We start from the raw sequence: 56,585 nt of genomic DNA, 5'->3' as shown, positions 1-56,585 counted from the left end.
CCGATCCCCAACGCGTCGGGCAGCGGCCCCCAGAGCAGCTCCTGGAACTCCTCGGCCGCGACCTCGACCCCCACCAGGACCAGGCTGGACATGATGCCCACGGCGAGGGCGGGCAGGATCGTCGGCAAGAGTGCGCGGGCGGGAGTCGCGGGGGTGACGGAGGGCGCCTGCTGCGCGGGATCCTGGACCACGCGCACACCATAAACGTCTCAAAGTGGACATATTGCAAACACGCTTGCACCTCACGTGGCGTGAGGCCCGACCGTGGAGCACGGAGGAAGAAGGGAGCGGAAGTGAACTACTCCGTGGGACAGGTCGCGGGCTTCGCCGGCGTCACGGTGCGCACGCTGCACCACTACGACGACATCGGCCTGCTCGTCCCGAGCGAACGCAGCCACGCGGGTCACCGGCGCTACAGCGACACCGACCTCGACCGGTTGCAGCAGATCCTGTTCTACCGGCAGCTCGGCTTTCCGCTCGACGAGGTCGCCGCCCTGCTCGACGACCCGGACGCAGACCCGCGCGCGCACCTGCGCCGGCAGCACGAACTGCTGACCGCCCGGATCGAGAAGCTGCGGAAGATGGCGGCGGCCGTGGAGCACGCCATGGAGGCACGCAAGATGGGACTCAACCTCACGCCCGAGGAGAAGTTCGAGGTCTTCGGGGGCAAGGACCCGGAGCAGTACGCAGAGGAAGTGGAGGAGCGCTGGGGCGGCACCGACGAGTACGCCGAGTCGCAGCGCCGCACCGCGCGCTACACCAAGGAGGACTGGAAGCGCATCCAGGCCGAGGCCGCCGACTGGGGCGAGCGCTACGGCGCCCTGATGTCGGCGCAGGAGCCGCCCTCCGGCGAGGCGGCCATGGCCCTGGCGGAGGAGCACCGGCAGCACATCTGCACGTGGTTCTACGAGTGCTCCTACGACATCCACCGCTGCCTGGGGGAGATGTACGTCTCGGACGAGCGCTTCAAGGCGTTCTACGACGCGCTGCGCCCGGGCCTCGCGGAGCACCTGAGGGACGCGATCGCGGCCAACGCGGCACGTCGCACCTCCTGATCCCTGACCCGGGAGTGCCTCACTCCCGGGTCAGGACCACCGCCGTGCCGTACGCGCACACCTCGGTGCCCACGTCCGCCGCCTCCGTCACGTCGAAACGGAACGCCACGACGCCGTTGGCGCCCCGCGCGCGTGCCTGTTCGACGAGTCGTTCCATGGCCTGGTTGCGGGTCTGCACGAGCGTCTTGGTGAGCCCGCGCAGCTCGCCGCCGATCATCGACTTCAGCCCGGCGCCGATCTGGCTCCCGACGTGGCGGGAGCGCACGGTCAGGCCGAAGACCTCGCCGATCACCTCGCGCACGTGGTAGCCGGGTACGTCGTTCGTCGTGACGACGAGGACCTCGGGCTCCGGGCCCTGGCCGCCGCCGTATTCGTCGATGCCCATGGTTCACAGCTTTGACCGGGACCGCGCACAGTGCATCCTGAGTACGCCCATGGAACCTGGGTCGCGACGGCTGCGTTGATACTTTGAGGCAGCCAGCCCCAGCCCGTACCCCACAGCAGCAGGAGCCACATCCCCGTGACCACGCTTGCGCTCGGCCCCGAGTGGCTCAGCCCGGACTACCTGATCTCGACGTTCAGCCTGCCCGGCATCCTGCTCATCGTCTTCGCGGAGTCCGGTCTCTTCGCGTTCCTGCCGGGTGACTCCCTGCTGTTCACAGCGGGCCTCTTCGTGGCCGAGGGCACCTACATCACCCAGCCGCTGTGGCTGGTCTGCACGCTGATCGTGCTCGCCGCCGTCATCGGCGACCAAGTGGGCTACATGATCGGCAAGTTCCTGGGCCCGAAGCTCTTCAACCGTCCCAACTCCAAGCTCTTCAAGCAGGAGAACCTGGACAAGGCCCACGAGTTCATGGAGAAGTACGGTCCCAAGGCGATCGTCCTGGCCCGCTTCGTCCCCATCGTGCGTACCTTCGCCCCCATCGTGGCCGGCGCCGGCCGTATGAAGTACCGCACGTTCCTCACGTACAACATCATCGGCGGCATCGCCTGGGGCACCGGCGTCACCCTCGCGGGTTACTGGCTCGGCCAGATCGACTTCATCAAGAAGAACGTCGAGTCGATCCTCATCCTGATCGTCCTGCTCTCCGTCGTCCCGATCATCATCGAGTACCTGCGCGACCGCTCGAAGAAGAAGCGCGCGGCGGCGCAGGCCCCCGCGGAGCGGCAGCAGCAGCCCCCCGCCATGGACGACGCGACGACCCAGCTCCGCCGCATCGCCCCGGACGACCGGCCGCCCCACCAGCAGGCGCAGCAGCCCCCGTACGGCAACGGCAACGGCTACGACGACCAGCAGTACTACGGCCAGTACCCGCAGAGCCCGGGCTACGGCCAGTACCCGCAGAGCCCGGGCTACGGCCGGCAGCAGTACGACCAGAACTACCCGCAGAACTGATCCATGACAGAGGCGCACCACCTGCGAGATCGAGTGCTGCACAGCGATCCCGCAGGTGATGGGCCACGGATGCCGTCAGCCGAGGACGGTGCTGCTGACCGGCTCTTCGGCTAGCTCACGAACATCCACCTGGTCACATAGACCTTTCCGTCGGTCATCATGATGCCGCGGATACTGTCATCAGAACCGAGGCTGCTGAGACGCCTGGTGTATGAACCGCAATCTCCACTGGCGATGAATTGATTGTCATAGCCGTCCCAGACGTAGCGCCCGCCTTCTATCTGGTAACCGAACCGCACGTTGATGGTTCCCGAGCCTCCCGTCCTGCAGTACTCGGTGGTGTAGTTTCCGGTGATCGGACCGTCCGGACCGTAAATGCACAGCTCGCCGTTGTCGAGTGATCCGCACTTCGACGACTGGGCAGCCTGCGGAGCCGCACTGGCGGATGTGGCAGGACCGAACAGCACCAAGACGCCGGCCATGGCCGCTGCCAAAGACAGAGTATTTTTGGCGGCGCGCAACACGGAAGAATTCAAGTCTGTCTCCCCTTCAGGAAAGTGGCTTAGATGGAAGGCTAGACGGTTGGCCCAAGGGTCAGAAAGCCCGCATTCCTGGAGGTGCAAACGCGAAAGGTGACGGTAGGTAAACGAGGGTCCTTTCCGGTGTCGGTCAAAGGCGTCATGTCTCTATATTCAAGCCATGCCGCCGGCTGTTGGAACTACTCTCGGCTGGCCACGCAAGGTGTATGTGACATCCATCACGGGATGATCATGCGTGCGCCCGCAGGCGCCCACGCATGCTTCGCCGCCGGACTCGCCACCCGTCAGAAACCGCGTGTCCGCTTGGCCGCACGGCGGCTCGCCGCCGTGGCCGCGCCCGGGATGCGAAGGAACAGACGCGAGATCTCCGTTCCCAGGTTCACCCCGATCGCAATGGCCATCGCCAGAGCCGCGGCCGTCGACAGCCACACCAGCCCCGCGTCGACATCGTTCTGCGAGATCTCCAACAGCCCGAAGTACGAGGCTGAACCGGGCAGCAGGGGCCCGATGGCCGCCGTCGTGTACGGGAGCGCCGACGCGAACCGGTACCGGGACAACAACTGGCCGAAGAGCCCCACCAGCCCCGCCGCAACCGCCGTAGAGGCAACCGGCGAGAATTCGCCGGTGTAGTGCATCGCGCCGTACACCGACCACGCGACACCGCCGTTCAACGTCACGGCCAGCACGGTGGATCGTTCCTGCTGAAGCAGTATCGCGAAGGCCAGGGACAACAGCATCGACGCGCCGATCTGCAACAGCGGCCGTGGTTCGGTACTCAGAGCCGCGTCGGGGGTGAGGCGTGCGCCCAGCTGGACGCCGACGTAGAGCATCACCAGCACCCCGACGACGATGCCCACGAAGAAGTACATGACTTCCAGCAGCCGTGCGGACGCCGTGATGTAGTAGCCGGTCAGGCCGTCCTGCACGCCCGCCACCAACGCCCGCCCGGGCAGCAGCGCGAACAGCCCACCAGTGATCACCGCGGATGCCTTGACGTCCACGTGCGCCAGCGCCAGTGCGATCCCGATCGCGGCCGGGGGAGTCGCGGCGACCGTGAACTGGTAGAACTCCGGCAGCCCGCGCCCCGCGCACAGCCAAGCCAGCCGGTCGCCGAGCATCGCGCCCAGCACGGCCGCGAAGAAGACGATCAGGTCACCGCCGACCAGTACCGATGCCGACCCCGCCAGCAACCCGCTTGCGGCGGTCAGTACCCAGCCGGGATACGGGTGCCGGTTGCGGCGGATCTCGGCGAGCCGCCCGTAGGCCTCCTCCAGGGAGAACTGTGCTTCCGGGTCGCTGAGGTCGTCCACCAACTGGTACACGGCCGCCAGACGCGTGTAGTCGGTGCCCCGGCGGCGCACCGTCCGGGATGCCGTCACGGGGTCGTCGACCAGGGACGGCTGGTGGGAGATCGACAACAAGGTGAAGGTGACGTTCGGCTCGCAGCGGTCCAGGCCGTAGGACCGGCAGACGGCGAACATCGCCGCCTCCACGTCCTCGGCGCCCTCGCCGCCTGCCAGCAGCAGTTCACCGATACGCAGCGTCAGGTCGAGCACACGCGGAACAGCCGGACCCTCGTCCTCCTCCGTCTTGTGGGCGGACTCCGGCGCGGGCCGCTCGGCCACCGGCATCCGCAGCATCGTGCGCATCCGGTCCTGCCAGGGCACGTCCTTGGTCAGACTGATCACGGGGATGCCGGTCGGCGGTGTGAAGGCAGGCGGCGCGTGCCTGGCGCTGTAGGTCCTCGGCGGGTTGAACGCCGAACCCTCCGGCTCCGCCGTCGGCGCCTGCGGGACGTCGAGTCCCTTGGGGAAGACGAACTCGGACGTCGTCTCGGACTCCGTACCGGCCGCTCGGGGCACGGTCAGCCCCTCGGGGATCGCGAACTCCGACGTCGTCGACATGTCCCCGTCGACGCCGGTCCCGGCCGGAGGCAGGAACGCACTCCTCGCCTCGTCCGACTTCGGTTTGCGGTCCTCCGCGTCCGTCACTGCCTGGCGCTCCCTGTACGACACGTCAGCCTCGTACCCCCCACAGCCTCAGTATGCGCACAGACGGACGAACGGGCCGCACGCGCAGGCGTGCGGCCCGTCAGCAACAGGAGAAGGGGTCAGTGACCGCCGCTCTCCTTGAAACGCTTGTAGGACCGCTCGATCTCGATCTCGGCGTCCGTACGGCCCACCCAGTTGGCGCCCTCGACCGACTTGCCGGGCTCCAGGTCCTTGTAGACCTCGAAGAAGTGCTGGATCTCCAGACGGTCGAACTCCGACACGTGGTGGATGTCCCGCAGGTGCTCCACGCGCGGGTCCGTCGACGGCACGCACAGCAGCTTGTCGTCGCCGCCCGCCTCGTCCGTCATGCGGAACATGCCGATCGCGCGGCAGCGGATCAGGCAGCCCGGGAACGTCGGCTCGTCGAGGATGACCAGCGCGTCCAGCGGGTCGCCGTCCTCGCCGAGGGTGTTCTCGACGAAGCCGTAGTCGGTCGGGTAGGCGGTCGAGGTGAAGAGTCGCCGGTCCAGGCGGATACGACCGGTCTCGTGGTCCACCTCGTACTTGTTGCGCGAACCCTTCGGAATCTCGATCGTGACGTCGAACTCCACCGGTGGCTCCTCCATGATCAACACATAGTTCTGGTGGTTAAGTGTCCCTCACGCAGGTGTGTGATCGCGAAAGGGGCTGGTGGTCGTGCCAGAGCTGAGGCCTTGGCGGGCCGCGAAACCGCACGTGGTGCGGCTCGCGGATACCGTGCGACCGCGCCTGGCCCGGGCCGCGGCAGCCACGAGACCACGGCTCGAGCGGCTCGCACGAGCCGGAAAACCGCAGGTCGCGAAGGGTGCGCGGCCGAAGACCTGGCAGTACACCGCGGGCGCCGCCACCGCCGGACTCGCACTGACCGCCGGTGTGGTGACCGCCGCCGGTCCCTGGGACTCCACGGGTCAGCGTACGGCCGAGCGGGACCGGGCAGTGGCCCTGGGCCGCGCGGGTGGCACAGATCACGGCAGGGCCCCCGGCGCGCCCGGCCGGCCCCGCCCCGCCCCCACCGCCGGACCGGTGCTGACCGGCCTCGGCGGCGTCAGCACCGTCAAGTCCGCCCCGGACGGCAAGGCCCTCACGGACGCCCTCACGCCCCTGCTGAAGGACCCCGCCCTCGGCCCCCGGCCCGCCGCCGCGGTCATCGACGTGACCACCGGCAGGCGCCTGTTCGGCAAGGCCTCCGGCACCGCGCTCACCCCCGCCTCCACGACGAAGGTCGCCACGGCCGTCGCCGCGCTGTCCGCGATGGGCGCCGACCACCGCCTCACCACCCGTGCGGCGCTCGAACCCGACACGAAGGAAGTCGTTCTGGTCGGCGGCGGCGACCCCACGCTCACCGACCGCGAGAAGGCGGGCCCGTGGGCGAGCCTGCGCACGCTGGCCGCAGGGACGGCCGCCGCCCTCGCCGACCGGGGCGTCCGAGAGGTGACCCTCTCCTACGACACGACCCGTTACGCGGGCGACGAAATGCACCCGATCGGGGTCGACGGCAACCTCGCCCGCGTCACCCCTCTGATGGCCGACGAGGGCCGCACGAACGATTCGACGAGCGGCCCGGCCCAGCGCGTGCCGGACCCGGCCGCGGACGCCGCCCGCCGGTTCGGGGAGCTCCTGAAGTCCCACGGCATCAAGACCACGGCCCCCGGCCCGTCCAAGGCCACGACCCGCGCCAAGACCCTCGCCGCGGTCTCCTCGCCCCCGCTCTCCGCCGTCGTCGAACGCATGCTGACCAACAGCGACAACGACATCGCCGAGGCCCTCGCCCGCCAGACGGCCGTCGCCACGGGCCACCGGGCCGACTTCGCCGGCGCCGGCAAGGCCATCGGCGGCCAACTGCGCAAGCTCGGTCTCCCCGTGAAGGGCGCCGCCTTCAAGGACGGCAGCGGCCTGAACCGCGCCGACCGGCTGACCCCCGACCTCCTCACCGCCCTGCTCGCCAAGGCCGCCGACCCCTCCCACCCCGAGCTCCGCCCGGCCCTCACCGGTCTCCCCGTCGCCGGCTTCACCGGCACCCTGACCACCCGTTACACGGACGGAGCATCCGGCGTCGTCCGCGCCAAGACCGGCACCCTCTCGGGCGTCCACACCCTCGCGGGCACCCTCGTCGACGAGGACGGCCGCCTGCTCGCCTTCGCGTTCATGGCCACGGACACGGACCCCGGCAGACCGGCGGCGACCCAGCAGGCACTGGACCGGATCGCGAGCGCGCTGGCGGCGTGCGGCTGCCGGTGACCGCCGCCCGCCCCGCGCCCCCGTGACCTGCCCCCGCTCTCGCCGCCCTGCCCCAGCGGTCGGCGCTCACGTACGGTTGACGCATGACGAGCATCGGTGGTGCTTCAACCGGCATGGTCGACTGGAATCTCGCGGTTGCGACCGCGACCCGGCTCGTACGGCCGGGCCCTGAGGTCAGTCGCGACGAGGCCCGGGCCGTCGTGGCGGAGCTGCGCCGGCATGCCAAGGCCTCGGAGGAACACGTCCGCGGATTCACCCGGCTGGGCACCGAGGAGGGGCACGACACCCCCGTCCTCGTCGTCGACCGCCCGGGCTGGATCCGGGCGAACGTCGCAGGGTTCCGGGAAATCCTCAGGCCCCTGCTCGACAAGATGCAGGAACGGCGCGGCAACACCCCCGGCGGTTCCGTGATGGGAGCCGTCGGCGGCAAGGTCACCGGCGTCGAACTGGGCATGCTGCTGTCCTTCCTGGCCTCCCGCGTCCTCGGCCAGTACGAGACCTTCGCCCCGGCCACCCGCGAACTCCCCTCGGGCGCGAACGGCGGCGGCCGGCTCCTCCTCGTCGCCCCGAACATCGTCCACGTCGAGCGCGAACTCGACGTCGACCCCCACGACTTCAGGCTCTGGGTGTGCCTGCACGAGGAGACCCACCGCACCCAGTTCACCGCCGTGCCCTGGCTGCGGGACCACCTGGAGGGTGAGATCCAGGCCTTCCTCCAGGAGACCGACGTCGACCCCATGACCGTCCTGGAACGCGTCCGGGAGGCCGCCCAGACCCTCGCCGGGGGCCGCCCCGAGGCCGAGGAGGACGACGGCGGTCGCTCACTCGTCGAGATCGTCCAGACCCCCGCCCAGCGCGAGATCCTCGGCCGCCTGACGGCCGTGATGTCCCTGCTGGAGGGCCACGCCGACTTCGTGATGGACGGCGTCGGCCCGGACGTCGTGCCGACCGTCGGGGAGATCCGCGAGAAGTTCCAGCAGCGCCGCGCCAAGGGTGCCTCCCGCCTGGACCTGGCCCTGCGCAAGCTGCTCGGCCTGGACGCCAAGCTCCGCCAGTACCGGGACGGCGAACGCTTCGTGCGGGCCGTCGTCGACGAGGCGGGCATGGACGGCTTCAACCGCGTGTGGACCTCGCCCAACACCCTCCCGACCAAGTCGGAGATCGCCAAACCGGCGGACTGGGTCGCGCGGGTGCACCGCAGGGCCGAGTAGTGAACATCGCGGGAAGGTCGTGAAAGGAAACCGGTCGACGGCAGGCGAACGCCCCTCCAATCACCCGTCCGAGGGACCGTGAGGCAGGGGTAGGCGTGCAATGCTCGGGGAACGGCCCGGTTCTGTCACCATCTACACACTCTGCGTGACCGACACGCGGGCTCACCCCCCGAAAACTTCATGAAGGGAACCGGACATGGGTCCCCATCCTGCGGTCGCGGCGATACGCCTGGCGGTCCGCCGCGTCCTCCACGACCTCCTCACCGAACACCACCGCGCCCCCGTCGCGGTCCCGCACGCCCTCCCGCACGAGCTGCCGCCCCCGCCGCTCGTGCTCGTGGCGTGCTCCGGCGGCGCCGACTCCATGGCCCTGGCCTCCGCCCTCGCCTTCGAGGCCCCCAAGCTCGGCATCAGAGCCGGCGGCATCACCGTCGACCACGGCCTCCAGCCCGGCTCCGACGCCCGCGCCGCGGAGGTCGTCCAGCGCCTGCGCGAACTCGGCCTCGACCCCGTCGACTCCGTCGCCGTCACCGTCGGCCGGACGGGCGGACCCGAAGCCGCAGCCCGCGACGCCCGCTACGCCGCACTCGACACCGCCGCCGAACGCCACGGCGCCGCCGCGGTCCTGCTCGGCCACACCCGCGACGACCAGGCCGAAACCGTCCTCCTCGGCCTCGCCCGGGGCTCCGGCATCCGCTCCCTGTCCGGCATGGCCGCGGTCTCGGGGGCCGGCGGCCGCTACCGGCGCCCCTTCCTGGAACTGGACCGGCAGACCGCCCGCAAGGCCTGCATGGTCCAGTCCCTGCCCGTCTGGGACGACCCCCACAACGCCGACCCCGCCTACACCCGCTCCCGGCTGCGCCACGAGGGCCTGCCCGCCCTGGAGAAGGCCCTCGGCAAAGGCGTCGTCGAGGCCCTCGCCCGTACGGCCCAGCTCTCCCGCGACGACGCCGACGCCCTCGACTCCTGGGCGAGTCAGGCCGAGGCCACCGTCCGCGATGCCGCGGGGCTCCTGGAGTGCGCCAAGCTCTACGCCCTGCCGCCCGCCGTACGCCGCCGCGTCCTGCGCCGGGCCGCGATCGAGGCCGGGGCACCCGCCGGGTCGCTGTTCGCCCGCCACATCGAGGAAATCGACCGGCTGATCACCGGCTGGCGCGGCCAGGGAGCCATCAACCTCCCCGGCAAGGTCGTGGCCCGCCGCCAGGGTGGCAGACTGGTGATTCGGCAAGGCTGAACCACGACCCCTCCCCGCAGTCGTAAGGAGGGGCCGCTCGGCCGGTGGGACGACCGAAAGTGATGCGGGTGGACGCGAAAGACATGGGTGCCGACCTTGAGAAGGTGCTCATCACCAAGGAAGAGATCGACGCCAAGCTGGCCGAGCTGGCTGCGAAGATCGACGCGGAGTACGCGGGCAAGGACCTGCTGATCGTCGGAGTCCTCAAGGGCGCGGTGATGGTCATGGCCGACCTCGCCCGGGCGCTGTCCACCCCCGTCACCATGGACTGGATGGCCGTATCCTCGTACGGGGCGGGCACCCAGTCCTCCGGTGTGGTGCGGATCCTGAAGGACCTCGACACCGACATCAAGGGCAAGCACGTCCTCATCGTCGAGGACATCATCGACTCCGGCCTGACCCTGTCCTGGCTGCTCTCCAACCTCGGCTCGCGCGAGCCCGCATCCCTCAAGGTGTGCACGCTGCTGCGCAAGCCCGAGGCCGCGAAGGTGGCCATCGACGTGGAATGGGCCGGATTCGACATCCCCAACGAATTCGTCGTGGGATACGGCCTCGACTATGCCGAGAAGTACCGCAACCTCCCGTTCGTCGGTACGCTCGCGCCCCACGTGTACGGCGGCTGAGAACCCGGCCGCGGTGCCGTGCCGGTGATCGGGAACCCCAGCGGGCGTCCCGCCGTTGGAGCAGGCGTAGGCGGATCGCCAGCCGTCCCACGCAGCTTCAGGTGACAATGCTGGGGTACCGTCCGAAGAACAGTCTTTATCAAACTCACTATGGCAGGAGGGACGGGGCGGCACCGCTCCGTATGGATGGACGTGAAGCGATACTTCCGTGGGCCGGTCATGTGGATCGTGCTGGCCGTCCTCGCCGTGGTCGTGTTGATGCAGGTCGTCGGCTCGTCCGGCGGCTACAAGACGGTGGACACCGGCCAGGTCGTCCAGGCGATCAACCAGAACAGGGTCGAGTCGGCCAAGCTGACCACCGGTGACGAATCGATCATCAAGGTCACGCTCAAGGACGGCGTGAAGGTCGAGGGCAGCTCGAAGATCCAGGCGAGCTACATCGGCACCCAGGGCGTCGACCTCGCCAACACGCTGCAGAACAAGTACCAGGACAAGCAGATCCCGGACGGCTACACGGTTTCGCCGTCCAAGCAGAACCCGTTCGTGGGCATCCTGCTCTCGCTGCTGCCCTTCGTGCTGATCGTGGTCGTGTTCCTGTTCCTGATGAACCAGATGCAGGGCGGCGGCTCCCGGGTCATGAACTTCGGGAAGTCCAAGGCCAAGCTCATCACCAAGGACACCCCCAAGACGACCTTCGCCGACGTCGCCGGATCCGACGAGGCCGTCGAGGAGCTCCACGAGATCAAGGAGTTCCTCCAGGAGCCGGCCAAGTTCCAGGCCGTCGGCGCCAAGATCCCCAAGGGCGTCCTGCTCTACGGGCCTCCCGGCACCGGCAAGACCCTGCTCGCGCGTGCCGTCGCGGGCGAGGCGGGCGTCCCCTTCTACTCGATCTCCGGTTCCGACTTCGTCGAGATGTTCGTCGGTGTCGGTGCCTCCCGGGTCCGTGACCTGTTCGAGCAGGCCAAGGCGAACGCCCCGGCGATCGTCTTCGTCGACGAGATCGACGCGGTCGGCCGCCACCGCGGCGCCGGCCTCGGCGGTGGTCACGACGAGCGCGAGCAGACCCTGAACCAGCTCCTCGTCGAGATGGACGGCTTCGACGTCAAGGGCGGCGTGATCCTCATCGCCGCGACGAACCGGCCCGACATCCTCGACCCGGCGCTGCTGCGCCCCGGCCGCTTCGACCGGCAGATCGCCGTCGACCGCCCGGACATGCAGGGCCGTCTGGAGATCCTCAAGGTCCACCAGAAGGGCAAGCCGGTCGCGCCCGACGTCGACCTGTCGGCCATGGCCCGCCGTACGCCCGGTATGACCGGTGCCGATCTGGCCAACGTGCTGAACGAGGCCGCCCTGCTGACGGCCCGCAGCGACCAGAAGCTGATCGACAACCACATGCTGGACGAGGCGATCGACCGTGTGGTGGCGGGCCCGCAGAAGCGGACCCGGATCATGTCGGACAAGGAGAAGAAGATCACCGCGTACCACGAGGGCGGACACGCCCTGGTCGCGGCGGCTTCGCCGAACTCCGATCCCGTCCACAAGATCACGATCCTGTCGAGAGGCCGGGCCCTCGGCTACACGATGGTGCTGCCGGACGAGGACAAGTACTCCACCACGCGCAACGAGATGCTGGACCAGCTGGCCTACATGCTGGGCGGCCGCGCGGCCGAGGAGCTCGTCTTCCACGACCCGACCACGGGTGCCGCCAACGACATCGAGAAGGCCACCGGTCTGGCCCGCGCGATGGTCACGCAGTACGGCATGACCGAGCGTCTCGGCGCGATCAAGTTCGGTGGCGACAACACCGAGCCGTTCCTCGGCCGTGAGATGTCTCACCAGCGCGACTACTCGGAAGAGGTCGCCGCGCTCGTGGACGAAGAGGTCAAGAAGCTCATCGAGACCGCGCACAACGAGGCGTGGGAGATCCTGGTCGAGAACCGCGACGTCCTCGACAACCTGGTGCTGCAGCTGCTGGAGAAGGAGACGCTGGGCAAGGAGGAGATCGCCGAGATTTTCGCCCCCATCGTCAAGCGCCCGCCGCGGCCCGCCTGGACGGGATCCTCCCGCCGTACGCCGTCCACCCGTCCGCCGGTCCTCTCCCCCAAGGAGCTGGCCCTGACGAACGGTGCGAACGGCGCGACGCCGGCCATCTCCACCGCGAAGAGCACCGTGGCGGAGCCCGCCCCGGCGCCCGAGCGGACGCCGGAGGACCGCCCCGAGAGCTGACCGGGCTCCCGGCAGGCCCACCGGCCCCGGAATGGATGCTGCGCCCCCCAGGTTTTAGCCTGGGGGGCGCGGCTTTGCGTCATATCCGCAGGCCCCCCGTGAAGGAACAGGAACGAGGCATCAGATGACCGACCCCGTGACGCTGGACGGCGAGGGCCAGATCGGCGAGTTCGACGAGAAGCGCGCCGAGAACGCCGTACGCGAACTGCTGATCGCGGTCGGCGAGGACCCGGACCGCGAGGGCCTGAGGGAGACGCCGGCGCGAGTGGCGCGGGCGTACAAGGAGATATTCGCAGGCCTGTGGCAGAAGCCCGAGGACGTGCTGACCACGACGTTCGACCTCGGGCACGACGAGATGGTCCTCGTGAAGGACATCGAAGTCCTGAGCTCCTGCGAGCACCATCTCGTGCCGTTCGTCGGGGTCGCGCACGTCGGCTACATCCCGTCCGTCGAAGGCAAGATCACGGGCCTGTCGAAGCTCGCCCGGCTCGTGGACGTCTATGCCCGGCGCCCGCAGGTGCAGGAGCGGCTCACCACGCAGATCGCCGACTCCCTGATGGAGATCCTGGAACCGCGCGGCGTGATCGTCGTCGTGGAGTGCGAGCACATGTGCATGTCGATGCGCGGCGTCCGGAAGGTGGGCGCCAAGACGATCACGTCGGCGGTCCGGGGGCAGCTGCGCGATTCGGCGACCCGCAACGAGGCCATGAGCCTCATCATGGCCCGCTGACGCCGTCCTTTCTCACACCGTCGGGGCCACGCCTGTGCCGTCGTTCTCGTCGTCCTCCGGGAGCTTGCAGACGCGCTCCAGGAAAAGGGCGGCCGCTATGACGCCGATGCCCGCGAGGACGGAGAGGCCGGCGTAGATGGCCTGGTCCCGGCGGGCGGGGATGTCGAGCGATTCCAGGAGGAAGACGCCGGTGCCGCCGTACATGCCGGCGACCAGAGCGGCGACCAGGGCGCTGGCGTGGCCGAAGACGACCGCACGGGCCGCCATGAGGGGGTCGACGCCCTTGGCCTCGGGGCGGCGCTCGCGCTGGGCCTTGAGCCGGGCGCGGATGGAGAGCGCCGTGGCCAGCAGGATCACGGCGATCACGGCCAGGACGACGGGGGCGGCCAGGGGGACGCTGGGGAGCGTCCCGACCGAGTTCCACAGGCGGGCGCCCGCCCAGGAGAGGACTCCGGCCACGACGAAGACGCCGGCCAGCACCCGGATACGCAGCTCTCTCACGGTGTCCCTTCGGTTCCCCGGCGTCCGGCCCCGTTCGCGGCCGTCTTGACCTTAACGGCTACTCGGGCAGCCGGAGTTCCAGGTCGGTGCGGGGCGCCACGCCGTCGCGGGTGACGGCGTCCAGCAGACCGGCGACCGGGCCGCGGCCGGGCAGCTGTGCCTCGGGGTCCAGGTCGTGCCAGGGGGCCAGGACGAAGGCGCGTTCGTGGGCCCGGGGGTGGGGGAGGGTGAGCTGCGGGTCGTCGGAGACGACATCGGCGTAGGAGACGATGTCGACGTCGAGGGTGCGGGGGCCCCAGTGCTCGTCCCGGACGCGGTGGAAGGCCTCCTCGACGGCGTGTGCGCGCTCCAGGAGCGAGGAGGGCGGGAGGGTGGTCTTGAGGACCACGACGGCGTTGAAGTAGGCGGGCTGGCTGCCGGGGTCCACGCCCCAGGGCTCGGTCTCGTAGACGGGGGAGACGCCCTTGATGCGGACACCGGGCGTATCCTCCAGGGCGTCGATGGCCCCCTGGAGGGTCTCCAGGCGGTTGCCGAGGTTGGAGCCGAGGGCGACCACGGCCCGTTTGGGGTTGGACAGGGTGGTGTCGGCGGCGTCGACCTTCTCGACGACGGAGGTGGGTACCGGCTGTACGGTCGGGTCGGTCGGACCCTTGATGAAGGGCGCGGTCATGCTCGGCTCCGGGTGATGGTGACGGTCACGTCGTCGAAGGGGACGGTGATCGGGGCGTCCGGTTTGTGGACGCAGACCTCGACCTCCTGCACCACCTCGTGCTTCAGACAGGCCTGGGCGATGCGCTCGGCGAGCGTCTCGATGAGGTCGACGGGCTCGCCCTGGACGACGGCCACGACCTCCTCCGCCACGATGCCGTAGTGCACGGTCTTCGTCAGGTCGTCGTCGGCCGCGGCCGGCCGGGTGTCCAGGCCGAGGACGAGGTCCACGACGAAGGTCTGGCCCTCTGCACGTTCCTCGGGGAACACGCCGTGGTGCCCGCGGGCCTTCAGGCCGCGCAGCGCGACACGGTCCACGCGAATCACTCCTGCAATCGTCGGTCAGGGCCGGGCGGTGCCGTGTGCGGTCGGCACACCGGCCTCGGTCGAATCTACCTGCGGGCCCGGGCGGGCCCGGGCCGGGCCCGGCAGGATTCATCCGGCGTTCCCCCTGGGGAACCCGCCGGTGCACAGGTTGGTAGCCGCCCCTACCCGGGCGTCCGTGATTCCAACCACTTCCTGCCGCCTACCCACTCAGGCGGGGGTGTCGTCCTGCTCGTCCTCGTCGGTTTCGGCCAGGACGGGGGAAGCGTGGTGCGACCAGAGTTTCCACCCCAGGGGCGTGCGCCGGAACACGTTCGTGGCGACCACGAGCTGCCCGACGAGCGGGCCGAGCTCCCCGTCGGCGCCCTCGGGGGCGGGGCCGCCGCTGAGGATGTTCTCGGTGCAGTTGACCAGGGCGGTGTCGCCGGTGACGGAGACGTGCACGTCGGTGAGGAAGAACTGGATGTAGTCGGTGTTCGCCATGATCAGGGCGTACGACCGCAGGACCTCGCCGCGGCCGGTGAGCACGGGCCAGCCGGGGTGCACGCAGGAGACCACCCCGGTGTCGGCCGGGTCGTGGTAGCTCTCGTCGACGCCCAGGTCGGAGGGGGTGAGCCAGAGCGACGCCAGTTCCTCGAAGTCGCCCTGTTCCAGTGCCTCGTAGAAGGCGGTGTTGGCGGCCTCGACCTGCTCGACGTCGGTGTGCGGGGCGCTCACCGGGCTCCTTCTGTGCCGGTGCGCGCACCGGCGATGGCGCGGGCCACGCGGACCGCGTCGGCCGTGGCGCGGACCTCGTGGACACGGACCGCCCATGCGCCGGCGTGTGCGGCGAGCGCGGAGACGGCGGCGGTGGCGGCGTCGCGTTCGCGTGCGGGCGGCGGCGGGCCGTCGGGACCGGCGAGGATCCGGCCGAGGAAGCGTTTGCGGGAGGCGGCGACGAGCAGGGGGTGGCCGAGAGCGAGGACGCGGTCGAGGCCGGCGAGGAGGGCGAGGTCGTGCTCGGCGTCCTTGGAGAAGCCGAGGCCGGGATCGACGATGACGCGGTCGGGGGCGATGCCTCCGGCCAGGACGGCCTCCACGCGTGCGTGCAGTTCGTCGACGACTTCGGTGACGACGTCGGTGTACTCGCCCCGGACGTTGCCGCCCTGGAGGAAGCCGCGCCAGTGCATGACGACGAAGGGGGCTCCGGCGTGGGCGACGGCCGGGATCATGCGGGGGTCGGCGAGGCCGCCGCTGACGTCGTTGACGAGGGCGGCCCCGGCCGCGAGGGCGCGTTCGGCGACGGAGGCGCGCATGGTGTCGACGGAGACCGTGACGCCCTCGGAGGCCAGACCGCGCACGACGGGGACGACGCGGCGCAGTTCCTCGGCCTCGTCGACCCGGGTGGCTCCGGGCCGGGTGGACTCGCCGCCGACGTCGACCAGGTCGGCGCCCTCGGTGACCAGGTCGAGGCCGCGCTTGACGGCGGCCGTGGTGTCGAAGAAGCGGCCGCCGTCGGAGAAGGAGTCGGGGGTGACGTTCACGACTCCCATGACCGCGCAGCGGTCCCGTTCCGGTAGGCCCGCCACGCGCCCGCGTCCGCTCTGGTTGCTCATATGTTCAGCGTAGGCCCGGGGGCGGTCACGAGGCGCCGCGGCCCGGGCCGGTCACGCCGCCCGGACGTTCCGTTCCGCCGTCGCGCCGTGGGCGCACGGGCGGCGGGTCGCCGGGCGCCGTCGGCGCAGGAGGGGCGGCATAGGCAGGGCGAGGGTGACGAAGCCCTCGGCCTGCATGGCGGCGAAGCCGATGCGGGGCAGGTCGGCGGAGGCCCGGTAGACGACGAAGCGCGGCTCCCAGCGCGGCTGGAACTTGGCGTTGAACTTGTACAGGGACTCGATCTGGAACCAGCGGGAGAGGAAGACCAGCAGTCCGCGCCAGGCGCGCAGCACGGGGCCGGCGCCGATCTTCTCGCCGCGGGCGAGCGCGGCGCGGAACATGGCGAAGTTGAGGGAGACGCGTGCGACGCCCAGGTGGGGGGCGGCCTGGAGGGCGGCCACGATGAGCAGTTCGTTCATGCCGGGGTCGGCCGAGCGGTCGCGGCGCATCAGGTCCAGGGAGACGCCGTCGGGGCCCCAGGGCACGAAGTGCAGGATCGCCTTCAGATCGCCGTAGGGGCCGGGGTGGTCGTCCTGCTTGTGGGCGGTGGCGATGAGGCAGTCGCCGTCGGCGGGGTCGCCGACGCGGCCCAGGGCCATGGAGAAGCCCCGTTCGGTGTCGGTGCCGCGCCAGTCGTCGGCGGCTTGCCGGATCCGCTCCAGTTCGGCTTCGCCGAGGTCACGGACACGTCGTACCCGGGTTTCGTAACCGGCGCGCTCGATGCGCTTGACCATCTGGCGCACGTTGCGCATCGCGCGGCCGGCGAGGGAGAAATCCGCGACGTCCACCACCGCCTCGTCGCCCAGTTCGAGGGCGTCGAGCCCGGTCTCGCGGGTCCACACCTCGCCGCCGGTCTCGGAGCAGCCCATGACGGCGGGGGTCCAGGAGTGGGCCCTGGCCTCGTCCATGAACCGTTCGATGGCGCCGGGCCAGGCCTCGACGTCGCCGATCGGGTCGCCGCTGGCGAGCATCACACCGGAGACGACGCGGTAGGTGACGGCCGCCTTGCCGCTGGGGGAGAAGACGACGGCCTTGTCGCGGCGCAGGGCGAAGTGGCCGAGGGAGTCGCGGCGCCCGTGCTTGTCGAGCAGGGCGCGCAGCCGGACCTCGTCCTCCTCGGTGAGCCGTGCGGCGGGGTGTTCGGGGCGGAAGGCCAGATAGATGGTGGTGACGGCGGTGAGCAGGCCGAGGGCGCCGAGGGAGAAGGCGACGGTCCAGGAGGTGTTGCCCTGGTAGTCGACCGGCCCCTCGAAGCCGAACAGGCCGTAGATGACGTGGGTGATGCGGTCGGCGAGGCTGGGGTCGCCGACGATGCGATCGCTGTGGACGCTGACGATGAGCAGCCCGAGCAGGAGCGAACCGGCGCTCATCAGGACGAAGTTGGCGAGGGCCCGCCAGCGGCTGCGCGGGTCGGGCAGCGCGTTGAACTGGTCCCGGTGGCGCAGCAGGGGTGCCAGCAGGGCCAGGGAGATCAGCATGCCCACGAGCGAGTGCCGGTAGGTGAACTGGGCGACGGCGCCGGCGGGCAGGAGTGCCACGGCGGCCCGCCAGGCCCTGCGCTTGCCGCGCTTGAGGCCGTGGGCGAGCAGCAGCAACAGCACGCCGGTGCTGAGGGACAGGGCGGCGGCGAACGGGCCGAGCGCGCCGGGCAGTACCTCGGCGATGGCGTGCATCCGGCTGTGCCGGAAGCGGGGGAAGACGCCCGCGCCGATGTCCAGGACGCCCACCAGGGCGCAGGCTCTGCCGACGAGGACGGGGACGGCCTCGGGGCGCGGCCCGCGCAGTATCCGGCTCACCCGGCCCGGGTGGGCCGTATCGTCGGCGCGGGTCGGAACCTCACCCGATATTTCGTCATCTGTCCTGACAGACATCGCATCCCGTAGTTCTGCGAGAGACCTTGGATCCGGGCCCGATTCGGGCATCCGGCGACATTGCGCCCTCTAGGACGGTGTCTCGGGGAGAGAGGTTCACTCCCCGCGTCAAAGGCGTTTCAAAGGCCGAGGAAAGTCCGGGACAAGCCCTTGCGAAGGTGTGCTCGGGGGCGGGCCCGGCCAGAGTGTGCGGACAGGTAACCAACCCATGGGTCTGACGAGCAACAAGGTGCTGGTGCTGGCGGTGTTGTCCGCCGTGCTGCTGTTCGCCGGCACGGTCTGGCTGTGGCCACGGCTGGCGCGGAGCGGCTGGCGTGCCGTGGGCGGGCGTATCGGCCTGCTGCTGGGCACGCAGCTGGCGCTGTTCGCCGCGGTGGGCCTCGCCGCCAACCAGGCCTTCGGCTTCTACGCGAGCTGGGCGGACCTGTTCGGGCAGGAGAAGGACCAGGGCGTGGTCGTCGACCACACGCCGGGCGGCGGTCCGCTGGAGGTGACCGGCTCGCGCGCGGTGCCGGGGGCGGGCGGTGTGCCGCCCCGGGCCGGCGGCCGGGTCCAGCAGGTCGAGATCGTGGGCCGTACGACCCGGATCGCCACGCCCGCGTACGTCTATCTGCCGCCGGAGTACTTCCAGTCGCGGTACCGCACCCACAGGTTCCCGGCGGCCGTGGTGCTGACCGGCTATCCGGGCACGGCGTCCGCGCTGGTGGAGAAGCTCCAGTATCCGCGTACGGCTCTGGAACTCGCCCGGGACGGCCGGGCGGAGCCGATGATTCTCGTGATGCTGCGGCCCACGGTGGCGCCGCCCCGGGACACGGAGTGCGTCGACATCCCGGGCGGGCCGCAGACCGAGTCGTTCTTCGCGAAGGACCTCCCCGACGCGTTGCGCTCGCACTACAGGGTCGCCGAAAAGGCGGGCGGTCTGGGCATCATCGGCAACTCCACCGGCGGCTACTGCGCGTTGAAGATCGCGCTGCACCATCCCGATGTGTATGCCGCCGGAGCGGGCCTGTCCGCTTACTACAAGGCGCCGATCGACGCCACGACGGGCGATCTCTTCCAGGGTGACAAGGCGCTGCGCAATCGCGCCGATCTGTGGTGGTGTCTCGCGCACATGCCCGCTCCCGACACGTCCCTGCTGGTCAGCAGCAGCAAGCGGGGCGAGACCAACTACCGGGGCACGCTGAGGTTCATAGAGCGGGTGAAGGACACCCGGCGGACGGGGATCTCGTCGATCGTCCTGGAAAGCGGCGGGCACAACTTCAACACCTGGCGGCGCGAGATTCCGGCGGCGCTGGAGTGGATGAGCGGGCGGCTGGCCGGACGGGAAAATGATCTTGGGAATTGATCGAGCGGTCGATTCCGGTTCTTCCCTCGTTCCGATGCCGTGTGAACGTTTCGGTGTGGTTTTGTTTTTGCGGGGTGGGTCACCATGATTCGCCTACGCGCGGTAAGTTTCTGGCCATGCCACGTGGACGTCACCGTCATTCCCCGCCCCTTCACAGGATGCTGCCCCCGTCGGCGATCGCAGGCGTCTCCCTCGTCTGCGCGTTGGGGCCCTGGGTGTTCACGGAGCCGATGGTGCTCCGCGGTCTGGCCGCGGCCGCCGCGGCGACGGCGGTCATCGGCGCGGTCGTGCTGCGCCGTTGGGACACCCAGGCGGGCAAGCGCGTCGCCGACCTCACGCGCGCGCGTGCGAGCGACGAGTGGCGCTTCGAGGAGCGCGTCGCCGAACTGGAGGCCGACCTGGAGGAGTCGCGCGAGCTGCGCGCGAAGCTGGAGCAGCGGTTGCGCTCCAAGCGCACCGAACTGGCCGGTCTGCGCAACGAGCACGCCGCGCTGCTGCGCCGGTACGCCACGGCGGAGGCCGATCGCGCGAGCGTCCTCGAAGACCGCCGGATGCTGGAGATAGAGGCGACGGCCCCGGTACGGGCCGCGCTGCCGGCGGGAGCGCCGGACACGGCACCGGACGCGGACGGGACGCCTGCCGCTCCCGCCGTCGAGGAAGAGCCCGCGGTTCCCGCCGTGTTCTCGCCCGAGGGTTCCCGGCTGTTCCTGCGGGCCGCGGCCGCACTCGCCCGGCTCGACGGCGAGACGGTGCCGGTCCCGGACCCGGACGGCGGCGGCGACGGCGACGGCGTCCCGAAGGACGAGGACGCGGAGCCCGCACCGGAGCAGGAACAGCCGGAGCAGGAAGAGTCGCAGCAGGGACAGGCGGAGCAGCGGGAGCAGGTGCCGGAGGACGAGGCGCAGCGGCAGTCCGAGGCGGACGACGGGCACGAGCGCACGACCGCCGGGACGTCCGCGGCGGGCGGCGGTGCCGCCGTGCCGGCCGGCGGGAGCGACCGGCTCCCGGAGCCCGCGCGGGCCGGGCAGCCCGCGGGCCGGCGCTCCGGCCACTACACCGTGCCGACCGCCGTGGCCGTCCCGCCGCAGTCGCCGGTGCGGCGTCCGCAGGCCGGCGGCGGGTTCGACTTCTTCGGCACGAAGGCGGGCACCTCGCGGGCGGCCCTGGAAGCCGTGCAGAACGAGGACCTCGCCGATGTCGTCGGCCAGGAGGCGCTCGCCCTGCACAAGGCCGAGACCGAGGCCCGCTACAAGCCGGCCGACGAGGAGTCGCGCGGCATCGGCCAGGTCATCGACCTGACGGCGCACGACGAGACGGAGCAGATCGACGTGCAGGGGCTGCGCAGCGCGGTCTCCTGACGCCTCTTCCGACGCTGGGCCCCTCGGCTACGGCCGAGGGGCCCAGCGCCCGTGCGCGGTCATGCCATCCAGCGGTCCGGCCGCGCGTCCCGGCGCCCCGTGCGGGACCGTTCCGCCTGCGCCGCCAGCAGTTCGCGCGCCTCGGCCGTGTCCCGCAGCCGGGCCCGCACCGTCTTGTTCGCGCCCGTGTCCACACACACGTCGGCGAGGCCCCGGGCCCGTTCCCACGGCCCCTGCGTCATCCGTACGCTCTGCACCTTGGCGTGCGGCACGAGCGCCAGGCTCCGCCGCAGCAGCCCGGACCGGGACGCGAACACGGCGTCCGTGACGGCGAGTCCGTACCCGCGCCACCACAGCGGCACGCACCAGCGGGCACCGCGCGGCGCCGGTGACAGGTCCGCGGGGCCCGGCACGCTCACCCCGGGCAGCACCCGCGCGACGACGTCCTCGGCGATCTCGCGCGGAGCGACCGGCACCAGCACGGAGTTGGACGAGCCCGCGACATCCAGTTCGACGCGGACCCAGCCGCGCCGCCGCCACAGCAGCGGTTCCACGATCCGCACGGTCTGGACGCGTCCCGGCGGCACCGTCTCGTGGGACCGGTCCAGCAGTCCGTGGTCGATACGCAGCCCGTCGGGCGACTCGGCGAGCGTCCAGTCGTACTCGGCGACGAACCGCCCGACGCTGCTCGCACCCGCCGTGCCCAGCAGCGGCAGGGCGACCGCGAGGACCGTCCACAGGCTGTGGGTGACCAGCCACAGCACCGGCGGGACGACGAGCGCCGCGGCCAGCGACATCCAGGTCGCGCCCGTCAGCACCAGCGACAGGGCGAGGACGCCGGGTGGCACCCGCAGCAGCCGGCGGGAGGGGGCCTCGCCGACCTCGTGCGCGGTCTCGGGTGCGAAACCGGCCGCCCGGGCGAGCAGCTCGGCCCGCAGTGTCCGCGCCTCGTCCGCGCCGAGGAAGGCCAGTTCGTCCTTCTTGTCGGTACCTATGACGTCGAGTTTCAGCTTGGCGACGCCCGCGACCCGGGCCAGCAGCGGCTGGGTGACGTCGACGGCCTGGATCCGCTCCAGCCGGATGTGCGCGGTGCGCCGGAAGACCAGCCCGGTACGGATGCGCAGTTCGGTCTCGGTCACCGCGAAGTGCGTGAACCACCAGGAGCAGAAGCCGTAGAGGGCGGCGGCCGGGACGAGCACGGCCAGCCCGATCAGCAGGGTGGTCGTGGTCAGCCGGGTCAGATGGCGCTGCGCGCCGTCCGGGTCGTGCACGGCCCAGCCGATCAGCACGGCGACCGGAGCCCAGGCGCGGCGCAGCGGGGTGACGGGGTGCAGCCGCCGCTCGGTCACTTCTGCGGCGGCCTCGGAGGCCTCGGCGGCCCCGGGCGCCGTCACAGCCCCGCCGACCGGGCTTCGCCCAGCTCGGTGAGCCGGTCGCGCAGCCGCTCCGCCTCGGCCGGGTCCAGGCCGGGGATGGTCGCGTCGGTCGCCGCGGCGGCCGTGTGCAGCTGCACGCTGGCCAGCCCGAAGTGCCGCTCGACAGGCCCGGAGGTGACCTCGACCAGCTGCATCCGCCCGTACGGCACGACCGTCTCCTCGCGCCACAGCACGCCACGGCTGATCAGCAGGTCGTCGGCCCGCTCGGCGTACCGCCAGGAACGCCAGTTGCGCTCGGTCATCACCCACCCCCAGACCAGCAGCGCCAGCGGCGGCAGCGCGAAGGCGGCCCAGGCGGGCCCGGCCAGCAGCCCCGGCAGCAGCCCGGCGGCCAGGGTGATCAGCCCGAGCCACACCACCAGCAGCAGCCGCCGCATCTTCAGCAGTCCGGGCGGCAGCGCGATCCACACCGGCTCGCCCCCGGCCGCCCCGGCCGCCCCGACCGTTCCCTGCGCCGCGTCCGGTCCCGTGTCCTGCGGACTCCCCGTATCCATGGGGCCAGCGTACGTAGGGGAGACTGTGTCCATGACTCCTACGACGGAGACCATGGTCGGAATCGGCGGCGCCGCGGAGAGCACCGACATGGTGCTCAACATTGGGCCGCAACACCCGTCCACCCACGGCGTGCTGCGGCTGAAGCTCGTCCTGGACGGCGAGCGCATCAAGCACGCCGAGCCGGTGATCGGTTACATGCACCGCGGCGCGGAGAAGCTGTTCGAGGCGCGCGACTACCGCCAGATCATCATGCTTGCCAACCGCCACGACTGGCTGTCGGCGTTCTCCAACGAGCTGGGCGTGGTCCTGGCCGTGGAGCGGATGCTCGGCATGGAGGTCCCCGAGCGCGCGGTGTGGCTGCGCACGCTGCTCGCCGAGCTGAACCGGGTGCTCAACCACCTGATGTTCCTCGGCTCGTACCCGCTGGAACTCGGCGGGATCACCCCGATCTTCTACGCCTTCCGGGAGCGCGAGGAGCTCCAGCACGTCATGGAGGAGATCTCCGGCGGGCGGATGCACTACATGTTCAACCGGGTGGGCGGCCTCAAGGAGGACCTGCCGGCCGGGTGGACCGCCCGGGCGCGCACCGCCGTCGCCGACGTGCGCTCCCGCATGGACCGCTTCGACGACCTGGTGCTCGGCAACGAGATCTTCCGCGGCCGCACGAGGAACGTCGGTGTCCTCACTCCGGAGGCCGTGCACGCCTACGGGGTCAGCGGGCCGATCGGCCGCGCCTCGGGCGTCGACTTCGACCTGCGCCGCGACGAGCCGTACCTCGCCTACGGCGACCTCCAGGACACGCTGAAGGTGGTCACCCGCCAGGAGGGCGACTGCCTCGCCCGCTTCGAGTGCCTCCTGGAGCAGACGCACAACGCGCTGGACCTGGCCGACGCCTGCCTCGACCGGCTCGCCGAGCTGCCGCCCGGGCCGGTCAACCAGCGCCTCCCGAAGGTTCTCAAGGCACCCGAGGGCCATACGTACGCGTGGACCGAGAACCCCCTCGGCATCAACGGCTACTACCTCGTCAGCAAGGGCGAGAAGACCCCGTACCGGCTGAAGCTGCGCTCGGCGTCGTACAACAACATCCAGGCGCTGACGGAGCTGCTGCCGGGGACGCTGGTCGCGGACATGGTGGCGATCCTGGGGTCGATGTTCTTCGTGGTCGGGGACATCGACAAGTAGCGCCCAAAAGGTCCTCTAAAGGGGGTCCTCGACGCCGACGGGCTGCACCAGCCAGCCGAAGTCGCCCAGCCCGCCCGTCGCGGTGAGCTCGGCGGCCTCACCAGCGCTCGCGAGGGCGCGTACGTAGGCGGCGGGGTCGGTGGAGGCCAGCGTGAGCGGGGGGCGCGCGCCGGTCACGCCCAGGGTGCGCAGCGCCTCGCGCTGGGGCAGTACGCGCCCGCCGGGCAGCGCGCACGCGTCCAGGGCGACGTGCGCGGTGATGTCGCAGGAGCCGTCCGGTACCGGTGTCGTCTCGCGGCCCTCGCGGAAGCCGGTCAGCGTCCCGAACGGGGGCCGGGCATCCGCCGTGTGCGCGTAGTCCGCGGCGACGGCGAGCCCTCGCCCGAGCGTCGCGACCGCCGCGGCCCACGCCTCGTCCCGGGGCAGGCCGATCTCGGCCCGCCGTCCCTCCTCGCCCGGCAGCGGCCACCACCGCTGAAGCCACCGGGCCTGCGCTCCGTCCACCGGATCCCCGAGCCGCTCGGTGCCGTCCCGGCGGACCAGCACCCGTCGCGCGACGCCCGCGGCGTCCACCTCGGCGACCTCCACGGGCACGTTGTCCAGCCACTCGTTGGCGAACAGCAGCCCCGTCGTGCCCTGCGGGGGCTCGGCCAGCCACTCGATCCGGTGATCGAGCCCGGCCGGCCGCCCGGCGATGTCGACGGCGTACGCGCGCGTGCGGGCCGCCACCTCCGCGGGCAGCGCGGCGAGCACGGCGCCCGTCAGCTCGCCCCGTCCGGCCGCCATGTCGACGAAGTCCAGCGCCGCGGGCCGCCCCAGCGCCTCGTCGACCCGGCACAGCAGCCGTGCCACGGCCCCGGCGAACAGCGGCGACGCGTGCACGGACGTCCGGAAATGCGCGGCCGGTCCCTCCGCGCGCCGGTAGAAGCCCCCCGGCGCGTACAGGGCGTCCTGCGCCGCCGCACGCCACCCGCGCCACCCGCGCCACTCTTGCCTCGTCCCTGCCGTCACCGGGCCAGGCTATGCGGACACAACGAACGCAACTCCACCTTGCGGAGTACGTACGCCCGATGCGGATCGGTCCTCCGGTTGACCCCTGCACCTATCGCGCTTCCCTACGCTGGGTTACGTGCAGCGCCTCTATGACTTCCTCCGCAGGCACCCGATGTGGGTCGACGGCTTCTGGGCCGTGGTCCTCCTCGGGATTTCGGTGCTGGGCGGGGTGGCGGGCGAGCGGATCGGCCCGTGGGCCGCTGTCGTCCCGATCACGCTGCTGCTGAGCCTCGTGGTCGCGCTGCGCCGCCGGATGCCGGAGAAGATGCTGCTGCTGGCGGCCGCGGTGGGCGTGGCACAGCTGGTCACCGACATCGCGGTCCTGCCCGCCGACTTCGCCATGCTGGTGATCGTCTACACGGTCGCGGTGGAAGGCGCCCGCTGGGCCTCGCGCTTCGCGCTGGTCGCCGGCCTGTGCGCGGCCCCCCTGGCGCAGCTGCGCTGGTCGAGCGAGCAGACGGGGGTCGCGGGAGACATCGCCCTGGCGGTCCTCCAGACCGTCCCCTTCGCCCTCGCCTGGGTGCTCGGCGACTCCATCCGCACCCGCCGCGCCTACTTCGCGCAGCTGGAGGAGCGGGCCGCCCGCCTGGAGAAGGAGCGCGAGGCGCAGTCCAAGGTCGCCGTCGCCGCCGAACGGGCCCGGATCGCACGCGAGTTGCACGACGTCGTCGCGCACAACGTCTCGGTGATGGTGGTCCAGGCGGACGGCGCCGCCTACGTCCTCGACGCCGCGCCCGACCAGGCGAAGAAGGCCCTGGAGACCATCTCCTCCACCGGCCGCCAGGCCCTCGCCGAGATGCGCCGCCTGCTCGGCGTGCTGCGCACCGGCGAGCACCAGGAGGCCGGCGAGTACGTGCCACAGCCCGACGTGGAGCAGATCGAGGACCTCGTCGAGCAGTGCCGCACCTCCGGACTGCCCGTCGACTTCAAGGTCGAGGGCACGCCCCGCCCGCTGCCCAGCGGCGTCGAGCTCACCGCCTACCGCATCGTGCAGGAGGCGCTCACCAACACCCGCAAGCACGGCGGCCCCAACGCGGGCGCGAGCGTCCGCCTGGTCTACTTCGACGACGGCCTCGGCCTGCTCGTCGAGGACGACGGCAAGGGCGCCCCGCACGAGCTGTACGAGGAGGGCGGGTTCGACGGCCAGGGCCACGGTCTGATCGGCATGCGCGAGCGGGTCGGTATGGTCGGCGGCACCCTGGACGCGGGCCCGCGCCCGGGCGGAGGATTCCGCATCAGTGCCCTGCTGCCGCTCAAACCCGCGCACTGACGCCGGCACACGCCCCTCACTGACACCTGTAACGACCCCCTAGGGAAGAGGCCCGATGACGATCCGTGTGATGCTCGTCGACGACCAGGTGCTGCTGCGCACCGGGTTCCGGATGGTGCTCGCCGCCCAGCCGGACATGGAGGTCGTGGCGGAGGCGGGCGACGGCGTCGAGGCCCTCCAGGAACTGCGGACGACCGAGGTCGACGTGGTGCTGATGGACGTCCGCATGCCGAAGCTCGACGGGGTGGAGACGACCCGCCGGATCTGCGCGGACACCGACCCGCCGAAGGTGCTCATCCTGACCACTTTCGACCTCGACGAGTACGCCTTCTCGGGGCTGAAGGCGGGCGCCTCCGGCTTCATGCTCAAGGACGTGCCCCCGGCGGAGCTCCTGGCCGCGATCAGGGCCGTGCACAGCGGCGACGCGGTCGTGGCGCCCTCCACCACCCGGCGCCTGCTGGACCGCTTCGCACCGATGCTGCCGGGCACCCAGCAGCCGCAGCACAAGGAGCTGGAGCGGCTCACCGAGCGGGAGCGCGAGGTCATGGTGCTGGTCGCGCAGGGCCTGTCCAACGGCGAGATCGCGGCGCGCCTGGTGCTGTCGGAGGCGACGGTGAAGACGCACGTGGGCCGCATCCTGACCAAGCTCGGGCTCCGGGACCGGGTGCAGGTCGTGGTGCTGGCCTACGAGACGGGGCTGGTGCGGGCCGGCGGGCACGGCTGATCCGCCACCGGCTGCCGGCTACCTGAGGATCCCCTCCAGGAACTCGCTGCCGAGCCGGGCCACCACCGTCACGTCCAGCTGGTGCAGGACGTAGCGGCCGCGGCGGCGGGTGGTGATCAGGCCCGCCTTCTTCAGCACGGCCAGGTGGCGGGATATCTCCGGGGCCGTCATGCCGTGCACCTGCGCCAGCTCGCTGGTGGTGTGCGCGCTGCGGGCCAGATGGCGGCACATGCGCATCCGGACCGGGTGGGACAGCGCCGTCATCCGCATGGCCAGCTGTTCGAGCGTCTGCGGTGCCGCGAGCTCCGGGGAGCCGACCGGGTAGTGCAGCACCGGCTGCCAGCCGTGCCGGTGCAGGACCATCAGGTGCGGCCAGCCGAGGCTGGTCGGGATCAGCAGCAGGCCGCCGTCGCCCGTGGCCGTACGGCCGTCGCCCAGCTTGTCGACCGTGATCCGGGCGGCCTCCGCGTCGAGCGTGATCGCCGGGGACACCGCGGCCAGCGCCTCGGCCAGGCCCTTGCGCCGCAGCAGGTCCGTCTTGTGCCGGGCGTCCGCCGCGAGCTGGTGGCGCAGCCGGGACCAGGCCTCCGCGAAGAACGCCTCGTCGCAGTCCCGGAGGAACTGCCGCAGCCAGGCCCGGATCCGGGGCGGGTCGGCCAGCAGCCGCTGACCGAAGTGCAGTTGCCGCGGTCCGCGCGCGGCGGCCAGCTCCAGGGCCCGGCGGCGCGTCCGAGGGTCGGACAGCGTCGTCGGTCCGGTGTCGCCGTAGCAGGTGCCACAGCTGAACTCCATGGCCGCGTCCACGAACTGCTCGTCGGACAGCTTGTCGAGCTGGTCCAGTTCCTCGGCGAGGGTGGCGCCCGGGAGCGTGCGCCGGTCCGGCAGGCCCGCCCAGGGCAGGAACAGGTCCGAGAACGTCGTCCGCCACAGGAAGTCCGCCTCGCACATGCGGTCGGCCAGATGCGGGTCGAGCCGGGCCGTCACGCCCGTCACCCAGCCCTGAAGGCCCGGGTGGTGAGCCGGTTCGGACAACGCGTGCAGCGCCATGCCGAGTTCGGCCAGGGGCGAGGGCACCACGGCGGCCTGCTCCGGCCGCAGCCCCGCGATGTCGATGTGCACGCTCATGCCCTCATGGTGCACCCGGCCACCGACAACGCCCCCGCCGATTGACGGGCCCCGTCAATCGGTGCGACGCCGCACGCGGCGCGGGCGCACGGTGGGACCACCGGGGCAGCCGCGGAGCCTTCGGACCTCCATCACCCCGTCCCGCAGAGGCGATTCACCATGAGCATCACGCAGCAGCACCTCCTCGACGCCCACCGCGCCCGCTCCCTGGGTGAGCCCGTCCCGCCCGCGCCGGGCACGCACGACGGGCGGGCCGTACGGGAGCGGCGCTCCCGCCCGGCCCGCGGCGGGCTCCGGGACGTCCTGGGCCGGTGGCGGCGGCGCCCTACCTGACCTGCTCCGGCAGCCGGGCCACGAACTCCGCCACCGCCGCCTTCACGTCCTCGGCGGTCCACTCCAGCCCGGCGGACCGCACATGCACCTCCGTCAGCGCCAGCCCGGGCCCGCCCCGGTCCCAGGCGCTGCCGAACAGCATGACCCCCGTCTCCTCGGCCACCCGCACCGAGGCCTCCCCGAGGACCTCCGGCTCGTACGGCAGCCACACCTGGAAGTCGTGGGTGTGCGGCACCTCCGGGTGCACGCGCGCCCACGGCACCCCGGCCGCCGCGAACCCCTCGCGCAGGGCGGCGGCCACCACGCGCGCGTGGAGCACGTACTCCGGCAGCCGGGGCAGTTCCCGGTCCAGCCCCATGAGCGCCGACAGCACCGTCGGGAACTGCTGGAAGACCATCCCGCCGTACCGGTGCCGCCAGGCCTTCGCCTCCTCGACGAGTTCCTTGGGGCCGGCCAGCGCCGCGCCGCCGAACGCTTCGAGGGACTTGTAGAACGACACGTAGACGCTGTCGGCCAGGCCCGCGATCTCCTCCAGGGGCCGGCCGAAGTGGACGGTGGACTCCCAGAGCCGGGCCCCGTCGAAGTGCACCACCGCGTCCCGGTCCCGCGCGGCCCGGACGACCTCGGTGAGCTCCTCCCACGTGGGCAGGACGAAACCGGCGTCCCTGAGGGGCAGTTCCAGCATCAGCGCCCCGAAGGGCTCCTCGAAGTCGCGTACCTCTGCCGCCGTCGGAAGCCGCGGCTCGCTCGTCAGCCGCAGCGGGCGCAGGCCCCCGACCTCGCTGAACGCGTTGCGCTCGTGCACCTCGGGATGGCTGAGCGCGTGCAGGGCGACGGCCGGGTTCCCGGTGCGGCCCGCCCAGCAGCGCAGGGTCACCTGCTGGGCCATCGTGCCCGTCGGGAAGAACGCGGCGGCCTCGGTGCCGAGCAGCCCGGCGACCTTCGTCTCCAGCGCCTCGACGACGCCGTCGCCGTACACGTCGGACAGTTGGTCCAGGTCGTGGACGCCTTCCGCCTCCGCCAGCACCGCCAGGCGCTCCCGGAGGGTCTGCTGGAAGCCGAAGCGCGCGAACACGCGCCGGGCCCCGTGATGGGCGGCCAGCCGCCGCTCGCGCAGCCCCGCGCCCCTGCCCTCGTCCGTCACCGGGTCGTCGTGTTCCGCCGTATCGGTCATGTGCCGGATCCTCCCGCGCGCGGGCGGCGCCGGGCATCCGCATTTCCGTGGGCCGTCCCGGGGGTGCCGCACGGGCATGCACAGCCTGTGGACGACCGGACGCCCTCCGAACCGATCGCGTTAACATGACGAGAAATCGTCCGGTACCCGGAGCGGACTGGAACGGGAAGGCCGCCGTCGAGTGAACACAACCCCACAGCCAGACCCCAAGGACCGCCCCGCGCGGCTCACCGTCGGCGTCGTCGGCGCCGGCCGCGTGGGTCCCGCGCTGGCGGCGTCCCTCCAGCTCGCCGGGCACCGCCCGGTCGCCGTCTCCGCCGTCTCGGAGGCCTCCCGGCGCCGCGCCGGGCAACTGCTGCCCGACGTGCCGGTGATGCCGCCCGCCGAGGTGCTCCAGCGGTCCGACCTGGTGCTGCTGACCGTTCCCGACGACGCGCTGCCCGGCCTGGTCACCGGCCTCGCCGACACCGGGTCCGTCCGGCCGGGACAGCTCCTCGTCCACACCTCCGGACGCTACGGCGCGCGGGTCCTCGACCCCGCCCTGCGCGCGGGCGCCCTGCCGCTCGCCCTGCACCCCGCGATGACCTTCACGGGCACACCCGTGGACGTCCAGCGGCTGGCCGGCTGCTCCTTCGGCGTCACCGCGCCCGAGGAGCTGCGCCTGGCCGCCGAGGCCCTCGTCATCGAGATGGGCGGCGAGCCGGAGTGGATCGCCGAGGAGAACCGGCCGCTCTACCACGCGGCGCTCGCCCTCGGGGCCAACCACCTGGTCACGCTGGTCGCCCAGTCCATGGAGCTGCTGAGCGCCGCCGGCGTCGCGGCCCCCGACCGGATGCTCGGCCCGCTGCTCGGCGCGGCCCTGGACAACGCCCTGCGCTCCGGCGACGCGGCCCTCACCGGCCCGGTCGCGCGCGGGGACGCGGGCACGGTCGCCGCGCACGTCACCGAGCTGCGCCGGCACGCCCCGCAGACCGTCGCCGGCTACCTGGCGATGGCCCGCGCGACCGCCGACCGGGCCCTGGCCCACGGCCTGCTGAAGCCGGAACTCGCCGAGGACCTCCTCGGGGTACTCGCCCACGGGACCGACGGCACCGAAGGGGACGCCCGATGACCACCACCCTGCTGCGCACCGCGAAGGAACTGCACGCACGCGCGCGGGCGGGCCGCCGCGCCGTGGTGATGACCATGGGCGCGCTGCACGAGGGCCACGCCACACTGATCCGCACCGCGCGCGGCATCGCCGGGCCGGACGGCGAGGTCGTCGTCACCGTCTTCGTCAACCCGCTCCAGTTCGGCGAGGGCGAGGACCTCGACCGCTACCCGCGGACCCTGGACGCCGACGTCGAGCTCGCCGGACAGTCGGGCGCGGACGTCGTGTTCGCGCCCTCCGTGGAGGAGGTCTACCCCGGCGGGGAGCCCGAGGTCCGCATCACCGCCGGCCCCATGGGCGAGCGCCTGGAGGGCTCCTCCCGCCCCGGCCACTTCGACGGCATGCTCACCGTCGTCGCCAAACTCCTGCACCTCACCCGCCCCGACCTCGCCCTGTACGGCCAGAAGGACGCCCAGCAGCTCGCGCTGATCCGCCGCATGGTGCGGGATCTGAACTTCGGCGTGGAGATCGTCGGCGTGCCCACCGTCCGCGAAGAGGACGGCCTGGCCCTGTCCAGCCGCAACCGCTACCTGTCGGCCGCGGAGCGGCGCACCGCCCTCGCCCTGTCCGGGGCCCTGTTCGCGGGCCAGGACCGGCACGCGGCCCAGGAGGCGCTGCGGGCCCGGGCGCGCGAAGTGCCCGCCACGCGCGCGCGTGCCGAAGCGCTCAGCGCCATAGGGGAGTCCCGCGCGGCGGCCGACACGCACGCCGTGGCGACGGCCGTCCCGGGCGGCCCGGCGGCCGTCCGCGCCGCCGCCCGCCAGGTCCTCGACGAGGCCGCGCGTCTGGACCCGCCGCTCGCGCTGGACTACCTCGCCCTGGTCGACCCGTCCGACTTCACGGAGATCGGGGACGACTTCACGGGTGACGCGGTCCTCGCCGTCGCCGCCCGGGTCGGGGCGACCCGGCTGATCGACAACGTCCCCCTCACCTTCACAAGCTTCGGAGCCGCCTCGTGACCGCCACAGGCATACGACTGCACGCGCCCGCCGCCGGGTGGTCCATCGCCGCGGACGTGGTCGTCGTCGGCTCCGGCGTCGCCGGGCTGACCGCGGCCCTGCGCTGTGAGGCCGCCGGTCTGCGGACGGTCGTCGTCACCAAGGCCCGTCTCGACGACGGCTCCACCCGCTGGGCCCAGGGCGGCATCGCCGCGGCCCTCGGCGAGGGCGACACCCCCGAGCAGCACCTCGACGACACCCTGGTCGCGGGCGCGGGCCTGTGCGACGAGGAAGCGGTCCGCCTCCTCGTCACCGAGGGCCCCGACGCCGTGCGCCGCCTCATCGAGACCGGCGCCCGGTTCGACGAGTCCGAGGGCGAGCTGGCGCTGACCCGCGAGGGCGGCCACCACCGCCGCCGCATCGCCCACGCCGGCGGCGACGCCACCGGCGCCGAGATCTCCCGCGCCCTGGTCGAGGCCGTCCGCGCGCGGGGCGTGCGCACCGTCGAGAACGCGCTCGTCCTGGACCTCCTCACGGACGCCGAGGGCCGCACCGCCGGTGTCACCCTGCACGTCATGGGGGAGGGCCAGCACGACGGCGTCGGAGCCGTCCACGCCCCCGCGGTGGTCCTCGCGACCGGCGGCATGGGCCAGGTCTTCTCCGCCACCACCAACCCGTCGGTGTCGACGGGCGACGGCGTGGCGCTCGCGCTGCGGGCCGGCGCGGAGGTCAGCGACCTGGAGTTCGTCCAGTTCCACCCGACCGTGCTCTTCCTGGGCCCGGACGCGGAGGGCCAGCAGCCCCTGGTCTCCGAGGCCGTGCGCGGCGAGGGCGCCCACCTGATCGACGCCGACGGCGTGCGCTTCATGGCCGGACAGCACGAACTCGCCGAACTGGCCCCCCGCGACATCGTCGCCAAGGGCATCATGCGCCGCATGCAGGAGCAGGACGCCGAGCACATGTACCTCGACGCCCGGCACTTCGGCGCCGAGATGTGGGAGCACCGGTTCCCGACGATCCTCGCCGCCTGCCGCGCCCACGGCATCGACCCGGTCACCGCCCCCATCCCGGTCGCCCCGGCCGCCCACTACGCCTCCGGCGGGGTCCGCACGGACTCCCACGGCCGTACGACCGTGCCCGGCCTGTACGCGTGCGGCGAGGTGGCCTGCACCGGCGTGCACGGCGCCAACCGCCTGGCCTCCAACTCCCTGCTCGAAGGCCTCGTCTACGCCGAGCGCATCGCGGCCGACATCGCGGCGAACGGCCTGCACGCACGCGTGCCCCAGCCGGTCCCGCATCCGGAGATCCCCGAGCACCCCCTCCAGACCGCCGAAGCCCGCTTCACGATCCAGCGGATCATGACGGGCGGGGCGGGCGTCCTGCGCTCGGCGGGCTCCCTCACCAAGGCCGCCGACCAGCTCCAGCGCCTGCACACCGACGCCAGGGAGGCCCTCGCCGAGAACGGCAAGACGGCCGAGGCCGGCGTCGACACCTGGGAGGCCACCAACCTCCTGTACGTGGCCCGCGTCCTGGTCGCCGCCGCCCTGCTGCGCGAGGAGACCCGGGGCTGCCACTGGCGCGAGGACCGCCCCGAGCGCGACGACAGCGCCTGGCGCCGGCACATCGTCGTGACCCTGAACCCGGACCGCACGCTGGCCGTGCACACCACGGACACCACAGACTTCCCCCCGACGACTTTCCCGCCCCAGGCCCCCCAGGAGCAGTGACCGACGTGAGCACCCCCGACCTTCCCCTCGCCTCCTCCGGAGGCTGCTCGGACGGCTGCGCCTGCGGCGCGGACGGCGAGGCGTACCTGGAGTGCGGCCTGGACCCCGCACTCGCCCAGCTCCTGGCCGACGCCGGCCTCGACCCCGTCGAGGTCGAGGACATCGCCAACGTCGCCCTCCAGGAGGACCTGGCCCACGGCGTGGACGTGACGACGGTGGCGACCATCCCCGAGGACGCGGTGGCCACGGCCGACTTCACCGCCCGCGAGGCCGGCACCGTGGCCGGGCTGCGCGTCGCCGAGGCGGTCATCTCGGTGGTCTGCGAGGAGGAGCTGGAGATCGAGCGCCACGCCGAGGACGGCGACCGCGTCGAAGCGGGGCAGAAGCTCCTGTCCGTCACCACCCGCACCCGCGACCTCCTCACGGCCGAGCGCAGCGCGCTGAACATCCTGTGCCGCCTGTCGGGCGTCGCGACGGCCACACGCGCGTGGGCGGACGTCCTGGACGGCACCAGGGCCAAGGTCCGTGACACCAGGAAGACCACCCCGGGCCTGCGCTCCCTGGAGAAGTACGCGGTCCGCTGCGGCGGCGGCGTCAACCACCGCATGTCCCTCTCGGACGCGGCGCTCGTCAAGGACAACCACGTGGTCGCGGCGGGCGGCGTCGCCCAGGCCTTCCAGGCGGTCCGCGAACGCTTCCCCGACGTCCCCATCGAGGTCGAGGTCGACACCCTGGACCAGCTCCGCGAGGTCCTGGACGCCGGCGCCGACCTGATCCTGCTGGACAACTTCACGCCGGGCGAGTGCGCGGAGGCCGTCGCGATCGTCCAGGGCCGCGCCGCCCTGGAGGCCTCGGGCCGCCTCACCCTCGACAACGCCAAGGCGTACGCGGACACGGGCGTCGACTACCTGGCCGTGGGGGCCCTCACCCACTCCTCGCCGATCCTGGACATCGGCCTCGACCTGCGGCCGGCGGAGTAGGGAGCGGGTACGGGCCATGCTGCTGACGATCGACGTAGGAAACACCCACACCGTGCTCGGCCTGTTCGACGGCGACGAGATCGTCGAACACTGGCGCATCTCCACCGACGCGCGCCGCACGGCCGACGAGCTGGCGGTCCTCCTCCAGGGCCTGATGGGCATGCACCCGCTCCTCGGCGACGAACTGGGCGACGGCATCGACGGCATCGCCATCTGCGCCACCGTTCCCTCGGTCCTGCACGAACTCCGCGAGGTGACGCGCCGCTACTACGGCGACGTCCCGGCGGTCCTCGTGGAGCCGGGCGTCAAGACGGGCGTCCCGATCCTGACCGACAACCCCAAGGAGGTCGGCGCGGACCGCATCATCAACGCGGTCGCCGCCGTCGAGCTCTACGGCGGCCCCGCGATCGTCGTCGACTTCGGCACGGCGACGACGTTCGACGCGGTCAGCGCGCGCGGCGAGTACGTCGGCGGGGTCATCGCCCCCGGCATCGAGATCTCCGTCGAGGCCCTCGGCGTCCGCGGCGCCCAGCTCCGCAAGATCGAGGTGGCCCGGCCGCGCAGCGTCATCGGCAAGAACACGGTCGAGGCGATGCAGTCGGGCATCATCTACGGCTTCGCCGGCCAGGTCGACGGCGTGGTCAACCGCATGGCCCGCGAGCTGTCACAGGACGCCGACGACGTCACCGTCATCGCGACGGGCGGTCTGGCGCCGATGGTCCTGGGCGAGTCGTCGGTGATCGACGAGCACGAACCGTGGCTGACGCTGATCGGACTGCGGCTGGTCTACGAGCGGAACGTGTCACGCATGTGAGGCCTGCCGGGGGGCAGCGTGCGTGGCGAGGACCAGGCCGCCCCCGGCGGACGAGGACGTGTCCGGCGTCGGGGTCCGGCGCGTCGGGCCGCGGGGTCCGGCCGCGCGCGGTCCAGGGCAGCGAGTGAGCGTATCCGTTCGAAGGGGTCTGCCGGGGGCGGGCGGGGGCGTGCGGCGAGGACCAGGTCGCTGTCCTGCGTCCGGCCCCGGGCAGGGGAGGACGTGTCCGGCGCGCCGGGTCCGGCCGCGCGCGGTCCACGGCGGGGAATGCGCGCATCCGTTCGAAGGGGTCTGCCGGGGTCTGCCGGGGCGGGCGGGGGCGGGCGGCGAGGACCAGGTCGCTGTCCTGCGTCCGGCCCCGGGCAGGGGAGGACGTGTCCGGCGCGCCGGGTCCGGCCGCGCGCGGTCCACGGCGGGGAATGCGCACATCCGTTCGAAGGTGTCGGCGGTCGCGTCCGTGACGCTCTGGGCGGGACGAGTGGTCCCCCACGCCACACCCGTCCCCTATGCGAGATTTGTCTGATTAGCGCGTATCGTCGCAGCATGCCCACGCCATACGGATCCCGCGGCGGTCTGGCGTTCGGCGCGGAGGAGCTGCGTGTGCTCCGCCGCGCTCTCGCCCTTGCCCTCCACCCCACCCCTGCCTCGGCCGACGACGTCCAGGACTGTCTCCGTCTCGCAGAGTCGCTCGACGAGGCGCTGCGGGAAGGGGCCAGGCTGCGCGCCTTCCTCGTGGCCGACCTGGGCCGGTACCGCGCCGCCCTCCCCGGCACCACCGCCGGCTACCTCGCGCTCCTGGACGAAGCACTGGGTGCCGGTTACCGCCCCCTGACCGACGACCTCGCGGCCCTGCGCGCCCTGCGCGGCAACCCCGCCGCCGCGGCCCTCCTGGACCGCTGCACCGTCACCCCCCTCACGCCCGCCCCTCTCCCCGCGGTCACCGTCCCCGGCTCCCGCACCCGCCTGCTGGCGCTCCCCGGAGGCCGCCGCGCCTCTGCCGGCGACTCCGCGGGGGACGGCCCGGAGAAGCAGCCCGAGAAGAAGCCCGTACGCAAGCCGCCGGCGCCCAAGCCCGCCCCGGCCCCGGGCACCCCGAAGCCCTCCCGCCCGATCCCCACCCCGGGTGAGGTCTTCCCGCGCCGCAAGCCGGCACCGCCGCCCCCGGCCAACCCCCAGCAGCTCGCCGCGGGCTGACGTGGCTACCCTGGATCCATGGACTACGTCTCCGCGCTCCTGCCCCCGGCCGTCATGGCCGTCTTCTTCATCGGCGTGATCCGGGTGATCGTGAAGACACAGGGCGGCGCCAACAAGGCCAAGGAGGACGCGGCGGTGGACGCCGCCCTCGCGCGCGTCGAGGGTGCCCGGCCCACCGCGGCACCCCCGAAGGCCGACGCCTGATCCCACTCCCTCCGAGGGCGTACGACTCGGCGGACCCGCACCTCGCGGCGCCCGCACTTTCGAGTCGTACGCCCTTTTTGTTCCCGTTCGCCGGTGAAGCGCACGTCCGCCACGCCATAGCCGGGATCTCCCACTATTGTTCTGAGCGTGCCTCGCCCATTGGGAGAACTCGAAGACGCGGTCATGTCGCGGGTGTGGAAGTGGAACCGCCCGGTGACCGTTCGAGAAGTCCTGGAAGATCTTCAGAAGGAGCGGTCCATCGCGTACACCACCGTGATGACCGTTTTGGACAATCTCCATCAGAAGGGCTGGGTGCGCCGCGAGGCGGAAGGCCGCGCCTATCGATATGAGGCCGTCTCCACCCGCGCCGCCTACGCAGCCGCCCTGATGAACGACGCCTGGTCGCAGAGCGACAACCCCGCAGCCGCTCTCGTCGCCTTCTTCGGCATGATGAGCGAGGAACAGCGCCGTTCGCTCAGCGATGCCGTACGCATCGTCCAGGGCCCGGAAACCCAGGAACCGACCGAACCGTCGGAATCCGCAGAACCGGCCGAACGAACGGAACCCCCGCAAGGGCTCCCGGAGAACCCCGCCTCCGCTCAGGACGACGGCGGGCGATAGCGTCCGGTCATGTCCGCGAAGAGCCCCGAAGTCACCGCAAAAGCCATCACCGTCCGGCGGGCCCGCACCAGCGATGTCCCGGCCGTGCGCCGCCTCCTTGACGCCTACGTCCGCGGCGGCATCCTGCTCGACAAAGCGACGGTGACGCTTTACGAGGACATCCAGGAGTTCTGGGTCGCGGAACGGGACGACAACGCCGAGGTCGTCGGCTGCGGTGCGCTGCACGTGATGTGGGAAGACCTCGCGGAAGTCCGCACTCTCGCGGTGAAGCCCGGCCTGAAGGGGGCGGGCGTCGGGCACCGGGTGCTGGAGAAGTTGCTGCAGACCGCCCGCTGGCTCGGCGTTCGCCGTGTTTTCTGCCTGACCTTCGAAGTCGACTTCTTCACCAAGCACGGCTTCGTGGAGATCGGCGAGACGCCCGTCGACACGGATGTCTACGCGGAGCTGCTGCGTTCCTATGACGAGGGTGTCGCGGAGTTCCTCGGACTCGAACGAGTGAAACCGAACACCTTGGGCAACAGCCGGATGCTTCTGCATCTGTGATCGTCGGCCGCAAGAGGGCCGCAAGAGCGTCCGGCCGGTTCGTCAAGGCATATTCCGCGACGCCCGCCCCTGCCCCGGTGCCCTATGTCCGAAACGCGCACGTTTCCGGACCGAGTCCGGGCTGCCGGTCTCTGCCGGGGGTTTGTGTTTTCCCGGCAAAAGCGGTTTGCTTTCCGAGGTACTGCAGTACTGCATATAACAGGGGACGGCGATACGGCGGACGCCGGCACTCCCCCGGCCCTTGAAGATATCGATGAAAGGAAATCCGGTGGCACAGAAGGTTCAGGTCCTTCTTGTCGACGACCTCGACGGTGGCGAGGCGGACGAGACCGTGACGTTCGCGCTGGACGGCAAGACGTACGAGATCGATCTCACCACTGCCAATGCGGACAAGCTCCGTGGCCTTCTCGATCCTTACGTGAAGGGCGGTCGTCGTACCGGAGGCCGTGCTTCGGGCGGGCGCGGAAAGGCGCGCGCCGCTTCGGGCGGCAGCCAGGACACCGCGGCGATCCGCGCCTGGGCGAAGGAGAACGGCTACGAGGTCAACGACCGCGGCCGTGTTCCCGCGACCATCCGCGAGGCTTACGAGAAGGCCAACGGCTGATCAGCGGCACTGCCGACCCTGCGCAGGCAAGGCCGGTGGCTGGGCGCCCGCACGCCGCAGCCGGACCCGGTGGCACTGGGTGGCCACCGTGTTCACCAGCCGCACGAGACCGGGGGCGTTCCCACCGCCCCCCAGCGCCGACAGCGTCGGCAGCGAGGCCTCGACCTCGCATCCCGGCTCGGGGGGCCGCAGCCACACGGCGGCCCCCTGGGAACCGGCCCGGCCCGGGCGGCCGGGCGGCGGTGACGCGCCCCTGAGCGGTCCGTCCCCCTCCTCGCGGGGCACCGGGCGCGACGGCGCCGCCATGACACCGCCCGTCCCGATGGCCCCGAGATCCAGCGGCAGGGACCCCCAGTCCAGCCACTCCAGCAGCCCGGGAAGCTCCGCCGCGCTGCCCGCGGCCACCAGGAACAGCACCCGGTCGCCGTCCAGGGCGACGGGAGAGCCCGGCGCCAGGCGCCGCAGCGCCGCGTGGCCCGCCTCCGCGGGGACGTCCAGGACGTCGTAACGCACCCCCACCGCCAGCCGCAGCGGATCGCCGGGCACCGTCGGCCACCCCAGTTCGTTCTCGTACCACCGCCGGACCTGACCGCTCGCGCCGGCCGCGTCGAGCGGACGGCGGGGGAGCGGAAGGAGCCGGGATGCGGACGCGGTCACGGGGTGAGGGGCGCCGAACATGCCAAGCGCAACAGCCGGGGGACCGTGAAAGTTACGCTGGGTGGCGCCGCGAGTGCGTGGCGTGGCGAAATGGGGGCGTGCGGGGAGCGCGGGGAGGCGCAAGGTTGTTCGCCCGTAGCGGAGGGAACGGGGGCGCTCGGCATGGACTTCCGGCCCTCGCGGGTAAGACATCCCTAGTGGGAGGGGGCGACACGCAGAAAAGGACGTCTCACGTTCGCCATCGGCGTACTGGCGAGTGGGGTATCTGCCTGGCCTGCGGGAACATCGTCTCGCACCATCGGGTTGGAGCAGATGTCGGCGTTCGGGGTCAGGAGGCCAAGGACGGTGTCGGCAGTTGGAATGAGCGGTCCCCGCTTGCGGGACTAAGCTGCGGAAGGACAGGGAGGGGAAGTTCCCCCCACTGCCTGACCGCTCTGAGGAGCGATTAACGATGTTCGAGAGGTTCACCGACCGCGCGCGGCGGGTTGTCGTCCTGGCTCAGGAAGAAGCCCGGATGCTCAACCACAACTACATCGGCACTGAGCACATCCTCCTGGGCCTGATCCACGAGGGTGAAGGTGTCGCCGCCAAGGCCCTTGAGAGCCTCGGGATTTCGCTCGAGGCGGTCCGCCAGCAGGTGGAGGAGATCATCGGCCAGGGCCAGCAGGCCCCGTCCGGCCACATCCCCTTCACCCCCCGTGCCAAGAAGGTCCTGGAGCTGTCGCTCCGCGAGGCCCTTCAGCTGGGCCACAACTACATCGGCACGGAGCACATCCTGCTCGGCCTGATCCGCGAGGGCGAGGGCGTCGCCGCCCAGGTCCTCGTGAAGCTGGGCGCAGATCTCAACCGGGTGCGGCAGCAGGTCATCCAGCTGCTCTCCGGTTACCAGGGCAAGGAGACCGCCGCCGCCGGCGGTCCTGCCGAGGGCACGCCCTCCACGTCCCTGGTCCTCGACCAGTTCGGCCGGAACCTCACCCAGGCCGCTCGTGAGTCCAAGCTCGACCCGGTCATCGGGCGCGAGAAGGAGATCGAGCGGGTCATGCAGGTGCTGTCCCGCCGTACCAAGAACAACCCGGTCCTGATCGGTGAGCCCGGCGTCGGCAAGACCGCCGTCGTCGAGGGCCTCGCCCAGGCCATCGTCAAGGGCGAGGTGCCCGAGACCCTCAAGGACAAGCACCTCTACACCCTGGACCTCGGCGCCCTGGTCGCCGGCTCCCGCTACCGCGGTGACTTCGAGGAGCGCCTGAAGAAGGTCCTCAAGGAGATCCGCACCCGCGGCGACATCATCCTGTTCATCGACGAGCTGCACACGCTGGTCGGTGCGGGTGCCGCCGAGGGCGCCATCGACGCGGCTTCCATCCTGAAGCCGATGCTGGCCCGCGGTGAGCTGCAGACCATCGGTGCCACCACGCTGGACGAGTACCGCAAGCACCTGGAGAAGGACGCGGCCCTGGAGCGCCGCTTCCAGCCCATCCAGGTCGCGGAGCCGTCCCTGCCGCACACGATCGAGATCCTCAAGGGTCTGCGCGACCGGTACGAGGCCCACCACCGCGTCTCCATCACCGACGAGGCGCTGGTCCAGGCCGCCACGCTGGCCGACCGGTACATCTCGGACCGCTTCCTGCCGGACAAGGCGATCGACCTGATCGACGAGGCCGGTTCCCGGATGCGCATCCGCCGGATGACCGCGCCGCCGGACCTGCGCGAGTTCGACGAGAAGATCGCCGGCGTCCGCCGGGACAAGGAGTCCGCGATCGACTCGCAGGACTTCGAGAAGGCCGCCTCCCTCCGCGACAAGGAGAAGCAGCTCCTGGCCGCCAAGGCCAAGCGGGAGAAGGAGTGGAAGGCCGGCGACATGGACGTCGTCGCCGAGGTCGACGGCGAGCTGATCGCCGAGGTCCTGGCGACCGCCACCGGCATCCCGGTCTTCAAGCTGACCGAGGAGGAGTCCTCGCGTCTGCTGCGCATGGAGGACGAGCTCCACAAGCGGGTCATCGGCCAGAACGACGCCGTCAAGGCGCTGTCGAAGGCGATCCGCCGTACGCGTGCCGGTCTGAAGGACCCCAAGCGCCCCGGTGGCTCGTTCATCTTCGCCGGCCCGTCCGGTGTCGGTAAGACCGAGCTGTCCAAGGCACTCGCCGAGTTCCTCTTCGGCGACGAGGACGCGCTGATCTCCCTCGACATGTCGGAGTTCAGCGAGAAGCACACGGTCTCGCGTCTCTTCGGTTCGCCCCCCGGCTACGTGGGCTACGAAGAGGGCGGCCAGCTGACGGAGAAGGTCCGCCGCAAGCCGTTCTCGGTCGTCCTGTTCGACGAGGTCGAGAAGGCCCACCCGGACATCTTCAACTCGCTGCTCCAGATCCTGGAGGACGGTCGCCTGACCGACTCCCAGGGCCGGGTCGTGGACTTCAAGAACACGGTCATCATCATGACGACCAACCTCGGCACCCGGGACATCTCCAAGGGCTTCAACCTGGGCTTCGCCGCCCAGGGTGACACCAAGTCCAACTACGAGCGCATGAAGAACAAGGTCTCGGACGAGCTCAAGCAGCACTTCCGGCCCGAGTTCCTCAACCGCGTCGACGACGTGGTCGTCTTCCCGCAGCTCAGCCAGGACGACATCCTCAAGATCGTCGACCTGATGATCGGCAAGGTGGACGAGCGCCTGAAGGACCGGGACATGGGCATCGAGCTCTCCCAGTCCGCCAAGGAACTGCTGTCCAAGAAGGGCTACGACCCCGTGCTGGGCGCGCGTCCGCTGCGTCGCACCATCCAGCGCGAGATCGAGGACTCGCTGTCGGAGAAGATCCTCTTCGGCGAGCTGCGCCCCGGTCACATCGTGGTCGTCGACACGGAGGGCGAGGGCGAGACCAAGACCTTCACCTTCCGCGGCGAGGAGAAGGCGGCCCTCCCGGACGTCCCGCCGATCGAGCAGGCGGCCGGTGGCTCGGGTCCGAACCTGAGCAAGGACGCGTAAGCGTCACGGCCGAGTGAGAGGGGCCGGTGCCTTCCGGGGCACCGGCCCCTTTTCCGTGCCCGTGCCGCCGTGCCCGTGCCGCGCCGTGCCCGGGCCCCCGTGCCCGGGCCCCCGTGCCCGCGCCCCGTGCCCCCGTGCCCGGGGTCAGATGCGGAAGACCTCGGCGGCGGGGAAGAGCTCGGCGTAGGAGTCGAGGGACTCCGCACGGTCGACCGGGGTGGCGACGCCCACGGTGCGAAGGCCCGGCAGGCGGGAGGCGAGGATCCGCAGCGCTTCCGGGGGCGGGGGATTCGTGAGGAACTGGAGGTCCCGGACACCGGGAAGTTCCGGCATGGCGTCGTGCGCGTACGCCTCGGGCTCCCCGTAGAGCGACAGCGTCGTGAGGGCCGGGAGGCCGGCCACCTCGGACCAGTCCTCGGCACCGAGGCACTGCGCGCCGGACACGCCGAACGCGAGGGACTGGAGCGTGGGCCACCGGGTCAGGCCGCGCAGCCCCGTCGAGCGGATGGACCCCATCCCCAGGAAGAGACTCAGCAGGGGCGCCTCGACCGGGAGGACGTCGGTGAGGACGTCCCCCGGAAGGCTCTGGGCGATGGAGAGCCGTGTGAGCCGCGTCAGCGACGCCAGCCCGGTGAGGTCCGCCCCGCGGTCGAAGACCGACAGGTCGGTGAGCGGCAGGTCCGCCAGGCTCGACAGGCCCACGGCGTCCGGGCAGCGCTGGAGCCACAGGGAGGTCAGGGACCGGAACGCCCGGAGCTCCCCCAGGTGCCCGAGGCCCGGGTTGTTCCGCAGGTGCAGCAGGCGGACCTCCCCGGGGTCGGGGACGCAGTCGATGAGCGCGGCCGCGGTGAGCGGGCCGTCGAACCGCAGCCTGTGCCAGGGGCGCATCAAGCGGAGCGCCGCCCTCTGCTCGGCCGACTCGCAGACCAGCGAGAGACCGTCCCGCTCCAGGTGGTCGAGCACCTCGACGGCGTACTCGCGCGTGTCGAAGCGGCTCCAGGTGCCGGCCAGCTGGCGCCGTACATCCAGATCCCGATGGCCGCGGAAGCGGCGCAGCACCGCCAGGGCGCCCTCGTCCTCCTCCGCCCCGAGGAGTGAGGCGGTGACGGCGACGCCGTGGGCCTCCTCGGCGGTCAGTCCCTCCGGCCCGGGCAGCAGCTCCAGGACGAGCGGGCCCGCCTCCGCGAGGGCCTTCGCCTCGTCCGTCGTACGCGGAGGAACGAGCGCCCCGGCCCGTTCCTCCACCTCCGCCCGCACCCCGGGGTCAAGGGCGGCGGCGTGTTCGAGGCAGGCCAGGGCGAGGAGGGTCAGTCTCGGGGTGCCCTCGGCCAGCAGCCGGCGCAACAGGGTCGCTCGTTCCCGGGGGCGGGCGTGCGCGACCGCCATGCGGATCACGTCCTCCCAGAGGCTGTCGCCCGCGTGGCCCGTGAGGACGTCCAGATGGCCCTCCTCGACGGCGTACCGGGCGCCCAGGTAGTCCTGGAAGGTGCGGTGGACGAAGTCGACGACGCCCTCGCCGGGCCGGCGCAGCAGGCCGCTGCGGAGCAGGAGCGTGCGCAGCACCGCCTCGGCGTCACCCTGGCCCGACCCCGGTGCGACGACCGGCAGGCAGCGGGCCACGATGCCCTCGGCCGTCTCCAGATCCATCTCCGTGTTGCCGCTGAGCACCAGCGCGTAGGCGAGGCGCTGGAGCACCTCCAGCCGGGCCTCCTCGCCCAGCTCGACGCCGTCCACCGCGCCCATGCCCCGTTCCCGGTCACGGCGGGCGAGCAGCATCGCGAGGGCGGCGTCGTACAGCTCCTTGCGTCCGGTGGGCAGGTAGCCCCGCCGCTCCCGGTGCAGGGCGCAGATCAGACCGCACATCAGGGGGTTGGTGGCGAGGCGGGCCAGGTCGCGTTTGGTGCGCAGGGAGTCCAGGAGCTGTGTCTCGTACTCGGGCGCCTGCGCGGCCGCGTGCCAGCGGTGCACGAACGTCGCCACGTCGGCGCGGCGCATCGGGGTGAGGGTCAGTTCCCTGAAGCCCTCGGGGGCCAGCCAGTCCGGGCGTACGGCGGTGGGGCGCGAGGTCAGCAGCCAGTGGTTGCCGGGGAAGGCGTGGATCAGGGCGAGCAGCCAGTCGCGGGTGCGGTGCCGGTCGGCGGCGGGGATCTCGTCCAGGCCGTCGACGAGGACCAGCCCGCGCCCGGCGGCCAGGACGCGCTCCGCCCAGCCCTCCGGCGGGCTGAGAGGGCAGCCCACCGCCGTGAGGAAGGCCGCGGGTGCGGGGAGCGTGCCCGAGCGGACCAGGGTGCGCAGGGGGAGGACGAACGGGACGCGGGTCGCGTCCCGGGCGGCGGTCACCGCCAGCCACTGCACGAGGGTGGTCTTGCCGGAGCCGGCGTCGCCGCGCAGCATGACCCGGTCGTGGCTGCTGAGGGCCTCCTCGGCGGGCAGCCGGGCAGCGGCGGTGGCGGCGCCCGTGTGCTCGCCCGGCGGCGCGTCGGACACGCCGGTCTGCTCGCCGCTCGTCGCCTCCAGGCTGAGATAGGCGACTTCCAGGGGCCAGCGGTCCGGGGAGTCCCGCAGGTCGATGCCGTAGATGGTGATGTGGTTGTGGCGCTCGGCGACGTACGGCAGGTAGCGGCGTTCGAAGGCGGCGTCACCGGCGAACGGGCGGGGTGTGCGGGTGAGCAGCTCGTCGACCTTGGCGATCAGTTCGGCCTGGCCGCGGGTCTGTTCGACGAGGGAGCGGGCGACGAAGGTGGAGCGGCGGGTGAAGAACTCCAGGATGTTCAGGCACGCCCACTCGGTCGCGTGGTCGAGGAAGTGGCAGGAGTCCGCGCACAGCCCGTCGGGTGCCGGAGCGGCGTGGCGCAGCTTCTCGGCCAGCTCGCGGTGGCCCAGTCGGACCGCCTGGACGTCGTCCATGTCGAGGTCGCCGAGAGCGAGCAGCCTGCGGGCCAGGGTGTCGGTGACCGCGATCCGCTCGTCGGCCGGGAAGGGCGGCTCGCCGGGGGAGTCCACCGCCTGCGTCACGAGCTGCGCGGCGAGCTTGTGGACGTCCCGTTCGTCCAGGGTGCGTTTCTCGCCCCGGAAGGACACGAGAGCGGACAGGCGTACGGGCTTGTCGACCAGGCCCGCTCCCGGTCCGTCCGGGCGGAAGAGCTTCTTCAGCAGCGGGTTCACCAGTGCGGACGCCAGCTTGCCGCCGAGTACCGTCGGATCCAACCGCCTCACCCCCGTGATCGCGTGAACGGGGGTGAGACTACTAGCAGTTGACCAGGCGGGTCAGGACAGCTGCCCGTCGTAGTCCGGCAGCTTGTACGTCTTCTCGGCGTGGCCGCCCGACAGGTCGGTGCTGCTGTTGCCGATGTTCGCGATGATCGTGTAGCCCTTGCGTTCGATGGCGACGCGCTGGGCCGTCTTGTACTCGGCGACGTTCTTGAAGAGGTCGATGAGGTTGCGGACGTGCAGACCCGAGACCTGGTAGCCCGTCTGCTTGAGGTTGTACTCGGTGAACGAGGCGATGATGTCCGGCCGGGCGGTCACGAAGAAGAGGGCGACGCCGCGTTCCTGTGCGTATCTGGCGGCTGCGAGGACCGGCTTGTTGGCCGGTTGCGGGTAGCTGAAGCCGAAGTCCGTCTCCAGCGCGGTGTTGTCGATGTCGAGGACGATGGCCTGCTTCTCGCCCGGCTTCGCGGCCGCGATCCGCTGCTTCAGATAGGGCAGCGCCTGGTCCATCACGGCCTGGCAGTCCTTCTGCCAGGTGCCGTAGTCGACGTCCGCTGCCGCGGCCGTGGTGGTGGCCGTGGAGGCGGCCGTGGAGGCCCGGGTGGCGGTGGTGGCGTCGGCCGGCGCGGCCATCGCCAGGAGGGCTGCGGCCGAGACGGCGGTCACCGATGTACGGCGCAACCAGGGGCGTCGGGTCTGCATGTCGTGGGGGTCCTCTCACGTCCGTGACGCTGCCAACATGTCGTGTGCATGTTCGTGCGCGAGGGTGGCGCGAGGGGAACCGTAGGGTTACCGGACGGTAGGCGCCTAGAGGCGTGCGCCACATTTCAGGAATGGCCGAAGAGTGCCCCCGGTGACATGCGGCACAGGTGATATGTCCGTTACTAGCTGGAATAGTGGTTAACGGAACGGGAGAAAAGGGATTCTTGCCCCGGAGGGAGGGTGGAAGTGCGGGCCAGTGCCCTGTTTTGTCCCGTATGACTGCTGTGTCAAGAGACGTAGAACACTGAACCAAATTACTAAAGAGCGTCGTAGATCACGCTTTTGGGGGTTTGTCGAGACCCGGGTTACCAAGGGATGGCCACACGGCGAGCGACTGTGCGCCGGGTGGTTTTCTCCGTCCCCTTCCATACGAGGTTTCGATGTCCCAGCGCGTCACGTCCCGTTCTTCCCGTACGTCCCAGCTCCGCACCCGTGCGACCGTGCTGGCCGCCGGCCTTGGTGTCTCGGTCGCACTGGGAGCCGGGGTCGCGTCCGCCGCCGACACCACGGCCGCGTCCGGTGCCGCCAGTGCCGTCCAGGCGCAGGCCGCCGCCCAGGCCAAGGCCGCCAAGGCCGAGGCCGTGAAGGCCGAGAAGGCCGCCAAGGCCGCCGCCGCGAAGAAGGCCGCCGAGAAGAAGGCCGCTGCCGAGAAGGCGGCCGCCAAGAAGGCCGCCAAGAAGGCCGCCCCCTCCTGGGTCGACCCGGTGAAGAAGTACAAGCTCTCCGCGTCCTTCGCCCAGAACGGCGGCATGTGGCAGTCCACCCACAGCGGTCAGGACTTCGCCGTGCCGAGCGGCACCCAGGTCGTCGCCACCCACGGCGGCACCGTGGTCAAGGCCGGCGGCAACGGCGCCGGTGACGGCCCCGCGTACGGCAACGCCGTCGTGATCAAGCACGGCAACGGCACGTACTCCCAGTACGCCCACCTGTCGAAGGTCACCGTGCACGTCGGCCAGATCGTCAAGACCGGCCAGGAGATCGCCAAGTCCGGCAACACCGGCAACTCCAGCGGTCCGCACCTGCACTTCGAGATCCGCACGACCCCGAACTACGGGTCTGCGGTCGACCCGGTGAAGTTCCTGCGCGCCAAGGGCGTGAAGGTCTGACCCGGCCCCGCGCCGCCCGAGCCCGCTAGGAGCCCCCGGCTGCCCGGTGGGCCTGGGCCACCAGGTCCGTGGCGACCTCGAGGACGGCCTTGTGCCGTTCCTCGGGGTCGTCTCCCACGTCCTGGAGCAGGAACATCCCGGCGTGCAGCGTGAAGATCGCGCTCGCGCAGCGGACCTGGTCGACCAGGTCCGCGTCCGGGTCGACGATGATGTCGCGCAGGCTGTGCACGCGCGCCTTGACGGATTCGCCGATCCGCAGGTCCCGTACCGACGCCTGGTTGTCGTGCATGAAGCGGAACAGCGGTGCCGCCTGGGCGAGCGTGTCGGCGTAGCGGCGGATGATCTCCTGCTTGGTCTCCAGCGTGTGCGGCTGCTGCCGGCCCCACTCGATCAGGTCCTCGATCGGCTGGGTGAGGTCCTCGAAGATGCTGACGAGGATCTCTTCCTTCGTCTTGAAGTGGTAGTAGAGCGCCGCTTTGGTGACCTCCAGGCGCTCGGCGATCTCGCGCAGGGAGGTCTTCTCGTAGCCCTGCTCGGCGAAGAGTTCGAGGGCCACGTCCTGGATGCGCCGGCGGGTGTCCCCGCGGCGCCGCTGCTTGGTGCCGTCCATGGTGCCGCCCATCCTCCTACGCCCCCCGCTTTCCATAAAACTTACTTGACGCCCGGCTAGTTCCCGGTCTAGCTTCCGAGTGTAGTCACTAGCCGGTCGGCAAGTAAGTAGCAATGGCGAGTAGCGGTAGCTGGGGGAGTGGGAAGCGATGACGGACACGACGGACACACCGGCGGCCGACGCGAAACAGCCCAAGAGCGTGCGGGTGGTGCTGCTCGCCCTGATGATCGCCATGATGCTGGCGATGCTCGACAACATGATCATCGGTACGGCGATGCCGACGATCGTCGGTGAGCTGGGCGGGCTCGAACACCTCTCCTGGGTGGTCACCGCCTACACCCTCGCGACGGCGGCCTCCACTCCCCTGTGGGGCAAGCTCGGCGACATGTACGGCCGCAAGGGCACGTTCCTGTCGTCCATCGTCCTCTTCCTCATCGGCTCCGCGCTCAGCGGCATGGCCCAGAACATGGGTGAGCTGATCGGCTTCCGCGCCGTGCAGGGCCTCGGCGCCGGCGGCCTGATGGTCGGTGTCATGGCGATCATCGGCGACCTGATCCCGCCCCGGGAGCGCGGCAAGTACCAGGGCATGATGGCCGGCGTCATGGCGCTGGCGATGATCGGCGGTCCGCTGGTCGGCGGCACCATCACCGACAACTGGGGCTGGCGCTGGGCCTTCTACATCAACCTGCCGCTCGGCGCGGTCGCGCTGGTCGCCGTCAGCGCGGTGCTGCACCTGCCGAAGAAGCGCTCCAAGGCGCGGATCGACTACCTGGGCGCCGCGCTGCTGACCGTCGGCATCACCGCGATCGTGCTCGTGACGACCTGGGGCGGCACCGAGTACGCCTGGGACTCCGCGCGGATCATGGAGCTGATCGGCATCGGGGTCGCCGCGCTGGTCGGTTTCGTGTTCTGGCAGACCAGGGCCGCCGAGCCGGTGCTGCCGCTGCACATCTTCCGCAGCCTCAACTTCACGCTGATGTCGGTCATCGGCTTCATCACCGGCTTCGTGATGTTCGGCGCCACGCTCTTCCTGCCGCTGTACCAGCAGTCCGTGCAGGGCGCCTCCGCGACCAACTCCGGGCTGCTGCTCCTGCCGATGCTCGGCGCGATGCTGGCGACCTCGATGGTCGCCGGGCGGGTGACCACGAACACCGGCAGGTACAAGGTCTTCCCGGTCGCAGGCAGCGCGCTGATGATCGTCGGTCTGTATCTGCTCTCCACCATGGACACCGGGACCTCCCGCCTGACGTCCGGGGTCTTCATGGCCGTGGTCGGACTCGGCATGGGCTGCCTGATGCAGATCACCATGCTGGTCGCGCAGAACAGCGTGGAGATGAAGGACATGGGCGTCGCGTCCTCGTCGACCACCCTGTTCCGTACGCTCGGCTCCTCCTTCGGCGTCGCGATCATGGGCGCGCTGTTCAACAACCGCGTCCAGGACGTCATGAGCGAGCGGGCCGGGGCGCTGGGCTCCAAGGTGACCGAGCAGTCGGCCCAGCTCGACGCGAAGAGCCTGGAGAAGCTGCCGGTGCTGGCCCGGGAGGCGTACCAGCACGCGGTGTCCGCCGGCACCCACTCGGCGTTTCTGCTCGGCGCCGTGGTCGCGGTGGTCGCCCTCGCGGGGGCCGTGTTCGTGAAGGAGGTGCCGCTGCGGGGAGCGGGGCCGAAGGAGGACGGCCCGCAGGACGCCCCGGCGGCGCAGCCGCCCGTGGCCGAGACCGTCTGACCGCACAGCAGGAGGCCCCCGGGAGTGTCCGCCCGGGGGCTTGGCATGCCCGGCCGCCGCAGGTCGCATCACCCGTCGTGCCCGTTGCCGGTGCGAGCCGGGACCGCACCGCCCGTCGCGCCCGGGCCGGGAACCGTTGTCAGACCCCCGTGCCACCATCGGTCGCATGGACAAGACGCGCCGGATCCGGCTCGCCAAGGACGCCATGGACCGGGACTGGGCCGACCCCGGGCTCGACTTGGACACCGTGGCCGCGCACGCCGGGTACTCGCGCTACCGGGGTTCAGTCGCAGTGCTCCGGCTTTCAGGCCGGGGGTGAAGCGAATCTCGTGGTGGCGACGCGGAGCGTCGCGGTGTCGTCCCGGCGGAGCCGGGCAGTGCACGCCACGGTGACATCTTGCGCAAACGTTCCCGACGACAGTGGATGTTCGGGCTTCTAAGGTGATCGTCATGCAGCTTCGGTACGCCTTCAGGTTGTACCCCGACACCGTCCAGCAAGCCGCGTTGGCGAAGGCGTTCGGGTGTGCCCGTGTCGTGTTCAACGACGCGGTACGTGCCCGCGAGGACGCCCGCAAGGCCGGGCAGCCGGTCCCGACGGCCGGTGAGCTGTCGAGGAAGCTGATCACCGAGGCGAAGCGGACAGCCGGGCGGTCCTGGCTGGGGGAGGTCTCCGCGGTGGTGCTCCAGCAGTCCCTGCGGGACGCCGAGGCCGCCTACCGCAACTTCTTCGCCTCACTCAAGGGCGCCCGCAAGGGCCCGAGACTGGGAGCGCCCCGTCTCAAGTCCCGCAAGGATGCCCGGCAGTCGATCCGGTTCACCGCCAACGCCCGCTGGAGCATCACCGACAGGGGTCGTCTGAACCTGCCGAAGATCGGGGCGGTGAAGGTGAAGTGGTCCCGCACCCTGCCCGCCACCCCGTCATCGGTCACCGTCGTCAAGGACGCGGCGGGCAGGTTCTTCGCCTCCTTCGTCATCGACACCGACCCGGACGCCGACGCGATGCGGATGCCCGCAACCGACCGCACCGTCGGCATCGATCTCGGCCTCACGCATTTCGCCGTCCTGTCCGACGGCACGAAGATCGATTCCCCGCGTTTCCTGCGGCGCGCGGAGAAGAAGCTGAACAAGGCACAGCGGGAGCTGTCCCGCAAGCAGAAGGGATCGAAGAACCGGGCCAGGGCCCGCCTGAAGGTCGCCCGCGCCCACGCCAAGGTCGCCGACGCTCGACGCGAGTTCCACCACCAGCTCTCCACCCGGCTGATCTCCGAGAACCAAGGGATCGCCGTGGAGGACCTGTCGGTGGCGGGACTGGGGCGTACCAGGCTGGCCAAGTCCGTGCACGACGCCGGATGGTCCTCGTTCATCGGCATGCTGACGTACAAGGCGGAACGGTACGGGCGCACCCTGGTGAAGATCGGCCGGTTCGAACCGACCTCCCGGACCTGCCACGCCTGCGGCGTTGTGGACGGGCCCAAACCCCTGAACGTGCGGGAATGGACCTGCAGCGCCTGCGGCAGGGTCCACGACCGGGACCACAACGCCGCGATCAATGTGAAGACGGCCGCCGGACTGGCGGTATCGGCCTGCGGAGCGCCGGTAAGACCGGGAGCGATCCCGGCACAGCGTGAAGAAACAGGAAGCCACGGATTCCCGACCGGAAACCGTGCCGCGTAGCGGCCACGGCAACCGGTGGAGAAGGCCAGAATCCTCGTCCCTTCAGGGCGAGGAGCATGTCAAGCCATGCTCTGGGCCGGCGGCTTCCGCTCCGCGCCCGGCGCCGGCGAGCAGAACCCTTCCGGAGAGGCGCAGCAGCGCAATTCCGGAGAAGCGGGCTGACACCCGCGCTGCCTACCGTGGCAGGGCAGGTACGAGCGGCCGCAGAGCCACAGCAGGAGCACGCCATGATCAAGGGTCTCGCCATCTCGACCGTCTGGGTCCTCGACCAGGACCGGGCGAAGGAGTTCTACACGGAGAAACTGGGCCTGGAGGTCCGTACGGACATGACCATGGGCGAGGGAGGCATGCGCTGGCTGACGGTCGGCTCCCCGAACCAGCCCGAGGTCGAGCTGACGCTCATGGTGCCCGGCGGGCCCGCCATGGACCCGGAGTCCGCCGAGATGCTCAGGAAGCTGGTGACCAAGGGGGCGCTCGGCGCGGGCGTGCTCACCACGGACGACATCCATGGCGACTACAAGAAGCTCAAGGACCGGGGCGTGGAGTTCCTCCAGGAGCCGCAGGAGCGCCCCTACGGCACCGAGGCGCTGTTCCGCGACGACTCGGGCAACTGCTTCTCCTTCACCCAGCCCCGCGAGGGCGGCTTCGACATGGACCAGGACTGGACCTGCTGACCGCGTCGACGCGACCGGTCCCCAAGGCCCCGGAGGCTCACGACCCCGGCAGCATCGGGTAGCTCCCGGTGTTCGTCGGCGCGTGCTCCGGCAGCCACAGCACGGCGACCGCGCCCTCGGCCGGCAGGTGCTCCGGCGTCCCCGGCGTGCGGACGTTGCGGAAGGTCAGCCGGGCGCCCAGCACCCGGGCCTGCCCGGCCGCGATGGTCAGGCCCAGTCCGTGGCCGTGCCCGGCCCGGTCCTTGCTGCCGGTGCGGAAGCGGCTCGGCCCCTCGGCGAGCAGGTCCTCGGGGAAGCCCGGGCCGTGGTCGCGCACGCGGATGACCCGGCCCTCGACGCTGACCTCGACGGGTGGCTTGCCGTGCCGGGCCGCGTTGGCCAGGAGGTTGAACAGGACGCGCTCCAGGCGGCGCGGGTCGGTGGTGACCTCCGACTCGTGCACGATGCGCACCTCGATGGCCGGATCCTTGGCCGCCACCCGCCGGGCGACGAACTCGCCCAGCATGATGTCCTGGAGCTCCGCCCGCTCGGAGGCCCCGTCGAGCCGGGCCACCTCCAGCACGTCCTCGACCAGTGTGCGCATGGCCTTGGCCCGGTCCAGCACCAGCTCGGTCGGGCGTCCGGGGGGCAGCAGTTCCGCGGCGGTGAGCAGCCCGGTCACCGGGGTGCGCAGCTCGTGCGCGATGTCGGCGGTCACCCGCCGCTCGGCCTCGATGCGCTGCCGCAGCGCTACCGCCATGGCGTCCACCGCGCTCGCCAGGTCGTCCGTCTCGTCCCGCACGACCCCGCCCATGGCGTCCCGCACCCGCACGTCCGTCTCGCCGCCCGCGAGCTGGTTGGCTGCGACGGCCGCCTTGCGCAGCCGCCGCGAGAGGTGCCCGCCGATCAGCACCCCGAGCGCGCTGCCGCCGAGGACGACCGCGATCGACCCGATGAGCAGGGCCTGGTCGAGGTCCTGGAGGATGTCGGAGCTGCGGTCGGTGAAGCCCGAGTGCAGGGACATCACCTGACCGTTCTTCAGCGGCACGGCGGCCCATATGTCGGGCGCGTCACCCGGCCGGTCGGCCACGTACGTCGCCCGCTGGCCCGCCTCGACCCGCTCCCGCAGCGCCTGCGGCAGCTCCGGGTCGTTGATCTTGGTGTTGGGGAAGTTCATCCGCCCGGACAGCTCGAAGTTGCGCTGGGCGATCATGATCCGCTCGTCGGCGAGGTCGCGCGCGTTGTCCAGCATCGAGACCCGGGCGGCGTTGTGCACGACGAGGCTCAGCGCGATCGCCACCAGCGCGCCCACCAGTGCGATGGCCGCACTCAGCTTCCATCTGAGGCCCGTACGGATGCCCGCACGCTCCAGGCCAGCGGCGACCAGGCGCCGGAAGTGCCCCCTCATACCCCTGCCCCTGCTCAGGCCTTCAACTTGTAGCCGAAGCCGCGGACCGTCTCGATCCGGTCCTGGCCGATCTTCTGCCGCAGCCGCTGCACATGCACGTCGACGACGCGGGTGTCCCCGCCCCAGCCGTAGTCCCACACCCGCTCCAGCAGCTTGTCGCGGGAGAGCACGGTGCCCGGCGCGGAGGAGAACTCCAGCAGCAGCCGCATCTCGGTCGGCGTCAGCGCCACCGGCTGTCCGGCGCGGCGGACCTCCATGCCCTCGGTGTCGACCTCCAGGTCCCCGAAGGCCAGCACCCCGCCGCTCGCCGGGGCGGCCGGCTCTTCGCCGCGGCCGCCGCCCGCGTGCCCGAAGCGGCGCAGCACCGCGCGGATCCGGGCGACCAGGACCGCGCCGTCGAACGGTTTGGTCACGTAGTCGTCGGCGCCCGCCTCCAGGCCCAGCACGACGTCGATGGAGTCGGCCCGCGCCGACAGCATGATCACCGGGACGGTCGACTCGTCGCGGATGCGGCGGCACAGGCTGACCCCGTCGAGGCCGGGGACCATGACGTCCAGCAGCGCGATGTCGGGGCGGTCCGACCGGAACGCCTCCAGGCCCGAGAGCCCGTCGGGCATGGCGGTGACCACGAAGCCGTCCCGTTCCAGGGCGAGCTGCGTGGCCTCGCGGATGACGTCGTCGTCCTCGACGAACAGGACATGGGTCTGGTCTGCCATCCCGGTGCTCTCAGTCCTTCGTGGTCCGTGGGGTGCGTTCTCCTGCTGGGACGCACGGTCCCTGCGATGCGTTCACCGAGGGATCGGTCCGAGCGGCCCGATCGGTTCACGCGGCCCTTCCGCCCGCGTCAGCCCGCGGGCACCGGTGTCGCGCTGTCGCCGGCGACCTTCCCGTAGTCGTTGTGCGTGCGGTACTTCTCGGTGAAGTGGCCGGAGGTCCATCTGTACGTGATCACGTTCTCCCCGGAGGGGCTCGACACCGGGTCGCCCTTCTCGTACACCTGCTTGGTCACCACCAGGTCCCCGCGGTCGATCTCCGCGTAGACCGGCGGTTCCTCGGCCTTGAACACATTCTCGTACGAGCCGCCCTGCTCGCGGTACACGTAGCTGCCGACACCCACCGCGTCACCGCAGGTCAGCACGTTGACGACGACATCGTCCGCGGAGCCTTTCGTCAGCTTGCCGTAGGAGACGTCGACCGGGTACTCGTCGGCGACGCAGGGCTTCAGATCGCGCTTCACCTCGGGCGCGACCTTCGGGTCGTCCTTGATGAGCGCGACCGCGTTCACGTTGTCGGGGGACTTCGACGGCGCGGCGGACGGGGTGGCGGCGGCGCCCGCGACCGAGTCGGCGTGCGCCGGGCCCTCGTCACGGGCGCCGGTCCCGCCGGCCCCGCACCCGGACACCAAAAGGGCGAGGGCGGTGGGCACGGCCAGTGCCGCACTCACCGCCTGGATACTGCCCCGGGTCCGTGCAGAACCCTCGCCGGTCAGGCCGCGCACCGCTCCCGCTCCTCACGCTCCAGCGCGCGTGCGTCCAGATCGCGGGACTCCAGCTCCTCGCGGAGCCGGGCGAGCGCCCGGTGCAGCGTGCTCTTGACCGTTCCGGCCGACATGCCGAGGGCGGCGGCCGTCTCCTCCGTGGACATCTGCTCCCAGTGTCGCAGCACCACGACACTGCGCTGCTTGGGGGCGAGCACCTTCAGGATGTCCATCAGCAGGGCGCGGTCCGCGTGCTGCTCGGTGGCGTCGTCGACCGAGGCGTCCGGGAGCTGCTCGGTCGGGACCTCCTCCAGCTTCCGCGCCCGCCACCACTCCGTGCGGGTGTTGATCATCACCCGGCGCAGGTAGGCGTCGGCCAGCCGCTTGTCCTCGATGGTCTCCCAGCGGCCGTACGTCCGTACCAGCGCCGTCTGCAGCAGGTCCTGCGCGTCCGTCGGGTCCGGGACCAGGCGGCGGGCACTGCGCAGCAGCGCGTCCTGCCGGGTGCGGACGTACTCCTCGAACTCGAGCACCTCGCCCTGCGCCATGGTGAACCGCCTCCCGTTTCCCCGTTCGGGCCGGCTCCCCGCCGCCCGTGCACTGCCTGTGGTCTTCCGTCGTCCCGTGTCTTCCGGGAACGCATCTGAAGGTACGGAGGCGTTGTCACGGCGCTGTCCGAAGCAGCCTGCGGCCAGCACTCGGCTGTCCGTCGGTTGTGTAACGGAAATCTGAACGGGGTAAAGGCGTGGGAGTTTTGAGGCGGTTTAGGGGCGATTTGTCCACCCCGGATGTTGTGACGAACGACGGCCCTCGGCTGTGGTGGGCCTGTACGTCAGGTCAGCGGCAGCCGGTACAGACCGCCCGCCATCGGCTCCACCAGACCATCGGAGACGAGACCGTCGAGGGCACGGGCCCGCTGCACCGGCTCGTGCCACACCCGGTCCAGAGCGGCCTGCGGCACGGGCCCGTGTGCCTCCCGCAGTACGGCGAGCAGCCGCCCGCGCACCTGCCGGTCGGTGCCCGCGTAGGTCTGGCCCTTGCGCGGCGGACCGTCGTGCTCCGGCTTGCCCGCGAGCCGCCACGCGCACTGCGCGGCGATCGGGCAGCGGTGACACGACTCGCTCTTCGCCGTGCACACCAGCGCGCCCAGCTCCATGGAGGCGGCGGCCCAGCGGGCGGCGGTGGGCTCGTCCTCGGGCAGCAGCGCGCGGGCCAGCTTGCGCTCGGCGGCGGTGGTGGCGTTCGGGGGGTACTGCACACCGGTGACCGCCCGGGCGAAGACCCGGCGCACGTTGGTGTCCAGCACCGGGTGCCGCTGCCCGTAGGCGAAGGAGGCGACGGCGGCGGCCGTGTACTCGCCGATGCCGGGCAGCGCCAGCAGCTGGGCGTGGTCGGCCGGTACGTCACCGCCGTGCCGTTCCGTTATGGCGACGGCGGCGCCGTGCAGCCGCAGCGCACGGCGCGGGTAGCCGAGCCGGCCCCAGGCGCGGACGGCCTCGCCGGGCGCCTCCTTGGCCAGGTCGGCGGGGCGCGGCCAGCGCTCCAGCCACTGCTCGTAGACGGGCAGGACGCGGCTCACCGGCGTCTGTTGCAGCATGAACTCACTGACCATCACCCCCCACGCCCCGGCCTCGGGGCGCCGCCACGGCAGGTCACGGGCGTGTTCGCCGAACCAGTCGATGACGGGGGAGTGCAGGTCCGCTCCGCGGGGCGGACCGGAGGGGGTGTCGGCGG

At 71.4% G+C, this 56,585-nt stretch carries 54 protein-coding genes and 1 pseudogene (1 of these 55 running past the window's edge); 30 read left to right on the top strand and 25 right to left on the bottom strand.

What is annotated here, in order from left to right; translation table 11 throughout:
• Positions 1-191: the 5' portion of an ion channel protein gene (locus GTY56_RS39520; RefSeq protein ID WP_161370068.1), read on the bottom strand. The gene continues 1,096 nt to the left of window position 1, outside the view; the window shows 191 of its 1,287 coding nt (coding positions 1-191); it begins with the start codon at positions 189-191; its stop codon lies beyond the left edge, outside the window.
• A 102-nt stretch (positions 192-293) separates the two neighbouring features.
• Between GTY56_RS39520 and GTY56_RS39515 the strand changes: the two genes are divergently transcribed.
• Complete coding sequence (locus GTY56_RS39515; protein WP_161370067.1) at positions 294-1,055, top strand: TipAS antibiotic-recognition domain-containing protein; 762 nt, start codon at positions 294-296, stop codon at positions 1,053-1,055.
• A 19-nt stretch (positions 1,056-1,074) separates the two neighbouring features.
• On the opposite strand, the gene GTY56_RS39510 is transcribed toward GTY56_RS39515, so the two are convergent.
• Complete coding sequence (locus tag GTY56_RS39510) at positions 1,075-1,440, bottom strand: YbjQ family protein (protein ID WP_161370066.1); 366 nt, start codon at positions 1,438-1,440, stop codon at positions 1,075-1,077.
• A gap of 135 nt (positions 1,441-1,575) precedes the next feature.
• On the opposite strand from GTY56_RS39510, the gene GTY56_RS39505 reads away from it, so the two are divergent.
• Complete coding sequence (locus GTY56_RS39505) at positions 1,576-2,451, top strand: VTT domain-containing protein (RefSeq protein WP_161370065.1); 876 nt, start codon at positions 1,576-1,578, stop codon at positions 2,449-2,451.
• Positions 2,452-2,561: 110 nt separating this feature from the next.
• Here the strand turns inward: GTY56_RS39505 and GTY56_RS39500 are convergent, their stop codons facing one another.
• The 3 genes from GTY56_RS39500 to GTY56_RS39490 form a co-directional block, all read right to left on the bottom strand.
• Positions 2,562-2,975 carry a hypothetical protein gene (locus tag GTY56_RS39500; protein WP_161370064.1) on the bottom strand — a complete coding sequence of 138 codons (414 nt, stop codon included), beginning with the start codon at positions 2,973-2,975 and terminating at the stop codon, positions 2,562-2,564.
• 299 nt (positions 2,976-3,274) lie between these two features.
• Positions 3,275-4,981 carry a threonine/serine exporter family protein gene (locus GTY56_RS39495; RefSeq protein ID WP_161370063.1) on the bottom strand — a complete coding sequence of 569 codons (1,707 nt, stop codon included), beginning with the start codon at positions 4,979-4,981 and terminating at the stop codon, positions 3,275-3,277.
• A 119-nt stretch (positions 4,982-5,100) separates the two neighbouring features.
• Positions 5,101-5,592: an inorganic diphosphatase gene (locus GTY56_RS39490; RefSeq protein WP_033310291.1), complete on the bottom strand. Its 492-nt coding sequence runs from the start codon at positions 5,590-5,592 to the stop codon at positions 5,101-5,103.
• A 79-nt stretch (positions 5,593-5,671) separates the two neighbouring features.
• Between GTY56_RS39490 and dacB the strand changes: the two genes are divergently transcribed.
• The 6 genes from dacB (at position 5,672) to folE (ending at position 13,282) form a co-directional block, all read left to right on the top strand.
• Positions 5,672-7,258, top strand: coding sequence for a D-alanyl-D-alanine carboxypeptidase/D-alanyl-D-alanine endopeptidase (dacB, locus tag GTY56_RS39485; protein ID WP_161370062.1), 1,587 nt, complete (start codon positions 5,672-5,674; stop codon positions 7,256-7,258).
• Between the two features lie 83 nt (positions 7,259-7,341).
• Entirely contained in the window at positions 7,342-8,469 is a 1,128-nt protein-coding gene (locus GTY56_RS39480; protein WP_161370061.1) for an Rv3626c family coenzyme F420 biosynthesis-associated protein, read from the top strand.
• Between the two features lie 196 nt (positions 8,470-8,665).
• A complete protein-coding gene (tilS, locus tag GTY56_RS39475) occupies positions 8,666-9,703 on the top strand; it encodes a tRNA lysidine(34) synthetase TilS (protein WP_161370060.1) in 1,038 nt (345 codons plus the stop codon).
• 83 nt (positions 9,704-9,786) lie between these two features.
• On the top strand, positions 9,787-10,326 hold the full coding sequence (gene hpt / locus GTY56_RS39470; protein WP_237304982.1) for a hypoxanthine phosphoribosyltransferase: 540 nt from the start codon (positions 9,787-9,789) through the stop codon (positions 10,324-10,326).
• Positions 10,327-10,512: 186 nt separating this feature from the next.
• Positions 10,513-12,552 (top strand): ATP-dependent zinc metalloprotease FtsH, encoded by a 2,040-nt coding sequence (ftsH, locus tag GTY56_RS39465; RefSeq protein WP_161370059.1) that lies wholly within the window; start codon positions 10,513-10,515, stop codon positions 12,550-12,552.
• Between the two features lie 124 nt (positions 12,553-12,676).
• Positions 12,677-13,282: a GTP cyclohydrolase I FolE gene (folE, locus tag GTY56_RS39460; protein WP_102913046.1), complete on the top strand. Its 606-nt coding sequence runs from the start codon at positions 12,677-12,679 to the stop codon at positions 13,280-13,282.
• A gap of 12 nt (positions 13,283-13,294) precedes the next feature.
• Here folE and GTY56_RS39455 read toward each other — a convergent pair whose 3' ends face one another.
• The 6 genes from GTY56_RS39455 to GTY56_RS39430 all read right to left on the bottom strand — a co-directional run bounded on the left by GTY56_RS39455 (position 13,295) and on the right by GTY56_RS39430 (position 18,297).
• Entirely contained in the window at positions 13,295-13,783 is a 489-nt protein-coding gene (locus tag GTY56_RS39455; RefSeq protein WP_033310305.1) for a DUF3180 domain-containing protein, read from the bottom strand.
• A gap of 58 nt (positions 13,784-13,841) precedes the next feature.
• On the bottom strand, positions 13,842-14,453 hold the full coding sequence (gene folK, locus GTY56_RS39450) for a 2-amino-4-hydroxy-6-hydroxymethyldihydropteridine diphosphokinase (protein WP_107460338.1): 612 nt from the start codon (positions 14,451-14,453) through the stop codon (positions 13,842-13,844).
• Positions 14,450-14,809: a dihydroneopterin aldolase gene (folB, locus tag GTY56_RS39445; RefSeq protein WP_161370058.1), complete on the bottom strand. Its 360-nt coding sequence runs from the start codon at positions 14,807-14,809 to the stop codon at positions 14,450-14,452. Before folB ends, folK begins: the two co-directional genes overlap by 4 nt.
• A gap of 216 nt (positions 14,810-15,025) precedes the next feature.
• Positions 15,026-15,532, bottom strand: coding sequence for a nuclear transport factor 2 family protein (locus GTY56_RS39440; RefSeq protein ID WP_161370057.1), 507 nt, complete (start codon positions 15,530-15,532; stop codon positions 15,026-15,028).
• Positions 15,529-16,410: a dihydropteroate synthase gene (gene folP / locus GTY56_RS39435; RefSeq protein ID WP_161370056.1), complete on the bottom strand. Its 882-nt coding sequence runs from the start codon at positions 16,408-16,410 to the stop codon at positions 15,529-15,531. The genes GTY56_RS39440 and folP overlap by 4 nt, the downstream gene beginning before the upstream one ends.
• Positions 16,411-16,461: 51 nt before the next feature.
• A complete protein-coding gene (locus GTY56_RS39430) occupies positions 16,462-18,297 on the bottom strand; it encodes a phosphatidylglycerol lysyltransferase domain-containing protein (RefSeq protein ID WP_161370103.1) in 1,836 nt (611 codons plus the stop codon).
• A 232-nt stretch (positions 18,298-18,529) separates the two neighbouring features.
• Between GTY56_RS39430 and GTY56_RS39425 the strand changes: the two genes are divergently transcribed.
• Positions 18,530-19,666, top strand: coding sequence for an alpha/beta hydrolase (locus tag GTY56_RS39425; protein ID WP_161370055.1), 1,137 nt, complete (start codon positions 18,530-18,532; stop codon positions 19,664-19,666).
• Positions 19,667-19,824: 158 nt separating this feature from the next.
• Complete coding sequence (locus GTY56_RS39420) at positions 19,825-21,024, top strand: hypothetical protein (RefSeq protein ID WP_202511348.1); 1,200 nt, start codon at positions 19,825-19,827, stop codon at positions 21,022-21,024.
• 59 nt (positions 21,025-21,083) lie between these two features.
• Here GTY56_RS39420 and GTY56_RS39415 read toward each other — a convergent pair whose 3' ends face one another.
• A complete protein-coding gene (locus GTY56_RS39415) occupies positions 21,084-22,418 on the bottom strand; it encodes a PH domain-containing protein (RefSeq protein ID WP_161370053.1) in 1,335 nt (444 codons plus the stop codon).
• Entirely contained in the window at positions 22,415-22,954 is a 540-nt protein-coding gene (locus GTY56_RS39410) for a PH domain-containing protein (RefSeq protein ID WP_161370052.1), read from the bottom strand. The genes GTY56_RS39415 and GTY56_RS39410 overlap by 4 nt, the downstream gene beginning before the upstream one ends.
• Positions 22,955-22,985: 31 nt before the next feature.
• On the opposite strand from GTY56_RS39410, the gene GTY56_RS39405 reads away from it, so the two are divergent.
• On the top strand, positions 22,986-24,137 hold the full coding sequence (locus GTY56_RS39405; RefSeq protein ID WP_161370051.1) for an NADH-quinone oxidoreductase subunit D: 1,152 nt from the start codon (positions 22,986-22,988) through the stop codon (positions 24,135-24,137).
• A 15-nt stretch (positions 24,138-24,152) separates the two neighbouring features.
• Here the strand turns inward: GTY56_RS39405 and GTY56_RS39400 are convergent, their stop codons facing one another.
• Positions 24,153-25,148, bottom strand: a complete 996-nt coding sequence (locus tag GTY56_RS39400) for an SAM-dependent methyltransferase (protein ID WP_161370050.1) — start codon at positions 25,146-25,148, stop codon at positions 24,153-24,155.
• Between the two features lie 118 nt (positions 25,149-25,266).
• Between GTY56_RS39400 and GTY56_RS39395 the strand changes: the two genes are divergently transcribed.
• Positions 25,267-26,460: a DUF7134 domain-containing protein gene (locus tag GTY56_RS39395; protein ID WP_161370049.1), complete on the top strand. Its 1,194-nt coding sequence runs from the start codon at positions 25,267-25,269 to the stop codon at positions 26,458-26,460.
• A gap of 55 nt (positions 26,461-26,515) precedes the next feature.
• Positions 26,516-27,184, top strand: a complete 669-nt coding sequence (locus GTY56_RS39390; RefSeq protein WP_161370048.1) for a response regulator — start codon at positions 26,516-26,518, stop codon at positions 27,182-27,184.
• An 18-nt stretch (positions 27,185-27,202) separates the two neighbouring features.
• Here GTY56_RS39390 and GTY56_RS39385 read toward each other — a convergent pair whose 3' ends face one another.
• Positions 27,203-28,309: a DUF5937 family protein gene (locus GTY56_RS39385; protein ID WP_161370047.1), complete on the bottom strand. Its 1,107-nt coding sequence runs from the start codon at positions 28,307-28,309 to the stop codon at positions 27,203-27,205.
• A 159-nt stretch (positions 28,310-28,468) separates the two neighbouring features.
• On the opposite strand from GTY56_RS39385, the gene GTY56_RS39380 reads away from it, so the two are divergent.
• A complete protein-coding gene (locus GTY56_RS39380) occupies positions 28,469-28,642 on the top strand; it encodes a hypothetical protein (RefSeq protein WP_161370046.1) in 174 nt (57 codons plus the stop codon).
• Here the strand turns inward: GTY56_RS39380 and GTY56_RS39375 are convergent.
• Positions 28,635-29,816, bottom strand: a complete 1,182-nt coding sequence (locus GTY56_RS39375) for a threonine aldolase family protein (protein ID WP_161370045.1) — start codon at positions 29,814-29,816, stop codon at positions 28,635-28,637. The two genes, GTY56_RS39380 and GTY56_RS39375, sit on opposite strands and share 8 nt — an antisense overlap.
• Before the next feature lie 181 nt (positions 29,817-29,997).
• On the opposite strand from GTY56_RS39375, the gene GTY56_RS39370 reads away from it, so the two are divergent.
• The 10 genes from GTY56_RS39370 to GTY56_RS39325 all read left to right on the top strand — a co-directional run bounded on the left by GTY56_RS39370 (position 29,998) and on the right by GTY56_RS39325 (position 38,591).
• Positions 29,998-30,927: a DUF2520 domain-containing protein gene (locus GTY56_RS39370; protein ID WP_161370044.1), complete on the top strand. Its 930-nt coding sequence runs from the start codon at positions 29,998-30,000 to the stop codon at positions 30,925-30,927.
• Positions 30,924-31,925, top strand: a complete 1,002-nt coding sequence (gene panC / locus GTY56_RS39365) for a pantoate--beta-alanine ligase (RefSeq protein ID WP_161370043.1) — start codon at positions 30,924-30,926, stop codon at positions 31,923-31,925. Before GTY56_RS39370 ends, panC begins: the two co-directional genes overlap by 4 nt.
• Positions 31,922-33,631, top strand: coding sequence for an L-aspartate oxidase (locus GTY56_RS39360; protein ID WP_161370042.1), 1,710 nt, complete (start codon positions 31,922-31,924; stop codon positions 33,629-33,631). Before panC ends, GTY56_RS39360 begins: the two co-directional genes overlap by 4 nt.
• 5 nt (positions 33,632-33,636) lie before the next feature.
• Positions 33,637-34,611, top strand: coding sequence for a carboxylating nicotinate-nucleotide diphosphorylase (gene nadC, locus GTY56_RS39355; RefSeq protein WP_161370041.1), 975 nt, complete (start codon positions 33,637-33,639; stop codon positions 34,609-34,611).
• A gap of 16 nt (positions 34,612-34,627) precedes the next feature.
• Positions 34,628-35,425: a type III pantothenate kinase gene (locus tag GTY56_RS39350; RefSeq protein WP_033310333.1), complete on the top strand. Its 798-nt coding sequence runs from the start codon at positions 34,628-34,630 to the stop codon at positions 35,423-35,425.
• A 543-nt stretch (positions 35,426-35,968) separates the two neighbouring features.
• Positions 35,969-36,619 carry a hypothetical protein gene (locus GTY56_RS39345; RefSeq protein ID WP_202511347.1) on the top strand — a complete coding sequence of 217 codons (651 nt, stop codon included), beginning with the start codon at positions 35,969-35,971 and terminating at the stop codon, positions 36,617-36,619.
• 18 nt (positions 36,620-36,637) lie between these two features.
• Positions 36,638-36,823: a hypothetical protein gene (locus tag GTY56_RS39340; RefSeq protein ID WP_161370040.1), complete on the top strand. Its 186-nt coding sequence runs from the start codon at positions 36,638-36,640 to the stop codon at positions 36,821-36,823.
• A gap of 183 nt (positions 36,824-37,006) precedes the next feature.
• Positions 37,007-37,444: a BlaI/MecI/CopY family transcriptional regulator gene (locus GTY56_RS39335; protein WP_202511355.1), complete on the top strand. Its 438-nt coding sequence runs from the start codon at positions 37,007-37,009 to the stop codon at positions 37,442-37,444.
• 9 nt (positions 37,445-37,453) lie between these two features.
• Positions 37,454-37,987, top strand: a complete 534-nt coding sequence (locus GTY56_RS39330) for an amino-acid N-acetyltransferase (RefSeq protein ID WP_161370038.1) — start codon at positions 37,454-37,456, stop codon at positions 37,985-37,987.
• A 268-nt stretch (positions 37,988-38,255) separates the two neighbouring features.
• Positions 38,256-38,591 (top strand): Lsr2 dimerization domain-containing protein, encoded by a 336-nt coding sequence (locus GTY56_RS39325; protein ID WP_161370037.1) that lies wholly within the window; start codon positions 38,256-38,258, stop codon positions 38,589-38,591.
• On the opposite strand, the gene GTY56_RS39320 is transcribed toward GTY56_RS39325, so the two are convergent.
• Positions 38,592-39,269 (bottom strand): SCO3374 family protein, encoded by a 678-nt coding sequence (locus GTY56_RS39320; RefSeq protein ID WP_161370036.1) that lies wholly within the window; start codon positions 39,267-39,269, stop codon positions 38,592-38,594.
• 430 nt (positions 39,270-39,699) lie between these two features.
• On the opposite strand from GTY56_RS39320, the gene GTY56_RS39310 reads away from it, so the two are divergent.
• Positions 39,700-42,225 carry an ATP-dependent Clp protease ATP-binding subunit gene (locus tag GTY56_RS39310; RefSeq protein ID WP_161370035.1) on the top strand — a complete coding sequence of 842 codons (2,526 nt, stop codon included), beginning with the start codon at positions 39,700-39,702 and terminating at the stop codon, positions 42,223-42,225.
• 144 nt (positions 42,226-42,369) lie between these two features.
• On the opposite strand, the gene GTY56_RS39305 is transcribed toward GTY56_RS39310, so the two are convergent.
• Positions 42,370-45,432 (bottom strand): NACHT domain-containing protein, encoded by a 3,063-nt coding sequence (locus tag GTY56_RS39305; RefSeq protein WP_161370034.1) that lies wholly within the window; start codon positions 45,430-45,432, stop codon positions 42,370-42,372.
• 60 nt (positions 45,433-45,492) lie between these two features.
• Positions 45,493-46,137, bottom strand: coding sequence for an HAD family acid phosphatase (locus GTY56_RS39300; protein WP_161370033.1), 645 nt, complete (start codon positions 46,135-46,137; stop codon positions 45,493-45,495).
• 440 nt (positions 46,138-46,577) lie between these two features.
• Between GTY56_RS39300 and GTY56_RS39295 the strand changes: the two genes are divergently transcribed.
• On the top strand, positions 46,578-47,303 hold the full coding sequence (locus tag GTY56_RS39295; RefSeq protein WP_161370032.1) for a M23 family metallopeptidase: 726 nt from the start codon (positions 46,578-46,580) through the stop codon (positions 47,301-47,303).
• Positions 47,304-47,328: 25 nt separating this feature from the next.
• Here GTY56_RS39295 and GTY56_RS39290 read toward each other — a convergent pair whose 3' ends face one another.
• On the bottom strand, positions 47,329-47,925 hold the full coding sequence (locus tag GTY56_RS39290; RefSeq protein ID WP_161370031.1) for a TetR/AcrR family transcriptional regulator: 597 nt from the start codon (positions 47,923-47,925) through the stop codon (positions 47,329-47,331).
• Between the two features lie 136 nt (positions 47,926-48,061).
• On the opposite strand from GTY56_RS39290, the gene GTY56_RS39285 reads away from it, so the two are divergent.
• The 4 genes and pseudogenes from GTY56_RS39285 to GTY56_RS39270 all read left to right on the top strand — a co-directional run bounded on the left by GTY56_RS39285 (position 48,062) and on the right by GTY56_RS39270 (position 51,987).
• Positions 48,062-49,639 carry an MDR family MFS transporter gene (locus GTY56_RS39285; protein WP_161370030.1) on the top strand — a complete coding sequence of 526 codons (1,578 nt, stop codon included), beginning with the start codon at positions 48,062-48,064 and terminating at the stop codon, positions 49,637-49,639.
• A gap of 166 nt (positions 49,640-49,805) precedes the next feature.
• Positions 49,806-49,916: pseudogene (locus GTY56_RS39280) on the top strand (AraC family transcriptional regulator); the annotation flags it as partial.
• Between the two features lie 173 nt (positions 49,917-50,089).
• A complete protein-coding gene (locus GTY56_RS39275) occupies positions 50,090-51,313 on the top strand; it encodes an RNA-guided endonuclease InsQ/TnpB family protein (RefSeq protein ID WP_161370029.1) in 1,224 nt (407 codons plus the stop codon).
• Positions 51,314-51,540: 227 nt separating this feature from the next.
• Positions 51,541-51,987, top strand: a complete 447-nt coding sequence (locus tag GTY56_RS39270) for a VOC family protein (RefSeq protein WP_161370028.1) — start codon at positions 51,541-51,543, stop codon at positions 51,985-51,987.
• A 37-nt stretch (positions 51,988-52,024) separates the two neighbouring features.
• Here the strand turns inward: GTY56_RS39270 and cseC are convergent, their stop codons facing one another.
• From cseC to GTY56_RS39245, 5 genes are all read right to left on the bottom strand, one after another.
• Positions 52,025-53,374: a two-component system sensor histidine kinase CseC gene (gene cseC, locus GTY56_RS39265; RefSeq protein ID WP_161370027.1), complete on the bottom strand. Its 1,350-nt coding sequence runs from the start codon at positions 53,372-53,374 to the stop codon at positions 52,025-52,027.
• Positions 53,375-53,388: 14 nt separating this feature from the next.
• On the bottom strand, positions 53,389-54,090 hold the full coding sequence (cseB, locus tag GTY56_RS39260; RefSeq protein ID WP_053673912.1) for a two-component system response regulator CseB: 702 nt from the start codon (positions 54,088-54,090) through the stop codon (positions 53,389-53,391).
• Positions 54,091-54,218: 128 nt separating this feature from the next.
• Positions 54,219-54,872 carry a hypothetical protein gene (locus GTY56_RS39255; protein WP_346345680.1) on the bottom strand — a complete coding sequence of 218 codons (654 nt, stop codon included), beginning with the start codon at positions 54,870-54,872 and terminating at the stop codon, positions 54,219-54,221.
• The gene (locus GTY56_RS39250; RefSeq protein WP_030251439.1) at positions 54,860-55,399 is read right to left on the bottom strand and encodes a SigE family RNA polymerase sigma factor; all 540 of its coding nucleotides are present in this window, start codon (positions 55,397-55,399) and stop codon (positions 54,860-54,862) included. The genes GTY56_RS39255 and GTY56_RS39250 overlap by 13 nt, the downstream gene beginning before the upstream one ends.
• A gap of 284 nt (positions 55,400-55,683) precedes the next feature.
• The coding region (locus GTY56_RS39245; protein ID WP_161370026.1) for an HhH-GPD family protein at positions 55,684-56,585 on the bottom strand (902 nt) is incomplete at its 5' end.

Source organism: Streptomyces sp. SID5643 (assembly GCF_009872555.1).
GTDB lineage: Bacteria > Actinomycetota > Actinomycetes > Streptomycetales > Streptomycetaceae > Streptomyces > Streptomyces iakyrus.
Note: the sequence above shows the minus strand (reverse complement) of the source record. Positions and strands in the feature narration are given on the sequence as shown.

Coding starts and splice junctions, on each gene's coding strand:
- GTY56_RS39410 (WP_161370052.1), bottom strand. CDS start 22,954: ATGGATACGGGGAGTCCGCAGGACACGGGACCGGACGCGGCGCAGGGA.
- GTY56_RS39350 (WP_033310333.1), top strand. CDS start 34,628: ATGCTGCTGACGATCGACGTAGGAAACACCCACACCGTGCTCGGCCTG.
- GTY56_RS39285 (WP_161370030.1), top strand. CDS start 48,062: ATGACGGACACGACGGACACACCGGCGGCCGACGCGAAACAGCCCAAG.
- GTY56_RS39295 (WP_161370032.1), top strand. CDS start 46,578: ATGTCCCAGCGCGTCACGTCCCGTTCTTCCCGTACGTCCCAGCTCCGC.
- GTY56_RS39390 (WP_161370048.1), top strand. CDS start 26,516: ATGACGATCCGTGTGATGCTCGTCGACGACCAGGTGCTGCTGCGCACC.
- tilS (WP_161370060.1), top strand. CDS start 8,666: ATGGGTCCCCATCCTGCGGTCGCGGCGATACGCCTGGCGGTCCGCCGC.
- folK (WP_107460338.1), bottom strand. CDS start 14,453: ATGACCGCGCCCTTCATCAAGGGTCCGACCGACCCGACCGTACAGCCG.
- GTY56_RS39345 (WP_202511347.1), top strand. CDS start 35,969: ATGCCCACGCCATACGGATCCCGCGGCGGTCTGGCGTTCGGCGCGGAG.
- folP (WP_161370056.1), bottom strand. CDS start 16,410: ATGAGCAACCAGAGCGGACGCGGGCGCGTGGCGGGCCTACCGGAACGG.
- GTY56_RS39405 (WP_161370051.1), top strand. CDS start 22,986: ATGACTCCTACGACGGAGACCATGGTCGGAATCGGCGGCGCCGCGGAG.
- GTY56_RS39425 (WP_161370055.1), top strand. CDS start 18,530: ATGGGTCTGACGAGCAACAAGGTGCTGGTGCTGGCGGTGTTGTCCGCC.
- GTY56_RS39310 (WP_161370035.1), top strand. CDS start 39,700: ATGTTCGAGAGGTTCACCGACCGCGCGCGGCGGGTTGTCGTCCTGGCT.
- GTY56_RS39250 (WP_030251439.1), bottom strand. CDS start 55,399: ATGGCGCAGGGCGAGGTGCTCGAGTTCGAGGAGTACGTCCGCACCCGG.
- GTY56_RS39275 (WP_161370029.1), top strand. CDS start 50,090: ATGCAGCTTCGGTACGCCTTCAGGTTGTACCCCGACACCGTCCAGCAA.
- GTY56_RS39320 (WP_161370036.1), bottom strand. CDS start 39,269: ATGTTCGGCGCCCCTCACCCCGTGACCGCGTCCGCATCCCGGCTCCTT.
- GTY56_RS39335 (WP_202511355.1), top strand. CDS start 37,007: ATGTCGCGGGTGTGGAAGTGGAACCGCCCGGTGACCGTTCGAGAAGTC.
- GTY56_RS39480 (WP_161370061.1), top strand. CDS start 7,342: ATGACGAGCATCGGTGGTGCTTCAACCGGCATGGTCGACTGGAATCTC.
- GTY56_RS39380 (WP_161370046.1), top strand. CDS start 28,469: ATGAGCATCACGCAGCAGCACCTCCTCGACGCCCACCGCGCCCGCTCC.
- hpt (WP_237304982.1), top strand. CDS start 9,787: ATGGGTGCCGACCTTGAGAAGGTGCTCATCACCAAGGAAGAGATCGAC.
- GTY56_RS39300 (WP_161370033.1), bottom strand. CDS start 46,137: ATGCAGACCCGACGCCCCTGGTTGCGCCGTACATCGGTGACCGCCGTC.
- cseB (WP_053673912.1), bottom strand. CDS start 54,090: ATGGCAGACCAGACCCATGTCCTGTTCGTCGAGGACGACGACGTCATC.
- GTY56_RS39270 (WP_161370028.1), top strand. CDS start 51,541: ATGATCAAGGGTCTCGCCATCTCGACCGTCTGGGTCCTCGACCAGGAC.
- GTY56_RS39420 (WP_202511348.1), top strand. CDS start 19,825: ATGCTGCCCCCGTCGGCGATCGCAGGCGTCTCCCTCGTCTGCGCGTTG.
- GTY56_RS39330 (WP_161370038.1), top strand. CDS start 37,454: ATGTCCGCGAAGAGCCCCGAAGTCACCGCAAAAGCCATCACCGTCCGG.
- folE (WP_102913046.1), top strand. CDS start 12,677: ATGACCGACCCCGTGACGCTGGACGGCGAGGGCCAGATCGGCGAGTTC.
- GTY56_RS39290 (WP_161370031.1), bottom strand. CDS start 47,925: ATGGGCGGCACCATGGACGGCACCAAGCAGCGGCGCCGCGGGGACACC.
- ftsH (WP_161370059.1), top strand. CDS start 10,513: ATGGACGTGAAGCGATACTTCCGTGGGCCGGTCATGTGGATCGTGCTG.
- panC (WP_161370043.1), top strand. CDS start 30,924: ATGACCACCACCCTGCTGCGCACCGCGAAGGAACTGCACGCACGCGCG.
- GTY56_RS39375 (WP_161370045.1), bottom strand. CDS start 29,816: ATGACCGATACGGCGGAACACGACGACCCGGTGACGGACGAGGGCAGG.
- GTY56_RS39510 (WP_161370066.1), bottom strand. CDS start 1,440: ATGGGCATCGACGAATACGGCGGCGGCCAGGGCCCGGAGCCCGAGGTC.
- GTY56_RS39340 (WP_161370040.1), top strand. CDS start 36,638: ATGGACTACGTCTCCGCGCTCCTGCCCCCGGCCGTCATGGCCGTCTTC.
- cseC (WP_161370027.1), bottom strand. CDS start 53,374: ATGAGGGGGCACTTCCGGCGCCTGGTCGCCGCTGGCCTGGAGCGTGCG.
- GTY56_RS39385 (WP_161370047.1), bottom strand. CDS start 28,309: ATGAGCGTGCACATCGACATCGCGGGGCTGCGGCCGGAGCAGGCCGCC.